Source organism: Rhizobium phaseoli (assembly GCF_001664385.1).
Lineage (GTDB): Bacteria > Pseudomonadota > Alphaproteobacteria > Rhizobiales > Rhizobiaceae > Rhizobium > Rhizobium phaseoli.
Genome location: NZ_CP013532.1, coordinates 3,645,001 through 3,702,671, shown reverse-complemented (window position 1 = coordinate 3,702,671; position 57,671 = coordinate 3,645,001). Strand labels below are relative to the sequence as shown.

Below are 57,671 nucleotides of genomic sequence, written 5' to 3'. Positions count from 1 at the left end.
AGGTTGCAGCGCTCTGCGCATCGCTCGGCATTCCCCACATCATCGCAGCCTGGCAGGGCGAAAAGCCGAAAACCGGCATCATGGCTGCGGCCCGCGAAGCGCGGTACGACCTCTTGGCGGAATCGGCGGAGAGGTTCGGCGCCAATCTCATCGTCACCGGCCATACGTATGACGACCAGCGCGAAACCCTTGCCATGCGCGGCGTCCGAACGGAGCAGCTTTCATCAGGCATCGCCGATGCGGTGCTCTTCGACCGGCGCTTCTGGATTTTGCGGCCGCTTCTCTTTTCCAGCCGGGCAGATATCCGCTCTTTTCTGAGAGAGCGGCGCGTGGCGTGGATCGACGACCCCAGCAACGAGGATGTGAAGTACGAGCGCGTGCGGGTGCGCCGGCAGCTATCGGCCGATCCTGCGACGGAGACGGATATTCTCGCGGCTTGGAAGGAGCGGCTGGCGCTGTCGTCCGCGGCAGCCGAATGGCTGGATCGCTATTTCAGGCTTCAGGGCGGCCTGCTTGGGCAGGTGCTGCCCGATGGGTTGCGGCAGGATCACGCCGTTCTCGCCTATGCGCTCGGCCGTCTGACGGCGGTCTTCGGCGGACAGGCCTTCGCGCCGGGCAGGGTACAGATGGAGCGGATCCTTGCATTTATCGCAAACACCGAACCAGGGCGAATGACTGCGGGCAGGGTGGTGTTCGATCTGCGGCGAGAGGGGCTTTATCTGGCGCGCGAGAGCCGGGGGATTGTTCCGATGATTTTGCAGCCGGGAGAGGCGGGGGTGTGGGACGGGAGGTTCGAAGCCGTAAACGGCTCCGGAGCGACCGTAAGGATAGAAGCGCAGGCCACCCAGCGCTCCCTCATTCCTGTGCTCGTCACAGGAATCCAGCCACCGCGCGTCGGCGCGGTGAATGACTCGACAAGAGGTAAGGAGTCTCCCGCGCCCAAGGACTTTGGCGCGCTGGATTCCTGTGACGAGCACAGGAATGAGGGTGTGTGGAGCAGCCATCTGCCCAAGTCCGCATGGAAACGCGCCGTTGCGTCGGCGCCGGTGCTATCATCAGATGAGACCCCCTTACCTCCGGAATCCGCCGGAGCAATCAATCTGACGCCGTATTTCGCACCCTTCGACCGCTTTTTGACACGATTTGATTTCATCTTTGCCGATAGGCTTTCGGCGGTTTTCGCGATGGCGCCCTATGCGGGACTGCCTTTTAGAAGTATTGACGGAAAAACCATCTGACCTGGGGGATTGCCTTGGCAACAGCACGGCGCAACCCTATGTTAGAATGAATAAGACCGTCGCCATGAGGCGGCTGTTCCAGTGCTGGGGAGTTCAATGAACCCTAACTTACGTAATTTTGCCTTGTGGGCGATCATAGCACTTCTGCTGATCGCCCTGTTCAGTATGTTTCAGACGGCTCCGGCGCAGACTGGCTCCCGCGAAATCCCCTATTCGCAGTTTCTGCGTGAGGTCGATGCGGGCCGCGTGAAGGACGTCGTGGTCACGGGTAACCGTGTTTCCGGAAGCTATGTTGAAAACGGCACCACCTTTCAGACCTATTCCCCTGTAATCGACGACAGCCTGCTCGATCGCCTGCAGCAGAAGAATGTCCTGGTTTCCGCCCGTCCGGAAACGGACGGTTCCTCGGGTTTTTTGAGCTATCTCGGCACGCTCTTGCCGATGCTTCTCATCCTCGGCGTCTGGCTGTTCTTCATGCGACAGATGCAGGGTGGCTCGCGCGGCGCGATGGGCTTCGGGAAGTCCAAAGCCAAGCTTCTAACCGAAGCGCATGGCCGCGTGACCTTCGATGACGTCGCCGGCGTCGATGAGGCAAAGCAGGATCTCGAAGAAATCGTCGAATTCCTGCGTGATCCGCAGAAGTTCCAGCGTCTCGGCGGCAAGATCCCGCGCGGCGTGTTGCTCGTCGGCCCTCCGGGTACCGGTAAGACGCTGCTCGCCCGCTCGGTCGCCGGCGAAGCCAATGTGCCGTTTTTCACGATTTCCGGTTCCGACTTCGTCGAAATGTTCGTCGGCGTCGGCGCAAGCCGCGTACGTGACATGTTCGAACAGGCGAAGAAGAATGCGCCCTGCATCATCTTCATCGACGAAATCGATGCGGTCGGCCGCCATCGCGGCGCCGGTCTCGGCGGCGGCAACGACGAACGCGAGCAGACGCTGAACCAGTTGCTGGTCGAGATGGACGGCTTCGAGGCGAATGAAGGCGTGATCTTGATCGCTGCCACGAACCGCCCTGACGTTCTCGATCCGGCGCTGCTGCGTCCGGGCCGCTTCGACCGTCAGGTCGTGGTGCCGAACCCTGACATCGTCGGGCGTGAGCGCATCCTCAAGGTGCATGCCCGCAACGTGCCGCTGGCGCCAAATGTCGATCTCAAGGTTCTCGCCCGTGGCACGCCCGGCTTTTCCGGCGCCGACCTGATGAACCTCGTCAACGAAGCCGCCCTCATGGCCGCCCGCCGCAACAAGCGGGTCGTCACCATGCAGGAATTCGAGGACGCCAAGGACAAGATCATGATGGGCGCCGAGCGCCGCTCCTCGGCGATGACCGAGGCAGAGAAAAAGCTCACCGCCTATCACGAAGCCGGCCACGCCATCACCGCGCTCAATGTTGCCGTCGCCGATCCGCTGCACAAGGCGACAATCATTCCGCGCGGCCGTGCGCTCGGCATGGTCATGCAGCTTCCCGAGGGCGACCGCTACTCGATGAGCTACAAGTGGATGGTGTCGCGTCTCTGCATCATGATGGGCGGCCGTGTCGCCGAAGAGCTCACCTTCGGCAAAGAGAACATCACATCGGGTGCCTCCTCCGACATCGAGCAGGCGACCAAGCTCGCCCGCGCCATGGTCACGCAATGGGGCTTCTCCGATCAGCTTGGTCAGGTCGCTTACGGCGAGAACCAGCAGGAAGTCTTCCTCGGTCACTCGGTATCGCAGTCCAAGAACGTTTCGGAAGCCACCGCGCAGAAGATCGACAATGAAGTGCGCCGCCTGATCGACGAAGCCTATACCCAGGCCCGCACGATCCTCACGGAAAAGCACGATGAATTCGTTGCTCTCGCCGAAGGCCTGCTCGAATACGAGACGCTGACCGGCGAGGAGATCAAGGCGCTGATCCGCGGCGAGAAGCCTTCGCGCGATCTCGGCGACGACTCGCCGCCGAGCCGCGGCTCGGCCGTTCCGAAGGCCGGCGCGCGGCCCGCGACCAAGGGCGACGAGCCCGAAGCCGGCCTCGAGCCGCAGCCGCATTGAGCGGCGTCACCAGGCTGAACAAGGCCGGATTTCCCCTTGGGAGATCCGGCCTTTTCTATTGGTAACGGGATATATTCATTTTTCTCGGTAATTTACGTGCCGATGCCCATGTTTTGTGGCATCCCGATAAATTGAGGCAGGTCTGATTCAGGCGCTCTGGGCTTGACGACGGACCTTTGAAGCCAAATTCGCTTGGAACGATGCGCTGCCTTGAATGGCGCGCGGAAAGCGCAGGAGTGCAGATGAAAAGACGCTATTTCGGTACGGATGGCATTCGAGGTCAATCCAATGTCTTCCCGATGACGCCGGATCTCGCCATGCGGGTCGGCATCGCCGCCGGCACGATCTTCCGCCGCGGCAACCATCGCCATCGCGTCGTTATCGGCAAGGACACGCGCCTTTCCGGCTATATGCTCGAAAATGCCATGGTCGCGGGTTTCACCGCCGCTGGCCTTGATGCCTTCATCCTCGGCCCGATCCCGACGCCTGCGGTCGCCATGCTGACCCGTTCGCTGCGCTGCGATATCGGCGTGATGATCTCCGCTTCGCACAATCCTTACGAGGATAACGGCATCAAGCTGTTCGGCCCCGACGGCTATAAGCTCTCCGACGACATCGAAGCCGAGATCGAGGATTTGCTCGAAAAGGACCTGAGCACGCAGCTCGCCAAGTCCGACGACATCGGCCGTGCCAAGCGCGTCGACGGCGTGCATGACCGTTATATCGAACACGCCAAGCGCACCCTGCCACGCGACGTGACCCTGCAGGGCCTGCGGATCGCCATCGACTGCGCCAACGGCGCCGCCTATAAGGTGGCGCCCGCCGTGCTCTGGGAGCTCGGCGCCGACGTCGTCACCATCGGCAACGAGCCGAACGGCACTAATATCAATCTCAATTGCGGCTCCACGAGCCCGGTCGCGCTGCAGAAGAAGGTCGATGAGGTGCGTGCCGATATCGGCATCGCGCTCGATGGCGATGCAGACCGCGTCATCATCGTCGATGAGAATGGTTCGATCGTCGACGGCGACCAGCTCATGGCCGTCATTGCCGAGAGCTGGGCCGAGAGCCAGCAGCTGCGCGGCAATGGCATCGTCGCCACTGTCATGTCCAACCTCGGCCTCGAGCGTTTCCTCGACGAGCGCGGCATGGCGCTCGCCCGCACGAAGGTCGGCGACCGTTATGTCGTCGAGCATATGCGCCAGCACAATTACAATGTCGGCGGCGAGCAGTCGGGTCATATCGTGCTGTCGGATTATGGCACGACGGGCGACGGCCTGGTTGCCGCACTGCAGATCCTTGCCGCCGTCAAACGCACCGGCAGGACCGTCAGCGAGGTCTGCCGCCGCTTCGAGCCGGTGCCGCAGCTGCTGCGCAATGTCCGCATCAGCGGCGGCAAGCCGCTGGAGGATATCCAGGTGCAGAAGGCGATCGCCGATGCCGAAGCCGAGCTTGCCAAGACCGGCAGGCTTGTCATCCGGCCCTCCGGCACCGAGCCGCTGATCCGCGTCATGGCCGAGGGCGACGATCGCGCCCAGATCGAGCGCATCGTCAACGAGTTGATCGGTACGATTTCAAACGTTCGTAGCGCTGCCTGATTTTTGAGGGCAGATCAGGCTTGGCGGCAAGCTTGGCGGGGCTTGGAGGATGGGCGAGGCCTCTCGCTGCCCCCGTCCTTGGAGACCCCTTCGGGGCATCTCCAGGATGAGTGCTAATTGGCGTGCTGTGTAGCTGATGGGCGTGCTGACGCTTCGGTCGACGCTACGCGCCACAGCAGAAAATCCAGTGCAAGTATCAACCTATCCTCCCTCGTTCCTGTGCTCGTCACAGGAATCAGGGTGGGTGAGGCGGACGTCCTCGCCAATTTATCACCCCGTGCGCAAGCAAAGCCAAATCGTCTCGTCAGATCGTCTCTTCAAAGACTTGCCGCGGCAATCCAAGTTTCCCCTCTCTCGGAAACTTCAAGATTCACAGTAAATAATCGTGGTTAAGCAGCTTTTAACGTTTCCGGTTCATTATCCATACGAAGCGTATCAGATTGGCAGCGACCTGAGCCTGCCGATGTAACGGATTTTGGAGTGGGATCCATGAAAAGAAGCTTGTCCGGCATCTTCGCGGCATTGTTGATCGCGACAAATGCCTATTCCGCGGACCTGGCTCCGGCCGAGCCCATCCCGGAGCAGCCGCCCGAGGTGGCGGTCAGTGAAGCGACGGGCTGGTACCTGCGCGGCGATGTCGGTTATGCCTTTACCGATCTTCGCGGCGCCCGCTATTTCCAGGGCAGCAATGCCAACGAAGTCGATTTCGACGACGCTGACCTCGACGACGCATGGACGATCGGCGGCGGTGTCGGTTACCAGATCAACAGCTACCTCCGCACCGATCTGACCTTCGACTATCTCACGCAGGCCGACTTCCGCGGCTCGACGGTCGGGCAGTGCGGCTTCCCGCTGGTGGATTGCACCTCGAGCGACCGCTCTTCGCTGACGGCCTACACGCTGCTGGCCAATGCCTATGTCGATCTCGGCACCTACGGCTACGTCACGCCTTATGTCGGCGCCGGTATCGGCGGCTCCTACGTCAAGTGGAAAAACCTGCGCAACGTCGCCTGCGCCGATGACGGCAGCTTCTGCGACGACGAAGTCACCCACGGCGGCAAGGGCAACTGGCGCTTCACCTACGCCCTCATGGCCGGCGCCTCGGTGGACGTCACCTGCAACTTCAAGGCCGATGTCGGCTACCGCTACCTGCATATCGATGGCGGCAACATGTTCGGCTATGCCGATAATGGCGGCCCGGGCCGCGACAAGGGCCTCAGCGCCCATGAAGTCCGCGTCGGTGGCCGCTATCTGTTCGGCGGCTGCGCCCAGGCGAGCTACGAACCGCCCCCGGAAATTCCACTGCAGCAGCCGGTCTACAAGTAAACTCAATGCTCTTCATCAGAAAGCCGCCCCCGCAGGGGCGGCTTTTTTCATTTCCGCCACCCCGCCTGCGTCAAAATACCTTCCCTCTGCGACACTTCGATCTTGACTATGACGCCGCCGATCCATACACACGGCGGCGGGACACCCTTCCCCAACGAAGGGCTTTCTATCTGAGAGGATAGCATCATGGCGAAGACCGCAAAGCCGGACATCCGTCCGCACAATACTCATTTTTCTTCTGGCCCCTGCTCGAAGCGCCCTGGTTGGTCGCTCGAAGCCCTTTCCGACGCGGCCCTCGGCCGTTCGCACCGCGCGAAGGTCGGCAAGACCAAGCTCAAGCAGGCCATCGACCTTACCCGTGAAATTCTCGAAGTGCCGGCGGATTACCGCATCGGCATCGTTCCGGCCTCCGACACCGGCGCCGTCGAAATGGCGTTGTGGTCGCTGCTCGGCGAACGCGGCGTCGACATGCTCGCCTGGGAAAGCTTCGGCGCCGGCTGGGTCACCGATGTCGTCAAGCAGCTGAAGCTCAAGGATGTGCGCAGGCTCGAAGCCGGATACGGCGAGCTTCCCGATCTCTCCGCCATCGATTTCGACCGTGACGTCGTCTTCACCTGGAACGGTACGACTTCGGGTGTGCGCGTGCCGAACGGCGATTTCATCCCCGCCGACCGCAAGGGATTGACGATCTGCGACGCCACTTCGGCCGCTTTCGCCCAGGAACTCGATTTCGCCAAGCTCGATGTCGTCACCTTCTCCTGGCAGAAGGTTCTGGGCGGCGAGGGCGCACATGGCGTCATCATCCTTTCGCCGCGCGCCGTCGAGCGCCTCACCACCTATACGCCGGCCTGGCCGCTGCCGAAGATCTTCCGCATGACCTCGGGCGGCAAGCTGACGGAAGGCATCTTCCAGGGCGAGACGATCAACACGCCGTCGATGCTCTGCGTCGAGGACTATATCGATGCGCTGCTCTGGGCCAAGGATCTCGGCGGCCTCAAGGCGCTGATCGCGCGCGCCGATGCCAATGCCAAGGTCATTCACGATTTCGTCGCGGCAAACGACTGGATCGCCAATCTCGCCGTCAAGGCTGAAACGGCCTCCAACACCTCCGTCTGCCTGAAGATCGTCGACAAGGACATCGCGGCTCTCGACGACGATGGCCAGGCGAATTTCGCCAAGGGTCTGGTCGGCCTCCTGGAAAAGGAAGGTGTCGCCTATGACATCGGCCACTACCGCGACGCGCCGTCGGGTCTGCGCATCTGGGCGGGTGCCACGATCGAGGCGTCCGATATGCAGAAGCTGATGCCCTGGCTTTCCTGGGCCTTCGAAACGCAGAAGGCGCAGCTCTCTCAGGCCGCCGCCTGACGTGACCGCATCCGGCTCCGCCACGAGGCGGAGCCCAGCATCCCTGATTTCATCCATCGCTGAACATTTTTTGAAGGAGTCCCTCATGGCACCTCGCGTTCTCGTATCCGACGAATTGTCGGAAACCGCCGTCCAGATCTTCCGCGACCGCGGCGTTGAAGTCGATTTCGAACCGCAGCTCGGCAAGGACAAGGACCGTCTGCTCGAAGTCATCGGCAAATATGATGGCCTTGCCATCCGCTCCGCCACCAAGGTGACGGAAAAGATCATCGAAGGGGCGAAGAACCTCAAGGTCGTCGGCCGCGCCGGCATCGGCGTCGACAATGTCGATATTCCCGCCGCCTCGCGCCGCGGCATCATCGTCATGAACACGCCCTTCGGCAATTCGATCACCACCGCCGAACACGCGATCGCGCTGATGTTCGCCGTCGCCCGCCAGCTTCCGGCAGCCGATACCTCGACGCAGGCCGGCAAGTGGGAGAAGTCGAAATTCATGGGTGTCGAGATCACCGGCAAGACGCTCGGCGTCATCGGCGCCGGCAATATCGGCTCGATTGTCTGCGCCCGCGCCATCGGCCTCAAGATGCATGTCGTCGCCTATGACCCGTTCCTCTCCAAGGAGCGCGCCGAGGAGATGGGCGTCACCAAGGTCGAGCTGGACGAGCTCTTCGCCCGCGCCGATTTCATCACGCTGCACGTGCCGATGACCGACAAGACGCGCGGCATCCTCAACAAGGAAGCGCTGGCGAAGACCAAGCCCGGTGTGCGCATCATCAACTGCGCCCGCGGCGGCCTGGTCGACGAAGCGGCTCTTGCCGAAGCGATCAAGTCGGGCCATGTCGCCGGTGCCGCCTTCGACGTGTTCGAGGTCGAGCCCGCCAAGGAAAGCCCGCTCTTCGGCCTGCCGAACGTCGTCTGCACCCCGCATCTCGGCGCCTCGACGACCGAAGCGCAGGAAAACGTCGCTCTGCAGGTGGCCGAACAGATGTCGGACTATCTCGTCAAAGGCGCAGTCTCCAACGCCATCAACATGCCGTCGATCACCGCGGAAGAAGCGCCGATCCTCAAGCCCTTCATCCGTCTTGCCGACGTTCTCGGCGCCTTCGTCGGCCAGGTCACCGAGGAGCCGATCAAGGAAATCGAGATCCTTTATGACGGCGTCACCGCCAACATGAACACGCGGGCGCTGACGAGCGCGGCGCTTGCCGGTCTCATCCGCTCGCAGGTCGCCGACGTCAACATGGTTTCGGCGCCGATCATGATCAAGGAAAAGGGCATCGTGCTCTCCGAGGTCAAGCGCGACAAGACGGGTGTCTTCGACGGCTATATCAAGCTGACGGTGACGACCGAGAGCATGACGCGTTCGATCGCCGGCACGGTGTTTTCGGACGGCAAGCCGCGCTTCATCCAGATCAAGGGCATCAATCTCGATGCCGACGTCGGCTCGCACATGATCTACATCACCAATACCGACGTCCCTGGCATGATCGGCTTCATCGGCACGACGCTCGGTGCTGCCGGCGTCAACATCGCCAACTTCCAGCTCGGCCGCGACAAGCAGGGTGGCGACGCCATCGCGCTGCTCTATGTCGATGGCGAGGTGGAGGACGGCGTGCTCGAACGGCTGACGGCGCACCAGGCAATCCGCCAGGCAAAGCTGCTGACATTCAACGTAGACTGAGTTTCCTTCCTCCCAAGGAAATAGGGAAAACCCGGCGCGGGAAACGGCGCCGGGTTTTCTGATCATCAATGGGTATATTTCAGTGAGGCAAGCGCTTGCGGCGGACGATCTTGCCGAAACGGGCTCTATCGTCCTCAGCCTTGGTGCGATGAAGGAAGGCACGCCTGCTGCCGTCGAGACCCTGGAAAAATTCGTCCCAGGAAATCTCCTCCTGCGTTTCCGAGGAAAAATCGACGCGGACGGTTTCGCTGTCGCTCGCGTCCTTGATGCGGGCGGGATGGCCGCCTCGCTCTTCGATCCAGTGTCTGATCCTGTTGTAATCCGCCGTCGTGCCGAACCTGGCCATGAAACCCTCCGCAGCATTCGATTGCGACATTGATCACCCGGAACGCATGATCGAAAGAATAGTTCCATAGGGCGATAATTATTTGCTCGACGATCTCCGGTTGAGCCGGCTGGTGCTCAAGCATTCGTTATTTTGAGGACGGCGGCCGCAGTCGCATAATTCGCATTGGCTGAAAGGAGGATGCATATGAAACGCTATTCATACTCGATAATCGGACTGGCGCTTATGACCGCCATCATCGCCAATCCAGGCATCGCATTCGCCTGCAACAAGCTGATCGGCACCTGAGCCGCACCCCCGCTTTCAAGGCGTGGCCTCGGCCGCGCCTTTCCTTTCTCGCTGGCGAAACGATCGACCGCCCGAAAGCCGCCCCTTGCGTCCCGATACAATCCTTTCTATATCGATCGCTTATCGAAAGGCGGCCGATCCCGCCTGATACAGCAATCCGCCGCAATTGCAGCGCAAGGGCGGATGATGAGCGCGCAGAATTTGGCACCACCGTTGAACACACTGGATTTTGACAAGAAGCCGGAAGAGACCCGCGTCGTCGTCGCCATGTCGGGCGGCGTCGATTCCTCCGTCGTGGCCGGTCTTCTCAAGCAGCAGGGTTACGACGTGCTCGGCATCACGCTGCAGCTTTACGATCATGGCGCCGCGGTTCACCGCGCCGGGTCCTGCTGCGCCGGCCAGGATATTGACGATGCGCGCCGCGTCTGCGAGACGCTCGGCATTCCGCATTATGTGCTCGATTACGAGAAGCGCTTTCGCGAGACGGTGATCAATCCGTTCGCCGAAAGCTATGTGGCCGGCGAAACGCCGATCCCCTGCGTCTCCTGCAACCAGACCGTCAAGTTTGCCGATCTGCTGGCGACCGCCAAGGAGCTCGGCGCCGATGCGCTGGCGACCGGCCACTATATTCGTTCGCGGCCGAACCCTTCGCCCGAACATCCCGGCCGCCGCGCGCTGTTCCGTCCGGCCGACGCCGACCGCGACCAGAGCTATTTCCTGTTCGCCACGACGCAGGAGCAGATCGACTATCTGCGCTTTCCGCTCGGCGGCCTGCCGAAGGCCGAGACCCGCCGGCTGGCCGAAGAGATGGGCCTCGTCGTCGCCAAGAAGGCTGACAGCCAGGACATCTGCTTTGTGCCGCAGGGCAAATATTCCGACATCATCACCAAGCTGAAGCCGAATGCGGCGCTCGCAGGCGAGATCGTCCATCTCGACGGCCGCGTATTGGGAACGCATGAAGGCATTCTGCACTTCACCATCGGCCAGCGCCGTGGCATCGGCATCGCCACCGGCGAGCCGCTCTACGTCGTCTACCTCGACGCCCGCTCGCGCCGCGTCATCGTCGGACCGAAGGAGGCGCTGGAGACGCACCGCGTTTATCTGCGCGACGTCAACTGGCTGGGTGACGAAACGCTTGGCGAAGCCGCATCCGGCGAAGGCTTCGCCTGCTACGCCAAGGTCCGCTCGACCAGGGCGCCGGCACCCGCCGTGCTGCATGTCGATGCCACCGGCACCTATGTCGACCTGACGGTCGGCGAGGCTGGGATCGCCCCCGGCCAGGCCTGCGCGCTTTATTCCGCGCCCGGCGACGACGCCCGCGTCTTCGGCGGCGGCTTCATCGAGCGCTCCGAGCGCGAGCCCGCCGCGGAGGCGTCGCTCAAGGCCCTGCTCGCAAGCCCCGTCGCCGCCTGAAACCAATAGGAGAGGGCGGGCGACAAACCCCACCGTTTTTCTCCATCATGCGCTTGACACAAAGGCAAAGCGCACCTTATAAGCCGCTCATCCCACGAGCCCGCAGCGCTTCGCGAGCAGGTATCGTTTGACCAGTGGCGGAGTAGCTCAGTAGGTCAGAGCAGAGGAATCATAATCCTTGTGTCGGGGGTTCAAATCCCTCCTCCGCTACCATCTCAAAACCAAATGACTTCAATTGGTTGAGTGGTATTCCGTCGATGCTTCGGCGCGCCCCATGTTGCGTCATATTACAGGTACTTCCCTCATTTCGGTTCTTCGCAACGATCGCACCGACGCCTCGAAATAATGTTATGGGGTTGCAGCTCCTGTAACCTCGCCAACGGGCGAGATCATGTAGCAAGGGCAGGAGTTCTGCGGCGAGGAGGATCAGCCACGTCGCGCCTGAGAGAAGCTCGGTACGCGGCTTCAGCGCAGCATGCGCTTTCTGGTGGCCAAATACGGAGCGAGTCAAAACTGCGAAGCAACGTAGACGCTGCGCACATTCCCCCGATTTTGATCACGCCGAGGCCAGCACTATCTGTAGAGCACAAAGTGCAAGATGGGCATTTTCATCGCCCAAAGATGGGATGCCGCAGCGATAATGATGGCCCACAAGGCCAGCGAGAACATGACCGCTGCTAACCTGAATCCCATTGAATGCATCATTTCCTCCATCCCAGCATAAACGTCCCTCCTCGGACGATCTATTGCTAACAGGGCGCAGGTCGATCAGCTATCGCAAGAAATCGCTACCAGAGAACCCCTGCAGCGGCGCCCGGAAAGCTGCAAGGGCTGGCGATGCGGCGCCCTTTCCCTATTCCTCAAACGACAAAGTGGAAATTGTCGTATTGCGCGCCATAATAGTCGGGCCCGCTGGTTTCGGTGATGACGGGCTCGGTGTCGAGCACGAGATAGTCGATCGCGCCATAGGCGCTGAGATCAATCACCTGCGGGTCATGAATGCTGTCGGCGGTCACGTTGACCGTGACCAAGAACACGGTATCGCCGTTCAGCCTCCCTTCGATCGTCAGAACGTTGTCATAGTCCGATGTGCCATTTGCCACGCTGAATTGCTCGATCTGGAAGGTGCCGCCATCGGCGGCCTGGATGGGTGTCCAGAATACGCCGCCTGACAGATAATGGTTGCCGTCGGCTTCCTTTTGTATCGCTGCATCGTCACCATCGTGCCATGCGCCCCAATCGAAGCCCTTGTAGCCTGTGGGGAAATCATGTTTGCCGACATCCTCGAAATTCACGAAGATGTCGCCACGCTCCGGCAGATCGACAGCGATATTCAGCAAGCCGAAGTCGGTGGCGCCTTTGCCGTCCGAGATCTTGAAATTGAACTGGTCGACGAGTTGATCTCCCGGGCCGAGCGCTGATACCACCGGATTGGAGTGATCGAGTTCATAGGTGTAGTAGCCGTCGGAATAGACGGTCAGCGTGCCGTATTTCCCTTCGATCGCCGTCGTCGTGGCCGCTCCGTCCGGATTGGATGGTTGCGGAATTCGCTGCCCGTTCACGAAGTTGAGGCGCACGGGATCTCCGTCGGCATCCGTGGAACCGTCCAGCATGTTGCCGTCAACCGGCGTGTCGACGTCGAAAATGGGCTGGTATACGTCCGCTGCGATCGGCTTGTGGTTTGCCATTTCTACCTCCCGTCTGAAGTTCCGTTCGAACATGCAAGCGTATCGGGTGCTTGGCAACGAAGTTTTGCCCAGCGTCTGATCAACTCAGCCTGCCAAATCCACGGGCCCAATTGTCTGCAGCTTAAAGATCTTAGTAGGGGGATTCGCTCGGTAATGAGAATTTATGCGTTGTCTTACGCTGATGCCGCTTCCGGAATATACGGCATTGTTGCCTCAATGGAGGCCGCCCACTCCGAGAAAAGTTTCGACGGCTTCGTGGTCCTTGGACAGATCTGTCGGTGTTCCCGCCCAGGCCAACCTGCCGCGTTCGAGTATGACGACCTGATCGGCGAAATCGAGCGCGCTCTGGATGCGTTGCTCGACGAGCAGGATGGTCATGTCGCCTGACTTGGCGAGTTCGGCGAAGGCAGCCATCAGTTCTTCGCAAATAACGGGGGCGAGCCCCTCCAGCGGTTCGTCGAGCAGCAATACGGACGGGCGGCCGAGAATTGTGCGGGCGGTGGAAAGCATCTGCTGCTCGCCGCCGGAGAGTTGGTTGCCGAGATTGCGGCGGCGCTCCTTCAGCCGCGGGAACATCACATAGGCCTCTTCCAGCACCGTTTTCGGCCGCGCCTTCAATCCGACGAAGAGATTTTCTTCGACCGTCAGTGTCGGAAAGATGCAGCGCGTCTGCGGCACATATCCAAGGCCCTTGTGGGCCCGTGCCGCGCTCGACGCTGCGGTGACATCCAGATCGCCGAGCCGGATGTGGCCGTGATAGCGCCTGGTTTGCCCGGCAAGTGTCGCGAGCAGCGTCGTCTTGCCCATGCCGTTGCGGCCGAGCACGGCAAGCCGTGCTCCAGCGGGCACCGAGAACGAAATGCTTTCCAGTACCCGTGTCGGGCCATAACCGGCCGAGAGATTGTCGACCTCAAGCGATATGGCTGGCATTGGCATAATTCCCGAGATAGGCCTCGCGCACACGCGCATTCCTGGTGACATCGGCCGGCAGGCCATCGAAGATGATCGCGCCCGCCGCAAGCACGATGACGCGTTTGGCGAAGCGGAAGACGAGATCCATGTCGTGTTCGATCATCAGCACGGCGAGATCGCCGGGCAGGTCGGCCAGCGCCTGCTCGATGCGGCCGGTATCGCTCTGCGGCACGCCGGCTGCCGGCTCGTCGAGCAGCAGCACCTTCGGCTTCAGCGCCAGCGCGACGGCAAGTTCCAGGAGCCGCTGTTGCCCATAGGCAATCTCGCTGACCTTGCGATTCATCAGCGGCGTCAGTCCGAGCTTTCCGAGAAGGTCGTCGATTTCGGCCATGACATCGGGCATCGAGAGGAAGTTTCCGAACATCTTCCGGGTCTTGCCATTCCGCTGCAGGATAGCCAGTCCTACATGTTCGGCGGGTGTCATGTCCTGGAAAAGCCGTGTCACCTGAAAGGAGCGCACGAGGCCGCGCTTGACCCTGCCGATCGCATTAACCGCCGTCACCGTCTCACCGCCGAGGCGGACCTCGCCGGAATCGGGCGAGAGATTACCGGTGACGAGATTGACGAAAGTGGTCTTGCCGGCGCCGTTCGGGCCGATCAGCGCGACGCGGTCGCCGGGCGCCATCGCCAGCGAGACATCGTTGGTGACGGCAAGACCACCGAAGGCTTTCCTGAGATTGGCAACTTCGAAGACCGGGCTCATCAGCGCTGCTCCCTGCGGCGGACAATCAACGCTGCGGCCGTTCCGTAAAGCCCTTTCGGCGCAAACAGCACAACGGCGATCAAGAGCGCACCGACCATGGTCAGCCAATGGAACGGATTGGCGGCCGAGACATAGTCCTCGAAGAGCATGAAGATGATCGTGCCTGACAGCGCGCCGAAGAGGGAGCCGGTGCCGCCGAGCACGAGCATGACGAGCGCTTCGGCTGACTGGGTGAAGGACAGGCTGTCCAGGCCGACGACCTGCGTCGAGATCGCATTCAGCGCGCCGCCGACACCGGCAACGGCGCCGGAAATGACGTACATGCGGATGAGCGCCGCCTTCGGCGAACCACCCATGGCGCGGATGCGCAGCGGATCTTGCCGGATGCCGCGGCAGAGCATGCCGAAGGGCGAGCGCACCAGCAATCGCAGTAGCGCGAAGACAACAAGCAGCAGCGCCGTTCCGAAGAAGAAGGCGGTTTGACCGTAGAGATCGAATTCAAAAAGGCCGAAGATCGGGTCCGGCGCGATGCCGGAAAGCCCGTCACTGCCTCCTGTCCACGACGAGGCCTTATTGGCGAATTCATGGAAGAGGTGGATGAGGGCAATCGACAGCACGAGCTGCGGCAGGCCATGCGCGCGCAGAATGATCGCGCCGCTGAGCAGCCCCGAAGCTGCGCCACCGGCAATGCCGGCAAGCAGCATCAGCAGCGGATCATTGACGCCGTAATGCGCGGACAGGATGCCGGCGGCATAGGCACCGGACCCGAAAAGGGCGGCATGGCCGAGCGTCGCAACGCCGCAATAACCGGTCACGAGATCGAGCGACAGCACGAGCAGCGCGATGGTGATCATCCGCGTCAGCAGCGCGAGATTATCAGGGAAGGCGAAATAGCCGACGGCGGCAACGGCGATGATTACCATGATGCCGGCGAGATCGCGGCTGACAAAACCGCGCCGATGCGGGAGACCTTCGTTTTCTTTGTTCATCACCAGCGCCATCTCACTTCGCCCTTCCGGCAAGGCCGCGCGGGAAGATGCAAATGATCGCGATCACGGCGAGATAGAAGAAGAATTCCCCGAATTCCGGCATCAGATAGCGGCCTGTCGTATCGATGGCGCCGAGCAGCAGGCAGGCGATCAGCGCCCCAGGTATTGAGCCGGCGCCGCCGACGGAGACGACGACCAGGAAGGTCACCATGTAGCGCAGCGCGTAATAGGGTTCGACCGGCAGGAGCTCGGCGCCGACCACGCCGCCGAAGGCGGCAAGCCCGACGGCAACGGCAAAGCTCACCGCATAAATGATCTCGGTGCGCACGCCGAGTGCCGCCGCCATCGCCGCATCGTCGACGGAGGCGCGCAGCTTGACGCCGAAGCTGGTCCGGTCGATGGCGAACCAGAGCGAGACCGCGACCACCAGGCCGCAGAGGATGACGAAAAGTCGGTGCACGGGGATGGTGCGGAAGCCGAGGTCGGCCGAACCCTGCAGGGCAGCGGCAAGCGGTATGGTCTTCAGCGTCGGTCCCATTGCATAATTCGCAATGCCGATGACGCAGAAGGTGATGCCGATCGTCATCAGCACCTGGGTCAGCTCCGGCGCGCCGTAGATCTGGCGATAGAGAAAGCGCTCGAGCGGGATTGCGATGATGATCGTGGCGACCACGGCAGCGACGACAGCCACCGCATAACCGAGACCGAGGTCATGTGCGGCATAGGAGGCGATGTAGCCCCCGATCATGGCGAAGGCGCCGTGCGCGAGGTTGACGACGCGCATCAGCCCCATGGTGACGGAAAGGCCGATCGAGATCACGAAGAGCACCATGCCATAGGCTAGCGCATCGACGGCTATGCTGAAGATTGTCTGCATGGACCTACCTGCTTGAACGCGACAGGCGTGGAACTCCATGCCCGTCGCATGTTCTGACGCCCGAAGTTACTTGGCCGCCGCCAGGCCCGGATCGCCCTGCTTCTCGAAGGTCTTGACCTCCTTGTTGATGTAGGTCCCGTCGTCCGTCTTGGCGACTTCGCGCAGATAGATGTTCTGCGTGATGTGGCGGCTTTCCGGATCGATCGAAACCGGGCCGCGCGGGCTCACCCAGGCAAGGCCTTTGACCGCATCGACAGCCTTTTCGGCATCTTGCTTGCCGCCCGTCGCCTCGATCATCTTGTAGATCACATACATGCCGTCATAGGCGCTGACCGCGGGGAAGGAGAGTTCGGCCTTGTTGCCGATCGCTTTAGTGGCAGCCGCGACGAAAGCCTTGTTTTCGGGCGAGTCGTGCGAAACGGCATAATGGAAGGTCGTCTGGATGCCGAGTGCGGCATCACCCAGCGCCGGCAGATCGGATTCCCGGGTCAGGTCGCCGGGCGCGAAAAACTTGATGCCGGCAGCCTTCAGGCCATTCTCGTTATAGGCCTTGACGAAGCCGAGCGTCGTCGGGCCTGAGGGCAGGAAGGCGAAGACGCCCTCAGCGCCGGAATCCTTGATGCGCTGCATGATCGGGCTGAAGTCGTTGGTCGCAAGCGGCATGCGGATCGCCTCGACCACCTGGCCGCCGGCCTTTTCGAAACCGGTCTTGAAGGCGTTTTCGGCGTCGATGCCGGGACCATAGTCGCTGACGACCGAAATGACTTTCTTGACGCCTGCGTCGAAGGCGACCTTGGCGATCGGCGTCGAGGTCTGCCAGGTCGTAAACGAGGTGCGGACGACGAGCGGGCTTTTGGTGACGATGGCCGAGGTGGCGGCGTTCATGACGACCATCGGCACATTGCCCTGCTTGAGGATCGGCGTCACCGCCATGGCATCGGGGGTGAAATAGAAGCCGGCGAGATACTGGACCTTTTCCTTGACGATTAGTTCCTGGGCAAGCGCCTTGGATTGGGCAGGATCGGCCTGCGGCACGTCGCGATAGACAATCTCGACGGTATCGTTGCCGACCTTGCTGCCGTTGACAGCCATATAGGCATCAATCCCGGCCTTGAAGTTCTTGCCCTGGAGCGCGAAGGGACCGGAGAACGGGCCGATGACGCCGACCTTGATGGTGTCGGCATAGGCGCTCGTGCCGATCGCGATTGCCGCAGCGGCGGCCAGAAACAACTTCCTCATCTTCTCTCTCCCTTTTCGGCGTACTCCGGCGCCGTATTGAATTTCAGATTAGCTTGTCATGCGAAATGGTGATGTAAAATGAAATAAATCCCCAAACACATGACCTGATGGTTATGGTTCTGCGTCTCGAACACCCGGTTCACTGCGTGTGCGCGCAGCTTTCATCCGCAATGCTTCAGAATGGCAACCCCACATAATTTTCGGCAAGGACCGTCGAGGCGGCGCGGGAATGCGTGAGATAGTCGAGCTCGGCCTCTTGAATCCTTTGGTCGAAATCACTCGTATCAGGGAAACGATGCATCATCGTCGTCATCCACCAGGAAAACCGCACGGACTTCCACACACGGGCAAGTGCAACCTGCGAATAGGCGTGGATGCCATGATCCGAGCCTTCGCGGTAATGCTCGATCAGGCCGGAGAAAAGGTAGTGGACGTCGCTGGCTGCAAGGTTCAGCCCCTTGGCGCCGGTCGGCGGCACGATATGGGCGGCGTCGCCGACAAGGAAAAGCCGGCCGAAACGCATCGGCTCGGCGACGAAGGAGCGTAACGGAGCAATCGATTTCTCGAAGGACGGCGCGGTTTTCAACGCCTCGGCGTGATGCGCCGGCAGGCGCCGTCTGAGCTCGTCCCAGAAGCGGTCGTCGCTCCAGTCCTCGACCCTCTCGTCGAGCGGGCATTGGAGATAATAGCGGCTGCGTGTCGCCGAACGCATTGAGCAGAGCGCAAAGCCCCTGGGATGGTTGGCGTAGATCAGTTCGTGGCTGACCGGCGCCACGTCGGCAAGCAGGCCCAGCCAGCCGAAGGGATAGACCTTCTCGAAATGTTTGATCGCCCGTTCGGGGACGGCCTTGCGGCTTGCGCCGTGAAAGCCGTCGCAGCCGGCGATGAAATCGCAATCGATGCGCCTGGCAGCGCCGTCCTTTGTATAGGTAACGAAAGGAGAGCGGCCGTCGAAGCCATGCGGCGTGACATCGGCGGCACTATAGATCGACAGCGCTCCGCTTGCTTCGCGCCGCTCCATCAGGTCGCGCGTCACCTCGGTCTGGCCGTAGACGGTGACGCGCCTGCCGCCGGTGAGTTCATAGAGATCGATGCGATGGTCGCGTCCGTCGAAGGCGAGCGAGAAGCCTTCATGCGGCAGGCCTTCGGCATGTAGCCTCGCTCCGGCTTTGGCCTGATCCAGCAGCCCGACAGTGCCTTCCTCCAGAACGCCGGCGCGCACCCGGCCGAGGATATAATCCTTGTTGACGCGATCGAGAATGACATTGTCGATGCCGGCTTCGGTCAGAAGCTGACCGAGAAGCAAGCCGGATGGTCCCGAACCGATGATGGCGACCTGGGTTCGCAAATGCTTCCTCCCTCACACTTCTTGCGTTTTGTCAGATTCTGCCGTGCCGACTGGGTCGCCTCAATGGACATTCCCGCCTAAAAATTGCACTAATCGAACATCAGCGCGGGAGGAGCCGATGAGCAGGCATATACCGACCTACGAGCTCTACGGCGAAAACGTCGGACGATCGCCGGAATTTTGGTTGCATTGCGAAACAATTCGCTCCCGCAGCAGCCTGCATCAATGGGAGATCCGGTTGCACCGCCACGAGAGTTTCTTTCAGATATTATACATCGAAGCCGGTTCGGGCGATGCGATTTTCGGTGAGAGCAGCCATGCCATCCGGCCGCCGGCGGTCGTTACGGTTCCTCCGGGGTTCAATCACGGCTTTCGTTTTTCACGCAATATCGACGGTCTTGTCATCACCATATTGCGGTCCCATCTCAGCCATCCGCCCGGCGAGCGGAGCCATCTCGGCGAATGGCTGGCGACGCCGCATCTGACGCCGCTCGATCCTGATCATGCGGAGGCTGCCCATGTGATGCAGACGTTGCGACGGCTGGGCGACGAATTCGAAAACCGCCGCAGTGGCCGCAACGAGGTCTTGGCTGCCTACGTCGCCTTGGCGCTGCGGCTGACGGCGCGGATTTCCCATGAGGGAAATGCGCGGGAGCTTTCGTCAAACGAAAACGAGCGGCGGATGGACCTGCTGGGCGAGCTCATTCAGCAGCATTTTCGATCCCACAAGCCGGCATCCTTCTATGCCAGGGAGCTCGGGGTTTCGCCGACACATCTCACCCGGATCGTCCGGTCGATGACCGGCAGCACGCCGCACGAGTTGATCGCCGCCAAACTCGTTGAGGAGGCGAAGCGTCAGCTTGTCTTTACGCTCAGCAGCGTTCAGGAAATCGGATTCCGCCTCGGCTTTGCCGACCCCGCCTATTTCTCGCGCTTCTTCCTCAAATATACGGGAGAAACACCGCGGGTCTGGCGGATAAGGGAGAAGGTCCGGCTGGAGGGTGTATAGAAGGCGGGCATCCTTCTAAACATCATCTGGTTATCTCTAAGCCTTCCCCAGATGCTTCGGCCAGAATTCCTGATGGACTTCGGCGGCTTCGTCTTCGAGGCTCGTTGGGCCGACCACGGTGACGAGGCGCGCACCGGTTTGCAATACCGCCCGACTCGGCACGTTCAACCCGATTCCAGCGATCTCGCCAAGCCGCGTTTCGGAGCACGCAAACACCATATGCCCGATGCCTGACCAGTAGATCGCCCCGGAGCACATCGCGCAAGGCTCCGTGCTGGTGTACAGCGTGCAGTCTGCGAGAAAAGCAGTGTCGTAATGCTGCGCCGCCAGTTTAACCAGATTCATCTCGGCGTGGTTCGTCATATCATGGCCGCTGAAGACGCTGTTTTCGGCGCGCAGGATTACTTCGCCGTTCTTCACCAGCACCGAGCCAAACGGTTCGCCGCCGCCCTGTTCGATCGCGGATCTCGAGAGCGCAATCGCCTCGCGTAAAAACGGCTCGTGATTTTCCATCCCGTCTCCCCCAAAAGCTAGAGCGGGACGATTTTGTCTTGAAACTGACGGATTTCCAAGGGCTGCAAATCAGATTCGAGTCGGCGATCTGAATAGCCGCAACCGTCATTTTCTGGCTCTATCGATGAGTTCTGAGCCTAGGCTTGACCGACACAGTTGAGATATTCAATCGAGCCAATGCGCGATTGGCCTTCCTGTGCATTGTGCCGGCCTTCGCCTCACGCCGTCGGCCACGTCCAGTTCCGTACCTCCGGCATGTCCTCGCCGTATTCCCTGACATAGGCGTGATGCTCGGCAAGCTTGTCGTGGAAGGCGGCAAGTGCATCCGCAGCCTTTTCCTTCAGGCCCGGTACGCGCTCAATCGCTTCGATCGCGAGATGGTAGCGGTCGAGTTCGTTGAGGACGGTCATGTCGAAGGGTGTCGTCGTCGTGCCCTCTTCGATGAAGCCGCGGACGTGGATGTTCTCGTGGTTGGTGCGCTTATAGGTCAGGCGGTGAATGAGATAGGGATAGCCGTGATAGGCGAAGATGACAGGCTTGTCTGACGTGAAGATCGCATCGAAGGCCTCGTCGGTCAGGCCGTGCGGATGCTGGTCTCTGGATTGCAGCGCCAGCAGATCGACGACGTTGACGGTGCGAATCTTCAGCGCCGGTATGGCTTTGCGCAAGAGATCGACGGCGGCAAGCGTCTCCATGGTCGGCACGTCGCCGGCGCAGGCCATGACGAGGTCGGGCGCGACGGCCTCTTCCTCGTTGCTTGCCCAGTGCCAGATGCCGATGCCGGCTTCGCAATGTTTCACCGCTTCGTCCATCGACAGCCATTGCGGCTCCGGCTGCTTGCCGGCGACGATGACATTGATGCGGTCATAGGTGCGCAGGCAATGATCGCCGACCCAGAGCAGGGTATTGGCATCCGGCGGCAGATAGATGCGGACGATATCCGCCTTCTTGTTGGCGACGAGATCGATGAAACCGGGATCCTGGTGGCTGAAGCCGTTATGGTCCTGGCGCCAAACATGCGAGGTCAGCAGGTAGTTCAGCGAGGAGATCGGCTTTCGCCACTCCAGCTCGCCCGTCACCTTCAGCCATTTGGCGTGCTGGTTGAACATGGAATCGATGATGTGGATGAAAGCCTCATAGCAGGAGAACAGGCCGTGGCGGCCGGTCAAGAGGTAGCCTTCCAGCCAACCCTGGCAGAGATGTTCGGAGAGCACCTCCACGACGCGCCCATCGCGCGAGAGATGGATATCATAGGGTTCGATATCCTCCATCCAGACACGGTCGGTGACTTCAAAAACGCTGCCGAGACGGTTCGATTCCGTCTCGTCGGGGCCGAAGATCCGGAAATTCGCTGCCTCGGCGTTGAGCTTCATCGTGTCGCGCAGATAGTGGCCGAGGACCTGCGTCGACTGCGCCACAACACTGCCGCGCCTGCCGATGTCGACGGCATAGTCCCTGAGATCAGGAACAGCCAACTCCCTGCGCAATAGGCCGCCATTGGCATGCGGATTGGCGCCCATACGGCGTTTGCCGGCAGGGGCGAGTGCCCGCAGCTCAGGCTTCAACCGGCCTCCCGTATCGAACAGGTCTTCCGGATCATAACCGCGCATCCAGTCCTCGAGGATCTTGCGGTGGCCGTCGTCCTCCCGGCAGTTGGAAACCGGCACCTGATGGGCGCGCCAGAAGCCTTCCACCTTCTTGCCGTCGACCTCCTTCGGGCCCGTCCAGCCCTTGGGGCTGCGCAGCACGATCATCGGCCAGCGCGGGCAGCCGTCTGCAGCCTTGCCGTTGCGGGCCTGGTGCTGAATGTCGCGGATGCGGTCGAAGATCCGGTCCATCGTCGCGGCCATCTGCTGATGCATATCGCGTGGCTCATGGCCGTCGACGAAGAACGGTTCATAGCCGTACCCTTCGAAAAGACGGCGGAGATCATCGTCAGCGGCACGGCCGAGAATGGTCGGGTTGGCGATCTTGTAGCCGTTCAGATGCAGGATCGGCAGCACGGCGCCGTCGCGGGCGGGATTGAGGAACTTGTTGGAGTGCCAGCTCGCCGCCAACGGCCCGGTTTCGGCCTCGCCGTCGCCGATGACGCAGGCGACGATCAGGTCGGGATTGTCGAAGGCGGCGCCATAGGCGTGGACGAGGGCGTAGCCGAGTTCGCCGCCCTCATGGATCGATCCTGGCGTTTCCGGTGCCGCGTGGCTCGGGATGCCGCCAGGGAAGGAGAATTGCCGGAAGAGCTTGCGCATGCCTTCGGCGTCCTCGGAAATATCAGGATAGATCTCACTATAGCTGCCTTCGAGATAGGTGTTGGCAACCATGCCCGGCCCACCATGACCGGGGCCGCATATATAGATGACGTCGAGATCGCGGCCGCGGATCAGGCGGTTGAGATGCGCATAGATGAAGTTGAGGCCGGGCGTCGTGCCCCAGTGGCCGAGCAGGCGCGGCTTGATGTGCTCCGGTTTCAGCGGCTCGCGCAGCAGCGGATTGGCAAGCAGGTAGATCTGGCCGACCGAGAGATAGTTGGCGGCCCGCCAGTAGCGGTCGATCAGGCCGAGTTCGGCCTCGGTCAGGGCGGCGGCGGTCGAGATATGCTTTTCCATGGGCTTCTCCCGTTCGAAAACGCGTTCAACGTCATTTCTAGCCGCCGGCGCCGGCGCGCCATTGATCTGGATCAGCGTTCGCCAAGAAGCGACAGCGCCTCGTCGGCGATGACCTGTTCCTCGTCCGTGGCAATGACATGGGCGGCGATGCGGCTTTCCCCCGAGCTGATCGTAAAACCATTGGCGGCATTGGCCTTTGCGTCGATCGAAAGGCCGAGCCAGGTGAGGTGTTTCGCCACGCCGGCGCGAATCTCCGGCTGGTGCTCGCCGATGCCGGCGGTGAAGACGACGGCATCGAGGCCGCCGAGGGTTACCGCCATGCGGCCGATCTCCCCGGCAATGCGCAGCGTGAAGAGGTCGATTGCCTGGCGTGCCTCCAGCCGTCCGTCCGTCAACAGGTCGCGCGTGTCGGCGCTGATGCCGGAAACGCCGAGCAGGCCCGAGCGGTGATAGAGCAGATCCTCGATTTCGCCCAGGGAGCGTTTTCTCTCTCCTGCCAGATGCAGGATGACGCCAGGATCGAGCCAGCCCGGGCGCGTCGCCATGGGGATGCCGTCGAGTGTCGAAAAGCCCATGCTGCAATCGCGGCTGATGCCCCCGTCCAGCGCACAGAGGCTGGCGCCGCTGCCGAGATGTGCGACCACCGCCTTGGCGGCCTGCGGCGCCTGGCGGGCAAGTTCGCCGGCAATGAACTTATAGGAAAGCCCATGGAAGCCGTAACGTTTGATGCCCTCGTCGTGCAGGGAGCGGGGTATGGCGAGGCGGCGTACGAGGTCGTCCTGGGTGGCGTGGAAGGCGGTGTCGAAGGAAGCCGTCTGGGCAAGATGCGGCTTCAGATGCCTGAGCGCGCGGATGAAACGCAGCGCCTGCGGCTGGTGCAAGGGGGCGAGAGGGATCAGCGATTCGACGGCATCGATAGCGGCGGTGTCGAGGGCGATCGCACCCGTGAAGCGGTCGCCGCCATGGACGACGCGGTGACCGGCGGCGCGGCTGGCGGCTATGTCGAAATGATCGGCGAGACGCGCGAAAGTCTCGTCGATGACATCGTGCAGGTCTTCCGTCACCTCCGCCTTCAACGGCACGTCGAATGTCTGCGGCCCCCGCCTCAGTCCGAGTGAAAGCGGTTCGGCGCGGAGATCGATCACGCCCTTGCCAATGGGCCGCGCCTTGGCGCCTTCCATGGCAAAGATGCCGATCTTGACCGTCGAGGAGCCGGCATTGAAGGTCAGAAGCAAGTCGTTCGAGGGCATGTCTTGGCAGACTCCATGCGGCGTGATGATGGGGCGAACTTAGCGCCGGGGCAGCCGGCGGAAAGGCATGCATTGGTCCATCGGTTATTTTGCCGCGGTGCAGCCCATCATCTGAAGCTCCGTCAGGCCGTCGACGCCAGATTGGCGTTGCGGTCGCGGATAAAGATGCCCGCCTCGGCGGCGGGCATCGCCTTGCCGAAGAGATAGCCCTGGCCGATGTCGCAGCCGAGTTGCAGCAGGAAGGCGAGCTGGCCATGCTCCTCGATACCTTCCGCAGTCGTCTTGATATTGAGGCTTCTGCCGAGGCCAAGCATGGCGCGGACGATCTTTTCCTGGCGTTCGTCGTCGCGATAGGTGGCGATGAAGCTCTTGTCGATCTTGATCTTGTCGAAGCGGTAGCGGGCGAGCTGGGCGAGGCTCGAATAGCCGGTGCCGAAATCGTCGAGGGCGATCTGGATGCCGGCCGCGTGCAACTCATCGAGGATGACGGCGGCGATGGCGGGATCCTGAATCAGCGCGTTTTCCGTGATTTCCACTTCCAGGCGCTGCGGCGGCAGGCGGCTTGCGGAAAGGACTTTAAGGATGCGGGAGGTCAGCAGCTTGTCTTCCATCTGCACCGGCGAGACGTTGAAGGACAACATGACATGCGCCGGCCAGGTGAGCGCGTCGCTACAGGCCTGGGTGAGCAGATCCTCGAACAGGGCGGTGATCATGCCGGTTTCCTCGGCAATGTCGATAAAAACCGGAGGTGGAATGTGGATGCCATCCTCGCCCGTCCAGCGCGCCAGCGCTTCGAAACCGCAGAGCTGACCAGTCTTCAGGTCGATCAGCGGCTGATAGAAGGGCTTGATGTCCTTATTGGCGATTGCGGCACGCAGCCTGGTTTCCAGGGAGGCGCGCTCCGCTACCTTGTCCTGCATCGAGGTTTCAAAGACGAGATAATGATTGGGACCGCGTGATTTGGCCTCATACATAGCGAGATCGGCGCGGTGGGCGGCATTCTCCAGCGGTTCGGTCCCCTCAGCCCAGCGATCGTAGCCGACGCTGGCACCGACTTCGACGGCAAAGCCGTCGATATGGATCGGCCGAGTCACGGCCTGGATCAGCAGCTTGGCGAAACGCTCCTCCCGCTGCGCCGTCAGGGCGAAGGCGACAATGATGAATTCGTCGCCGCCGAAGCGATAGACGCAATCGGCATTGCCGAGCGCGCAGATGCGCCTGGCGACTTCGATCAACAGCACGTCGCCGCCCTTGTGGCCGACGAGATCGTTGACCTTCTTGAAGCCGTCGAGATCGACCGAGAAGATGGTGACGTTGTGGTCCCATTCCTCGATTTCGGCCTCGTCGCTTTTGACCGGCCGTGCGAGGATCTTGCGCTCGAAGGCGTAACGGTTCGGCAGCTTGGTCAGATGATCGTGGGTTGCTGTCCAATCGGCCTTCGCCTGGGCGGCGACGCCCAGTTCCATTTCCTTGCGCAGGTCGGCAATCCGCAGCACCGAATAAATGAAGCTCATGGCGCCGGAGATGCCGAGCCCAAGAACGAGCTTGTCGGCGCCGTAGTCGCCGAAACCGGTCATGAAGGAAGCCAGGCTGTCGTCGAAGTGCAGCAGTGTACCGAGGAGCCAGAGGGTTATTCCAAACCCGACAACCGACATGCATTGCCTTCCGGCCCTGCTTTGGAAAAACACCGGCATTATGCCTTCTCCATCTCCACCCGCGTCGAGATATCACGAAAATCTGAAATGTTCGTTGAAACCAGAAGGCGAATTATCAGAGGGGGCGGTTTGCCGCTGTGCCGTCAGGAGACTGGATAACGTTGCGATGCAACCAGGATTAGCATTGCAGCTATTGCACCGATTTCGACCATAAGGAGAATAATTGCCGCAGCCAGTTGGCACTGCAAAGATCAGAAAGAAGAACAACGAAGGCGAGCGTGCTGTCGCATGCTCGCCCTTTTTCGTGCTTCAGGCGGTGACAATCAACAGCGGAACGCTGACGATGAGACCGGCCAGTACCGTGTACGTGGCGAAGCGCATCAAACGCAGGCGCCGCGTACGTTCTCCACTCCAATCATATGTCATTCTTCCATCTCCTTGGGACAAGGAAGTAGTCCCGGCAAACCGGGTTCAACAGCAATGATGCGATTTGCTTGTGTAAGGCTGGATAAGATGAGGAATTTCTAATGCTGGAAGCGCAGAGACCAGCGGCTGCCGTTGCTGGTCATACGAAGGATGGCAAGTGGCTCGACGTCGCTCAGCCAGAAGGAAGAGGGCGGCGCTTGAAGCACATGCGCGACCGCCGCCCGGATGACGGCCGCGTGGCTGACGGCGATGACGTGACCGCCGAGGCCCGATTGGCTGTCCATCCAGCCGGCGACGCGCTTTCGCAACTCAGCAAGACTCTCGCCGCCGTGCGCTGTTGCTTCCGGCTCGGTCATCCAGACAATGAGGTTTTCCGGCTCTTCCGCCTCGATCGCCGCGATCGACTTGCCAGCCCAGCGGCCATGGTCGCAGTCGCGAAGCGACGGCTCTATCGCGGCCCGAAGCCGCAACGCCTCGGCTGTCTGGCGGGCGCGCAAGGCGGGGCTCGTGACAATACGGTCGGCGCGGGGCAGGGCGGCCATCCTGCCCGCTTCTTCTGCGGCCTTGCCTTCCAGCGGTTCGTCGAGCGGGAACAGGGCCTTGCGGCTCGCAGCCGTCGCGCCGTGGCAGATCCAGGTGAGGCGCGTGTTCACGGTCGTGCTGATCTCCGGATAGCGGTGGGGATGGCCCTTAGGCGCTCGTGAAGTTTCGTTGACAGTGTCTTCGGCGTGCAGATATAACCGTGCTGTTGCGGGTTTGGAAGCCGGTGGAAATCCGGCGCGGTCGCGCCACTGTGACCAGCGTGTCGAAAACTCTTCGCGCTGGAAGTCAGACCCTGCCGCACAAGCACTCTTTCGACTGAACGCGTCATTCCGGAGGAATACATGTCTGACACCACTTTCACGCCCGTCGCGGTACCGGCGCCGATCCCCGTCGGCGAAATCCTCCCCTGGGCGATCTTCGGCGGCCTGCTGATGCTCATCGCCATCTATTTCGTCGGCACCGAGGAAGGCGCAATGGCGCTGTTCAATGGCATGTATGTGCATGAGTTCGTGCATGACGGCCGTCATCTCCTCGGCTTTCCCTGCCACTAAGGGAATACTGACATGGTTGGAAACCTTTTGCTTCGCGGCATGTTCGCGGGCCTGATTGCTGGCATCCTCGTTTTCGCCTTCGCCCACACCTTCGGCGAGCCGCTGGTCGATGCGGCGATCGCCTTCGAGGAGGCGAGCGCGCAGGCGGCTGGGCAAGCGGCCGAACCTGAAATCGTCAGCCGCGCCACGCAGGCCGGCCTTGGCCTCTTCACCGGCGTCATGGCCTACAGCGTTGCCGTCGGTGGGCTTTTTGCCCTCGCCTTTGCTTTCGTGCACGGCCGCTTCAGCGCTCTTTCGGCGCGTGGCACCTCTGCCGCCATCGCCATCGCCGCCTTCGTGGCGATCGTGCTCGTTCCCGGTATCAAATATCCGGCCAATCCGCCGGCGGTCGGCAGCCCCGACACGATCAACGTCAGGACGGAGCTGTTCTTCCTGATGATCGTCGTTTCGGTCGCGGCGCTGATTGCCGCCGTGGCGCTGGCGCGCCGCCTTTGCGAGCGCTTCGGTCTCTGGAACGGCGCGATCATCGCCGGTCTCGCCTATCTCGTCTTCATCGGCGTCGTACTTTATCTGCTGCCGCCGATCAACGAGGTGCCGGAGAATTTTTCGGCAATGGTGCTCTGGCGATTCCGCACGACCTCGCTCGGCATGCACGCGATTCTATGGGCAACGCTCGGCCTTGCCTTCGGAGTGCTGGCGGAAAGACGGCTTGCCCTCAAGGGCGGGCTGCGGCCCGCTTTCCGGTGAGCCGGCGCATCGGCAGGCTTGCGGCTCTCGTGCTGACCGCAAGTCTGTTCCCATTGCTTGCGAGTAACACGTCTGCCCATGAGCGCGGTACCGGCGGCACCCATGCCGGTCTCGATGTCCCCGCTGTTTCCCACGGCGAGATGGCGGTGCTTTCCGATTACCGCAGCGGGATTATCGAGCTCGCGTCGCGGGCGGTCGACACGAACGAACCGTTCCGCCGCGTCCTGAACTATGCCGAGATCCAGTATTCCTATTGTGTGTGGGGCCGGATGCCGGGCAGCGTGAAGGATGAGGAAAGCCCTTTCAACGAATGCGCCCATGCCTATCTTGCGGCGACGAAAGCCGTGCTGCTGTCGATGCGGGAGATGCCGCGGGAGGCGACTGCGGCGGGTGAAATCATCTCGGCTATCGACGCAGATATGGTGCGTCGCGGGCTCGCGCTCATCACCTGCCAGTTCAGCGGCGAGGCCTTCAACACCGCCGACATCGTCAAGCCGAATTGGAGCAAAGTGCCGCTTCATCCTGCCAGCATGGCATCGTTGACAGGAGTTGCTGCCCTGTTCGGTCTTGCCGTCCTTGCGCTTGGACGCGTCTTGCGGCCGACGGCTCAGTCGTCGGAATAGCGCTGTTCGCGCCACGGATCGCCATACATGTGGTAGCCGTTCTTTTCCCAGAACCCGGCCGTGTCGGCGGGCATCAGCTCGATCTGGCGCAGCCATTTGGCGCTTTTCCAGAAATAGAGATGCGGAACGACGAGGCGCATGGGGCCGCCATGATCCGGCGTCAGCGGCCGGCCTTCCCATGAGGTCGCCAGAATCGCGTCCTCGGCGGCGAAATCGACAAGCGGCAGGTTGGTGGTGTAGCCGTCATAACTCGTCAGCATGACGTAGGCCGCCTCCCTCTTCGGAATGGCGAGATCGAGCAGGTCCCGCGTCGAAACGCCTTTCCAGTTGTTGTCGTAGCGCGACCAGGTTGTGACGCAGTGGATATCGCTGACGTTGGTGCTCTGCTCGATCGCCTGGAAGGCGGCCCAGTTGAGGGTGAGCGGTGTTTCGACCAGGCCGCGGACAGCGAGCCGCCAACTGTCGGTGGAAATGACCGGCTGCTGGCCGAGGTCGAGCACCGGCCAGTTCTTGACGAGGTGCTGACCGGGCGGCAGACGCTCGGCTTGAGGACGGCTGACGCGGCCGGTCAGGAATTTGCCCTCCGCCGCCCAGCGGCGCTTGGAATTGGTCAGCTTGCTGTCGGCGGGCGTCTGGTCGTCGCTCATGAGCGGGTCTCCTTGCGTTGCCGCAATAGGACATTCGGCCCCGCCTGGTGTCAAGTTTCGGCAGACCCTTGGAAATCCCCGTCCGTATCATTAGACTTGGAGCCCGTCGGGCGTGCCTTGCTGGGGAGTGGAGGCAGAAAGGGAGGAGCCGGACCTGTCTTCGAGATATCGTGCGATAGCGGGGCTTTTGGTGGTGCCGCTCGTCATCTTAGCCTTCTTCACCTATGGAAGCGCGATTGCGACGCGCGCCTATATGGAGGAGGCTTCGGCGCAGGCGGGAACGGCATTGCGCCTTGCCGTTTCGGCGCTCAGCGGCCATCTCAACCGCTACGAGGCGCTGCCGGCGCTGATTGCCGATCACGACGATATCAAGGAGTTGGTCAGCACCCCCGACGACATGGCGTTGCGCGAGACTGCCAATCTCTACCTCAAGGAGATCAACGGGCTGTTGAAGTCGTCCGACATCTATGTCGTGAAGCCGGACGGGGAGACGATCGCGGCCAGCAATTATGATGGACCGGGAAGCTTCGTCGGGCAGAATTTCAATTACCGGCCCTATTTTCAGGAGGCGATTGAAGGCCGGCAGGCGCGATTTTATGCGCTCGGCACCACCTCGCTGAAGCGCGGCTATTACTTCTCGGCGCCGATCCGGGTCGAGGCGGATATTCGAGGCGTCATCGTCTTCAAGGTCGATATCGACATGATCGAATCCTCGTGGAGCGGTGGGGAATACAAGATCTTCGTCTCCGATCCGGAGGGCATCATCTTCATGTCGGGCAGCCCGGAATGGCTCTACGGGGCGATCCTGCCGCTGACAGCCGACCGCATCGCCCGTACGGAAGCCTCGCGGCGTTATGCCAATGCCAGGCTGACGGCGCTGCCGGTGACGCGTCATCGCTTCGAACAGCACGAGTTGATGACGCTGGCGAGCGATCGGGGTGCAAGCGAATATTTGGTGCTGTCGCATTACATGCCGGCCGAGGACTGGACGGTGAACGTGCTGATGGAAACCAGCTCCATCCGCGCGCAAGCACGCACCGCACTGGTAGCCGTCTTCCTCATCCTTTGCATCGCAGCGCTTGCCGTCGCTGTGCTTCGCCAGCGGCGGGCGCGGCTTGCCGAGCGCATGCAGATGCAGGCCGAGGCGCAGGGCGAGCTGGAGCGGCGGGTAGAGGAGCGCACCGCCGATCTTGCCCGCGTCAACAGCCGCATCGAAGAGGAGATCTCAGAGCGGCGGTTGACCGAACAGCAGCTTCGCCAGACCCAGGCCGATCTGATCCAGGCCGGCAAGCTTGCCGGACTCGGGCAAATGTCAGCGGCTCTTTCGCATGAGTTCAACCAGCCGCTCGCCGCCGCCAAGACCTATACGGACAGTGCCGCCGTGCTGATCGACCGCGGGCGAATGGAGGAGGCCAGGGACAATATCAGGCGGATCGGCGGGCTGATCGACCGGATGGCCTCGATCAGCCGGCACCTGCGCAACTTCGCCCGCAAACCGAACGAGAAACTCGGGCCGGTTCCTCTCGACGAGGCGATACGCGATACGCTGGAAATCGTCGCATGGCGGCTGAAGGCGGCGGACGCCGAGCTCCGGCTCGATCTCGGAATACGGCCGCCGGTCGTGCGGGCGGGTTCGGTGCGTCTGCAGCAGGTGCTGGTCAACGTCATCTCCAATGCCGCCGATGCCGTCGAAGGGCTGGACGACAGGCGCATCGAGATTTCGGCTTTCAAGGAGGCCGGTAAGGTCGTGCTGACGGTGCGCGATCATGGACCGGGTGTGCCGGCGGCGATTGCCGAGCGCATCTTCGATCCGTTCTTCACGACGAAAGGCGTCGGCAAGGGGCTCGGTCTCGGGCTTTCGATCTCCTATAACATCGTCAAGGATTTCGGCGGCAGCCTTGCCGCCGCCAATCATCCCGAAGGGGGCGCAGTTTTCCGCATTGAGCTGCAATCGGCGGCAGGGCTGATGCCGGAGGCGGCGGAATGAACGAAGCGAAGATCCTGCTGGTCGACGACGAAGAAGAGTTGCGCCGGTCGACGGCGCAGGCGCTGGAGCTTTCCGGCTTCAGCGTCGAGACCTTTTCGAATGGCGATCATGTGCTGGAGCTGATCGGCTACAGCTTTCCCGGGGTCGTGGTCAGCGATATCCGCATGCCCGGCATCGACGGCATGACGCTGATGCAGAAGATCCGCGAGGTCGATCCGGAGGTGCCGGTCATTCTCGTCACCGGCCATGGGGACGTGCAGCTCGCGGTGAAAGCGATGCGGGAGGGCGCCTATGATTTCATCGAGAAGCCGTTCACGGCGGAGATGCTTGCCGGCGTCATTCGCCGGGCGATGGAGCGGCGCGGCCTCGTGCTCGAAAACCGGCTGCTGAAGGCGGTCGCCGGCAAACGCGACGATATCGAGGCGCGGCTGCCGGGACGAACGCAGGTGATGGTGGATCTGCGCTATCGCATCCGGGCGATCGGGGCGAGCGATGCCGATACGCTTATTGTCGGCGAGACCGGCGCTGGCAAGGAAGTGGTGGCCCGTGCGCTTCACGACATCAGTGCCCGGGCAAGCCGGCCGTTCATTGCGATCAATTGCGCCGCGCTGCCGGCGAACCTCATCGAGAGCGAACTCTTCGGCCATGAGCCCGGCGCCTTTCCGGGCGCGGTCAGGTCGCGTTACGGAAAGTTCGAACACGGGCGCGGCGGCACCATCCTGCTCGACGAGATCGGCTCCATGCCCTTCGATCTGCAGGCGAAATTCCTGCGGGTGCTGCAGGAGCGGGTGATCTCCAGGCTCGGATCGAACGAGATCGTGGCGCTCGACGTCCGCTTCATCGCGACGAGCAAGGTCGATCTTGAGGCGGAGGTGGCAGCCGGCCGTTTCCGCGCCGACCTGCTCTACAGGCTGAATGTCGCAACGCTGCACGTGCCGTCGCTGTCGCAACGGCGGCCGGACGTTCCGCTGCTTTTCCTGCAGCTGGTGCGGGAGGCCGCCGCCCGCTACGGCCGTGACGAGCTCACCGTGCCGCCGGAGGTGATCTCCGACATTGCCCAGCGTGACTGGCCCGGCAATGTCCGCGAATTGAGGAATGCCGCCGACCGTCTGGTCCTCGGTCTCGACAATGGCGGGCGGCAGGCCGAGGAGGCGATCGGGCTTGCGGAACGCGTCGCCGAATTCGAGCGGGGCGTCATCGCCAGCGCCCTGATCGCGCATGGCGGCAGTCTCCGGCCGGTCTATGAATCGCTCGGCATTTCCCGCAAGACCCTTTATGAAAAGATGCAGAAATACGGCCTCGACAAGCGCATGCTGATCACCGATGGCTGATCCTGGCCGCATTGCGATGGGTGGATTTCCACCCATCGCAACAGCCATTTGTTTCCAAATCGACCCATGCTGCACCGCACCGCGGCAGAATCTCCTCGTGAAGGCGGTGGCGGTGATTGCGACGCGTTTTTTCAGAGCGGCAAATAGGACATCCCGGCGCGGAGGATGTGCCGGCGGCTTTGATTGTTTCATCAGGGAGGAAACGATGAAAATTCTGAAGGCCATGCTCGGCCTGACCGCGGCTGCCGCGGTCTCTCTTCTCGCCAGCGTCGCTTTGGCGCAGACTTATCCCGAGCGCACCATCACCATGGTCGTCCCTTTCGCGGCCGGTGGCCCGACCGATACCGTCGCACGCCTCGTCGCCGAATCCATGTCGAAGGATCTCGGCCAGCAGATCGTCGTGGAGAACGTCGGCGGCGCCGGCGGCACGCTCGGCGCCGGCCGGGTGGCGAACGCCGATCCCGACGGCTACACTATCCTCCTGCACCATATCGGCATGGCGACCAGCGCCACGCTCTACCGCAAGCTCGCCTATGACACGCTCGGCGCCTTCGATTACGTCGGCCTCGTCACCGAGGTGCCGATGACGATCGTCGCGCGCAAGGACTTCGAGCCGACGGACCTCAAGGGCCTGATCGACTATGTCAAGGCCAACAAGGACAAGGTGACCGTCGCCAATGCCGGCATCGGCGCCGCTTCGCATCTCTGCGGCATGATGTTCATGAGCGCTATCCAGACGCAGCTCACGACCGTTCCCTACAAGGGCACGGGTCCTGCCATGACCGATCTTCTCGGCGGCCAGGTCGATATCATGTGCGACCAGACGACCAACACGACGAAGCAGATCCAGGGCGGCACGATCAAGGCCTATGCGGTGACCTCGCCGAAGCGCCTCGACGTGATGAAGGACATCCCGACGGCGGTCGAAGCCGGCCTGCCGGGTTTCGAAGTCGGTATCTGGCACGGCATCTACACGCCGAAGGGTACGCCCGCCGCGATCAACGAACGGCTGTCGAAGTCGCTGCAGGTGGCGCTGAAGGATCCCAATGTGGGCGCCCGCTTCGCTGAACTGGGCACGGCGCCGTCGTCCGACGCCGATGCGACGCCGGCCGCGCTGAAGGCCAAGCTCGAAAGCGAGATCGCCCGCTGGAAGCCGGTGATCGAGGCTGCCGGGGAATATGCGGATTAGTGAGGGGTGCCAGGAATAGCCCCTCACCATAACCCTCTCCCCGTGCACGGGGAGAGGGGACTGCACGCTCAACGGCAGCGGCCGAGGCGGCGGATGAGGGGCAATCGCTGCAGCAACGACGCTCCATCTCCAACACCAGGAGACACCATGAAATCCATCAGTTTCGATAGCACCAATGCGATCTGCGGCGCGCTTTTCGTCGCCACCGGCGCCTTCTTCGCCGTCCAGTCGCTCTCGCTCGACCTCGGCACGGCACTGCGCATGGGACCGGGTTATTTTCCGCTGGTGCTTGCCTGCGTGCTCGTACTGCTCGGCGCGATCATCTTCATTCAGGCGCTGCGCGTCGAGGGTGAACCGGTCGACGTCTTCGCCTGGCGCGGCATGCTCTTCATTCTGCCGGCGCCGGTCTTTTTCGGGTTGACTGTGCGCGGGCTCGGATTTGCGCCGGCGCTGTTCGTCACCGCCTTCATCGCCTGCTTCGCGTCGCGCAAGATGAACGTGGTGTTTGCCATCATCCTGTCGCTGCTGCTGACGATCTTTTCGGTGGCCGTCTTCAGCTATGGGCTCGGGTTGCCGTTCGAGCGCTTCGGCCCCTGGGTCCGGTTCTAGGAGGCGACGGTGGATCTCTTCAGCAATCTCGCACTCGGCTTTGCCACCGCGGCAACCTTCGACAATCTTCTCTTCTGCCTGATCGGTGTGCTGCTCGGCACGCTGATCGGCGTGCTTCCCGGCATCGGCGCGACGGCAACGATCGCCATGCTTCTGCCGATCACCTTCCAGCTCGAGCCGGTCTCCTCGCTCATCATGCTCGCCGGCATCTATTACGGCGCGCAATATGGCGGCTCGACGACGGCGATCCTCATCAATATGCCGGGCGAATCCTCTTCCGCAGTTACCGCAATCGACGGCTACCAGATGGCGCGCAAGGGCAGGGCGGGGGCGGCGCTGGCGATCGCCGCACTCGGCTCGTTCTTCGCCGGCACCGTCTCGACCTTCCTCGTCGCGATCTTCGCGCCGCCGCTGACCGACATCGCGCTGCGATTCGGCTCTGCCGAATATTTCTCGCTGATGATCGTCGGTCTCGTCTCCTCGATCGCGCTCGCGCACGGCTCGGTCGTCAAGGCGTTGGCGATGGTGGCGCTCGGGCTGCTGCTCGGCCTCGTCGGGACCGATATTTACACCGGCACGCCGCGCTTCACGCTTGGAATCCGCGAATATGCCGACGGACTGAACTTCGTGGCGCTCGCCGTCGGCGTCTTCGGCGTGGCGGAAATCCTGCGCAACCTCGAAGGCGAGTCGACACGCACGGTGCTGATGGCCAAGGTTTCGGGCCTTTTGCCTTCGCGCCAGGAATTCAAGGAGATGATTGCGCCGATGGTCCGCGGCACGGCGATCGGTTCGGCACTCGGCATCCTGCCGGGTGGCGGCGCCATCCTTGCCTCCTTCGCCTCCTATACGGTGGAAAAACGCCTGTCGAAGACGCCGCAGGAATTCGGCAAGGGCGCGGTCGCCGGCGTGGCGGGTCCGGAATCGGCCAACAATGCCGGGGCGCAGACTTCGTTCATTCCGCTGCTGACCCTCGGCATTCCGGCCAATCCCGTCATGGCGCTGATGATCGGCGCCATGATCATCCAGGGCATTGTGCCGGGACCGAATGTCGCCACCGAGCAGCCGGCGCTGTTCTGGGGTATCATCGCCTCGATGTGGATCGGCAATCTGATGCTCGTGATCCTGAACCTGCCGCTGATCGGGCTCTGGGTGAAGCTTCTGACCGTGCCCTATTACGTGCTCTTCCCGATCATCATGGCTTTCTGCTCGATCGGGGTCTACAGCGTCAACGCCAATGTCTACGACCTCTATGCCGTCGCCTTCTTCGGTTTCATCGGCTACGTGCTGGCAAAGCTTCGCTGCGAGCCGGCGCCGCTTCTGCTCGGTTTCGTGCTCGGGCCGCTTCTGGAAGAGAACCTCAGGCGCGCCATGATCCTGTCGCGCGGTGATCCGACCACCTTCGTCACCCGTCCGATCAGCGCCACGCTGCTGGCGATCGCGGTTGCCGTGCTGATCGTCGTCTTCCTGCCCAGCGTCAAGCGGAAGCGCGAGGAGGTGTTCGTCGAGGAGGCGTGAGGGGTTGAACTCGCCGCTTGTTTGATGAACAAGGGATGATCTGACGCGGGCGCCGGTTGGGCGCCCGCATGAAGGGATATTCGGGCTCATGAGCATCCCCGCCGGGATCACCGACGATCTGCCGTTCCTCACCGCTTTGCGCCGTGATTTTCACGCCCATCCCGAACTCGGTTTCGAAGAGGAGCGAACCGCCGGCATCGTCGCAAGGCTTCTCGAAGAGGCCGGCGTCGCGGTGCATCGCGGCCTTGGCGGCACCGGCGTGGTCGGCACGCTCAAGGTCGGCGATGGCACGCGCAGGATCGGGCTGAGAGCCGATATGGATGCGCTCGCCATGCCTGAGACGGCGGAGCGGCCTTATAAATCGACCGCGCCCGGCAAGATGCATGCCTGCGGCCATGATGGCCATATGGCGATGCTGCTTGGCGCCGCACGGCACCTTGCGGCGACGCGGGGTTTTTCCGGCACGGTGCATTTCATCTTCCAGCCGGCCGAGGAGGGACGCGGCGGCGCGAAGCGCATGGTGGAGGAGGGGCTGTTTACGCTTTTCCCCTGCGACGCCGTCTATGGCCTGCACAATATGCCGGGGCTTGCGGTCGATGAGATCGCCGTGGTCGCGGGCCCGCAGCTCGCCTCTTCCGACAGCTGGCGCGTCACCTTTCGCGGGATCGGTACGCACGGCGCCAAGCCGCATCTCGGCCGCGATCCGGTCACTGCCGCCGGCACGTTCCTGTCATCGCTGCAGGCGATTGTCGGACGCGTCGTCGATCCGCTGCAGCCGGCTGTCGTCAGCGCCTGCTTCCTGCAGGCGGGGGACCGTAAGGCGCTGAATGTCATTCCCGATATCGTGGAGATCGGCGGGACAGCACGGGCCTATTCGTCTGACGTGCGCGATCAGCTGGAGGTCGAGATTGGCCGGCTGGCGAATGGAACGGCTGCCATGTACGGCATATCAGCCGACTATCATTTTGAGCGACGCATTCCGCCCGTCGTCAATGATGGGGATGCGACTGCCCGCGCGCTTACTGCTGCCGGCACCGTCTTCGGTGAAAAAGTGCGGACAAACTTTCCGCCGTCGACGGCGGGCGACGACTTCGCCTTTTTCGCGCAGAAGGCGCCGGGCTGTTATGTATGGCTCGGAAACGGGCCGGCGGTGGACGGAGCGCTGCATCACAATACGGCTTATGATTTCAATGATGAGGCGCTTGGTTATGGGGCGGCCTATTGGGTCGCGTTGGTGGAGCGGGAGTTGAAGGGTTAGAATTGCGTTTGCAGCCCCCTCATCCGCCCTACGGGCACCTTCTCCCCGCGGGGAGAACGGGATTCGAGACCTCGCGGCAAGTCTCTTCTCCCCAGCGGGGAGAAGGTGGCGGCAGCCGGATGAGGGGGCCGCCCGGCATGAACCTCGCTATTTCAACAAGCCTTACAAAACCTCCAGCACCGGGCTTTCCATCACTCTCCCCATCACCACATCCGCAATGCCCCTGTCCGTCTGGTGCGGGCCTGCGTTGCAAGCGAGTGTCGCGCCGAAGCAGGCCTTGAAGACCCGGTAGGGCGGCCTCCAGTCGACAATTTTTTCCATGGCCTTGCGGATGGCGGCGAAGGCCGAAGCGGTGTCCGTCAGCGATACGCCGGTCACCAGGCCGGAGAGGGGCAGCGGCAGGATCGCCTCGATCTTTCCGTCTTTGGCGACCGCCATGCCGCCGCCGGCTGAGATGACGGCGTTGGCGGCGAGCGCCATGTCGCGAGCATTGCCGCCGAAGACGGTGAGGTTGTGGCTGTCATGCGAGACGGTGGTGCAGAAGGCGCCGCGCCATTCGCCCCAGCCGGTGAGGAAGCCGATGTGCGGGGCACCCTCTGCCTTGCCGTGCCGATGGGCAACGGCGATCATGGCGCTGCCGGCCGGCGGCACCACGAAACCGTCTCTGACCTCCGTCTCCGCCTCGCCCCATTGCGTGAAGCGCGGTCGTTCGATGGTGGCGACGCGGACGCGCGCGCCTTCCGATGGAATGAGGAAGTCATTTTCGCAGAGTGGCGGGAGCTTCACCGAATTTTCAAGCGGCGCCGTATCGAGCCGCTGGACGTCCAACTGCATGCTGCCATCGCGGGCGACGATGCGGCCGCCTGAGATGACCAGCCGCGCCCGGAATTCGATGAGATCCTCGAAGAATACGATATCGGCGCGGCGTCCGGCGGCGATGAGCCCGAGATCGGAGCGCTTCAGCCGCTCCGCAGCGTTGAAGGTCGCGGCCCGGAGCGCCCATTCCGGCTTCATGCCGTAGCGCACCAGACGGCGGATGACGTCGTCGAGGCCACCGCCTTCGCAGAGTTCATCGGGAAACACGTCGTCGGTGCAGAGCGTGACGGTCGGCGGCAGGTGGCCGAGACCATTCAGCACCTCGACGAATTCCTTGAGCAAATGGTGGTGCGAGCCGCGCAGTTCGATCGTCAGGCCGGCGGCAAGCTTGGCGGCGAGGTCGGCGCCGGAGGTGAGCTCATGGTCTGAGGTGACGCCCGCCGCCATGAAGGCGTTGAGATCAGGCCCTTGGAGGCTGCGGGCATGGCCGCAGACGAGTTTGCCGGAGGCAAGGCCGGCATTGACGATGGCGGTCATGCGGGGATCACCGCCGATGACGCCCCGCATGTTCATGACTTCGGCGACGCCGCCGACGGCGGAGGAGCGCAGCATCTCAGCGATGACGGCGGCATCGAAATCGGCGCCGGCAAGTTCTAGGCCCGGTGCAGATGGCACGCAGGAAGGGGCAAGTAGGATCACGCGCAGCGGCAAAGCACGTGTCGCCTCTATTGCCCAGCGCACGCCGTCGAGGCCGTGCACATTGCCGAACTCGTGCGGATCCCAGACGATGGTGGTGACGCCGCGCGGTAGCACGGCACTCGCATATTCGGCGGGCGTCACCATCGAGCTTTCGATATGCATGTGCGTGTCGATCAGGCCGGGCGTCAAAATGCTGCCCGCCGCATCGATGATCTCGGCCGCATCCGTCCGGCTTGCCGGAGCATGGACGCTGGCGATCAGCGCGCCGACGAGACCAATATCGGCGTCCCTGATCAGGCCCGTCACCGCATCGAGCAGCCGGCCGCCGGTAATCAGCACGTCGAAGGGGGCATCGCCGCGCGCAGCCGCAACGGCGCGGGCGCGCAAGGCAGGATCGTTGAGATCGGCGGGTTCCTGGCGAGAGGTGACGTTCATTTGCGGGCCTCGTTGACCAGGGCGGCGAGAATGATGGCACGCGTCCTGTCGCCATCGATGTCGTCGGCGAATTGCGCATTGAAACTCGCATGGGTGGCGCGGGTCTCGACGACGGTGCGGCCACGCGTCAGGCTGCCCTGCAGCTCGACGTCGATGCGTGCCTGCCGGAAGTTGACGATATCGGGAGCGACGAAGGCGACGGCGGCGCAGGGGTCGTAGATCGCCATTGCAGGGCGGCCGCGGCGGGTGGCGATGCTGATGTAACCGGCGAACATGTCGGCGATCAGTTCGGCATTGGCGCCACCGGCATTGCGCACCGGCTCGGTATCTTCAGGCCGCGCCAGCACCTTGCGGCAAAGATCGAGATCGACCATGCGCAGCGGCAGGCCATGGGCGATGACGATCGCCAGCGATTCGGGATCGGCCAGCGCGTTGAACTCGGCAGACGCCGTGTGATTGCCCGAGGTTACGCCGCCGCCCATCCAGACCAGGTCGTCGATGCGGGCGGCAAGCTCGGGACGGGCGAGCACCACGGCGGCGATATTGGTGAGAGGCCCGAGCGCCAGGATACGGTGTGGCCCGTCGCCTTCGAGCCAGCGGCAGAGCGCGATGAAGGCATCGCTTTCAACAAGGGTGGCCGCCGTCGGCAGGCTCTTGCCGATGGTCGGAATGCCGGTCTCGCCGAGGATCGCCTGAGCGGTTTCGATCTTGCCGAGAACCGGCATGGCCCGGCCGGTATGGATCGGGAATGTCCAGCCGAAGGCAGTGGCGGCGCCGGCGGCATTTTTTCTCACCTGCGGCAGCGGCGCATTGCCGAAGACGAGCGAGACGCCGTCGATTTCGAATTCCGACTGTGCCACTACCAGAATGGCGGCGATATCGTCGAAGCCCATGTCGGTATCGATCCACACACCCATGATTTCACCCGAAGCGTTTGAGATTGGCGGCGTCGGCAACCGGCAGATCGAAGGTGAGCGTGCTGCCGATTCCGTATGGCGCCAGGCTTGCATCGATCTCGGCCTTGATGGCGCCAAGCGGCGTATCGAGGAGATATTCGCGGCTGTTGCCGGCAAAAGACGTGCCGCGCACGGTGCCCTGGAACGGACCGGAGCCGAGGGTTACGGCACGCGGGCGCCAAGCGAGTCCCGCTGTTTGCGGCGGTGGAGCGGGCAGCGCGACCGGCCCGTTCGGCGTCGCAAGCTTTCCCTCCTTCAGCGCAAAGACATTCTCAAAGCCGACGAAATCGGCGACGAAGGCGGAGATGGGGTTGTTGTAGATTTCTTCCGGCGTGCCGATCTGTTCGATGGCGCCGTTCAGCATGACGACGATGCGGTCGGCGAGTGCCAGCGCCTCCGTCTGGTCGTGCGTGACGAAGATCATGGTGACGCCGGTCTCCTTCTGCACGCGCTGCAATTCGGCGCGCATTTCCAGGCGAAGCCGGGCGTCGAGATTGGAGAGCGGCTCGTCGAGCAGCAGCACTTTCGGCTCCATCACCATCGAGCGGGCGAGCGCCACGCGCTGCTGCTGACCGCCGGAGAGTTCCGCGGGTTTGCGGCCGGTGAATGCGGCGAGGCCGACGGATTTCAGGCCGGCGCCGACGCGGGCATCGAGATCGGCGCCCGAGATACCCTTGAGCCGCAGGCCGAAGGCAACGTTCTCGTAGACCGTCAGATGCGGAAAGAGCGCGTAGGATTGGAAGACGAGGCCGACAGCGCGCTTGTTGGCGGAGACACGGGTGATATCGGCGCCGTCGAGGCGGATGCGGCCGGAGGCTGGCGTCAGCAGACCGGCAATGGCGCGCATCGTCGTCGTCTTGCCGCAGCCCGAGGGGCCGAGAAGGGCGACGAGTTCGCCTTTGCCGATCGAAAGGTCGAGGTCCTTCACCGCGACCGTATCGCCATAGGCGAGCGTCAGCTTGTCGAGTTGAAGATAGGCATCAGACATAACGCGAGAATCCCAGGAAACGCTCAGCGAGGAAGACAATGCCGATCGAGAGGAAGGCGAGAAGGGCGGAGAGCGCCGCGATCGAGGGGTCGTAGGTGGTTTCCATGTAACCCAGCATGTCGATCGGCAGCGTGCGTACACCGGGGCCGGAGAGGAAGAGCGACACAGGCACCTGATTGAAGCTGGTGACGAAGCCGAGAATGAAGGCGGCCAGGATGCCGCCACGGATATTCGGCATGACGACGCGAAAGAAAGCGCCGAGCCTGGAGGAGCCGAGCAGGACGGCGGCCTCTTCGATGTCCGACCGCAGATTATCGAGGCTCGCCGAAACGACGCGCACGGCATAAGGCAAGACCAGGGCCGTATGGGCGAAAAACAGCGCCAGCGTGATGTCGAAGCCGAAGGGCACGACGAGATAACGCAGCAGCGCCAGGCCGACGATGATGCCGGGAACGATGATCGGCAGCGAGACGATGGTGCGAACGGTCTCGGCCGCCGGCAGCCGGTAGCGCGACAGGGCGTAGGCGGCGGGGATGCCGAGGACCAGGGCCGCCAGCGTTCCGAAGACGGCGAGGAACATCGACATGGCGAAGCTGTCGCGGAAACTTTCGATGGTGAAGACTTTCGCCACCCAGCGCAGCGACAGGCCCTGCGGCGGGAAGGCCAGCGTATCGCCGGATGACAGCGAAGCGGCAATGATGATCAGGAACGGGCCGATCAGGAAGACCAGCAGAAGAAAAAGCACGATGGGCGAAAACAGCCGCAGGGTCATCGGCGGTTCCTCGCTGTCGCAAGGCGTTTCAGCAGGATGTTGGCGGCAAAGCTCATGACGATCAGGATGAAGGCAATGACGCTTGCCGAGACGAAATTGTTGGCGACGGAAACCTGCTGGTACATCAGCGTTTCGAGCATCAGCACCTTGGAACCACCGAGCACGGCAGGGGTGATATAGGCGGTCAATGAGCCGGTGAAGACGAGCGTGCCACCGATGACAAGCCCTTCACGCGTCAGCGGCAGGACGACCTTCCGAAAGACCTGGAACCAGTTGGCGCCAAGCACGCGGGCGGCGGGAATCGCATCCCTCGGCATGTTTTCAAGCGCGCTGATCAGCGACAGGATCATCAGCGGCAGGAAGAGCTGCAGCAGGCCGATGAAGACGGCGGTTTCGGTGAACAGCAGCCGCAGCGGCTCGGCACTGAGGCCGAGGCCTGTTATCGCCTGGTTGACGATGCCGGTGCGGCCGAGAATGACGATCCAGGCATAAGTGCGCGCTACCGGCGAGATCATCAGCGGCAGGGTGACGAGGCCGATCATGCGGCCCTTGCCGTTCGCCGGCAGATTGACGATGGCGAAGGCGGCTGCATAACCGATGATTGCCGAGACCGCCGTGACTTCGAGACCGAGCCGGAAGCTGCGCAGGAAAACGGTGCGGTTCAGCGTCTGCGAGAAGAAATCGGCATAGGCCGACAGCGTCCAGCCGCCACCGGCGCGGAAGCCCTCCGACAGCAGGATCGCGACGGGCAACAGAAAGACCAGGGTCGCAAACACGGCTGCCGGCAAGGCAAGCGCCAGGGCTTCTGCGCGGTTCTGGAACATGAGGCGCCTTTCGAGCGGACATAGGATGGTCCCGGCAGAGGCGCCGGGACCGGTTCTCACGCGGGGCTTACTGGCCGACCTTGTCGTTCCATGTCTTCAGCCAGCCGGCGCGGTTGTCGAGGGCGACGGCGGAGGGGATCAGCTTGAGGCTCTTAGCCGTATCTTCGCCATAGGTGAGATTGTTGGCGGCGGCTTCGGAAAGCTTGACCTCGCGGTTGGCAGGGCTGTCGATCAGCTTTTCGGCGAGCTTGGTCTGGGTCTCGGTAGAGAGCCAGAAGTCCATGAACTGCAAAGCGAGATCCTGATTCTTCGAACCCTTGGTCACCACCAGCACGTTCATGCCGCCGGTCTGGCCCTCCTTCGGTGTCGCCCAGGCGACTGGCACATCGAGCTTGGTGAAGCCTGCCCAAGAGAACCGGCCGATCGGTGCTGCCCAGATCTCCTCCTGCTGCATCAGTTGCACGAGCTGTGAGGATTTTTCGTAGAAGGTGACGATGTCGTCCTTCTTCTCGGCCAGTGCCTCGATCGGTCCCTTCAGGTCGGGCGTGTCCTTGCCGAGCGCCTGGCCCAGCATATAGAGGGCCGGCGGGCCCTGATTGGTGGTCACGTTCGGAAAGGCGACGTGGGCGACATATTCGGGCCTCAGGAGATCGGCCCAGGAATCGATCTTCATCTTGTCGGAGCGGTAGGCGATCGAGGTGGCGTAGAAGGTATAACCGACGCTCATGCCGTCGCCGTTCGGGTCCTTGGCGATGTCGTACAGCTTGGCGAAATTGGAAAGTTTTGCAGTGTCGACCTTGTCAATCAGGCCAGCGCGGGCGGCGGCCAGCGCATCGGCCATCGAAACCGCGGCGAGATCGATGACGGGACTGGCCTTGTTGGCCTCCATCTTGGCCAGACGCTCGACGCTGTTGCCGGTCTCGACCACCAGCTTGCAGCCGCATTTGGCTTCGAACGGTCCGTAGACCAGCTGCTTGAAATCGTCCTGGGCGAACGCATAGACGGAAATCGTCAGCGTCCGCTCTGCTGCGGATGCGCCAAACGGCGAGAGTGCGGAGAGCGCCACCGCGGCAATGAGAGCTTTTTTCATCCTACTTGTTCTCCATCTCTGAGGTTTTTGGTGCCGGGTTCGCAGGCCCGGATGATTGACGCACGATCAGCTGCATGGCGACGCGATTGGTCTCGGCGGTAACCAGCATGCCTTCCCGCGTGCCGTTGGTTCTTATGCTGTCCACCAGCGCGGACACGGCAATCCCGGCGATTTTGTCCATGTCCATCCGGACCGTCGTCAACGACGGCGTGACGACCGAGGACCAGATGAGGTCGTCGAAGCCGGTGACGCTGACATCGGTGGGAATGTGGATGCCTGCCTGCTGCAGCTCGGTCAGTGCGCGCAGCGCTTGCAGGTCGGAGAGCGCTGCGAAGGCGGTGAAACCCTGTCCGGCTTTTTCGGCGAGGCCGAGCGAACAGCCGCTGCCGCCGTTCAGCTCCAGCCTGTCGATCCAAAGCGTTTCTGCTTGCATTCCCGGCTTGAGAGCGGAGCGGATGCCGCCGGCGCGGTCGTTCTGGACATTGGATTCCTGGTTGTTGCCGATGATCAGAATCCTGTGATGGCCGAGGTCCGCGAGATGGCCGGCGATCTCGCGGCCGCCCTGCCAATGATCGGCGGCAACGGTATTGCCGGGTGTCGAGGCAGTGTCGATGACGGCGACCGGACAGGCGGCGTCCGAAATGCGGGTGGCGCGGCGGGGGATGATGATCAGGCCTTCGACGCCGCGCTCGACGAGCCGGTTGATCGCCTCGGTCTGGGCAGCGACATCACCGCGGGAATCGGCGATTAGCACGCCGTAACCTGCGGCAGACGCGGCGAATTCGATCGCTTGCGCAATCTTCGGGAAGAGCGGATTGGCAATATCGGGCAACACCAGGCCAAGAACACCGCTGCGGCCGGTCCTGAGCGCCCGGCCGGCCTGGCTCGGGACGTAACCGAGTTCGGCCGCATGCTCGCGAATCTTTTCGATCAGTTGGCCGGAGACCCGGCCCTTGCCGGACAGCGCATTCGAGACGGTGGCGACGGAAACGCCGAGCGAGCTCGCGATCCTGCTGAGGTTTGGTCCCGGGCGCGATGAAGCCATGACTCGACGTCGCTCTGATTAATCGTTTAACCAGGCATATATCAGCTCTTTTTGCTTGTCGAATCCAAATTCAACTTCAGGGGAATTATTCCGGGGACAAATTCGTCGCGCATGAAAAACCCCGCGAGTTCATGAGCTCGCGGGGTTTTCGCATTTCAGAAAAGGCACCGAGCCGATCAGCTCTTGGCCTTCGCCGGTTCTGGCTTCACGGGCGCGGTAGTCTTGCCACCGGGCGCGTAGCCGCCGCCGACTGCGATGTTCAACGAGACATAGTCCTTGGCCATCTGCTGGACGGACTGGGCAAGGCTTGCCTGGGCGAGCGAAACCTGGCGCTGCGCGTCGAGAACGTCGAGCAGCGAGGAGGCGCCGTCCTTATAGGATGCGGTCGAAAGTTCGAGCGTTTCCTGCGTGGTCTTTACCTGGGCCTGGAGGGCGGCGACCGTCTGGGCGTCACGCCGGACGGCGGCGAGCGCATTCTCGACCTGCTCGACGGCCGTCAGCACCGTCGATTTCCAGTTGAGGTAGGCGGTGGCGGCGTCGGACTGCGCCGACTTGACGTTGGCGCGCAGGCGGCCGCCATCGAAGATCGGCAGGTTGAGTGTCGGACCGAACGACCACGGCGTCAGGCCGCCATGAACGCCGCGCTGGTTGATGTAGGACGGCGAGATCGAGCCGCTGAGCGAAATGCTCGGATAAAGCTGCGCCTCGGCAACACCGATGTTCGCCGTTGCGGCGGCGAGGTCACGCTCGGCGACACGAATGTCGGGACGGTTGCGGATCAGGTCTGCCGGAATGCCGGAGTTGATGCCGCCGTGGAATACCGGCTGACCACCGCCCCTCAGCAATTCGTTGACGAGCGCCGAGGCCGGCAGGCCGAGCAGCGTGGCGATGTGATGGGCCGATATGCGGATATTGGTTTCGAGGCCTGGAATTTCGGCGAGCGTCGACTGGACAAGACCTTCGGCCTGAACGACGTCGAGCCGCGAGGCGGCACCAGCTTCGAGCTGGAACTTGGTCAGTTCGTAGGTTTCCTGACGAGACTTCAGGTTGGCCTTCGAAAGCGCCAGGCGCTGCTGATAGAAGCGAACGTCGATGTAGCTCGAGACGAGATCCTGTACGAGGGTCAGCTTGGCGACATCGGCGGATGCGTAGGCGGAGTCGAGCGAAGCGGCCGCGCTTTCGGTGCTGCGCTTGTAGAGGCCGAAGAGATCGAGCAGCCAGCTTAGCTGGACATCGCCGGCGCTGGTGTTGCGCGTGTCGAACTGCGTACGCAGTTCGCCCTTCTGGCCGCTGACCGTGTGCGAGGCGCCGACGTTCAGGCTAGGCAGGGCGCCCGCACCAGCAATGGTAACATTTGCGGAAGCTGCGTTGATGCGCTCGATCGCCTGCTGGACGGTCAGGTTCTGCTCGAGGCCGGCCTGGACATAGCCGTTCAATCTGGGGTCCTTGAACGCGGTCCACCATGCTGCGGTGGCAACGTCGCCGACGCTCTTCGTCCCGCCTTCTCCGAATTTGGCGGGCAGCGGCATTTCAGGAGGAGCATGATCCGGGCCTACGACACAGCCCGACAATAACAACAATAATGCCGGTGTGGCAAAACGAAGAGATACCATTCAGTTCTTCCTGTACTCGAGCAAGTCAATTCTTGTCCGAAGCTTCATGCTTCACTATCGGCCGCCGCGCCTCGTTCTACCAAAAACACACACCGAAGCAGTCGGGCGCAATGTAGCAATCGGAACAGCAATATCACAGTGCATTTATATCACACCGCTGCCGCATTTTTGCCGCGTGTGGCAAAGATGCGTCGGATGACGACGAAAAACGACGGCACGAAGAAAATTCCGAGCATCGTTGCGGCCAGCATGCCGCCGAGAACGCCGATGCCAATGGCGTTCTGCGCCGCCGAACCCGCGCCTGTCGCGATCGCCAGCGGCACGACGCCGAGAATGAAGGCGAGCGAGGTCATGATGATCGGCCGCAGCCGCAGCCTCGCCGCCTCGAGCGTCGCCTCGTAGAGTCCCATGCCGCTTTCCATCCGATCCTTGGCGAATTCGACGATCAGGATTGCATTCTTCGCCGCAAGCCCGATCGTGGTAAGCAAGCCGACCTTGAAATAGACGTCGTTCGCCTGGCCGAAGAGCGTTGCCGCCGCCAGCGCGCCGAGAATGCCGACAGGCACGGCCATGATCACCGAGAAGGGGATCGACCAGCTTTCGTAGAGCGCTGCCAGGCAGAGGAAGACGACAAGAACGGAAATCGCGTAAAGCATCGGCGCTTGCGAGCCGGAAAGACGCTCCTGATAGGAAATGCCCTGCCAGGCCACCGTGTAGCCGCCGCCGAGCTGTTCGGTCAGCGCTTCCATTTCGTTCATCGCATCGCCGGAGGACACGCCGGGAGCGGAGGCGCCGTCGAGCGGGATGGCGCTGACGGCGTTGAAACGGGCAAGCGAGGGCGCCCCCTTCACCCATTCGGTTTTGGTAAAGGCGGAGAAGGGCACCATCTCGCCGGCACTGTTGCGGGCATACCAGTGGTTCAGATCGTCCGGCTGCATGCGGAAGGGCGCGTCGCCCTGGACATAGACCGGCTTGATCTCGCCGTTCAGCGTGAAGTCGTTGACGTCGCGGCCGGTGAAGATGATCGACAGCATCGAATTGACCGAGGCGATGTCGACGCCCATGGCGCCGATCTTCTCCTGATCGAGCACGATGCGCATCTGCGGCTCGACTTCCTTGCTGCTGCTGCGCAGCGCCACGACCTTGCCTGACGAGTTGCCCATCTGGATCAGCCGCTTGGAGGCCGCCGTCAGGGCGTCATTGCCATGGCCGCCGGTATCGACGAGATACATGGAAAAGCCGCTCGACACGCCGAGGCCCTGGATCGCCGGCGGCAGAAGCGCGAAGACTTGCGCCTCGCGCATCGCAAAGAAGCTGCGCAGGGCTCGGCTGACGACCGACTGGGCGCTGAGGTTCGGATCGGTGCGCTGCGAGAAATCCTTGAGCTTGGTGAAGACAATGGCGCTGTTCTGGCCGGAGCCGTTGAAGCCGAAACCGAGCGCGCCGAAGACCGATTCGACGGCATCCTTCTCGTTCTCGCGATAGTAGTTTTCGACCTTCTCGACGACGGCCTGGGTCTGCTGGGTGGTCGAGCCCGGCGGTGTGGTGACGATGGTCAGCAGCACGCCCTGGTCTTCCTGCGGCAGGAATGAGCTCGGCAGGCGGGTGAAGAGATAGGCACAGCCGGCGCCGACGAGCAGGAAGACCAGCATGACGCGGATCGGCCGCTTGAGGAGATAACCGATGGTCCTGACATAGCCGTTGGTCGAGCGGGTGAAATTGCGGTTGAACCAGTCGCCGACACGGTGCTTTCTGTGTTCGCTGACCGGCTTCAGCATGGTGGCACAAAGTGCCGGGGTCAGCACGATGGCGACGAGCGCCGACAGCAGCATGGCCGAGACGATGGTGATCGAAAACTGGCGATAGATGATACCGGTCGAACCGCCGAAGAAGGCCATCGGAATGAAGACGGCGGTCAGCACGAGCGCGATGCCGACGATGGCGCCGGTAATCTCGCTCATCGATTTTTCCGTCGCCTCGATCGGCGAAAGTTTTTCTTCGGACATGATGCGCTCGACGTTTTCGACGACGACGATTGCGTCGTCGACGAGAAGGCCGATCGCCAGAACCATGGCGAACATCGTCAGCGTATTGATGGAATAACCGGTGGCGGCCAGCACCCCGAAGGTGCCGAGCAACACCACGGGGACGGCGATGGTCGGAATGAGCGTCGCTCGCAGGTTCTGCAGGAAGACGAGCAGCACCACGAAGACGAGCACGATTGCCTCGATCAGCGTATGCACGACCTTTTCGATCGACAGTTCTACGAAGGGGGTCGTGTCGTAGGGATAGGTGATCTTCACCCCTTCCGGCAGAGTGCGGCCGATGACATCGAGGGCGGAGCGCACGCGGGCGGCGGTATCGATGGCATTGGCGCCGATCGCCAGATTGACCGCGAAACCGCTCGAGGGCAGGCCGTTGTAGCGCGAACTGCCGCCGTAGCTTTCCTGACCGATCTCAATGCGCGAGACGTCGCTCAGGCGCACCGTCGCGCCGTCCTTTTCGACCTTCAGAATGATGTGTTCGAAATCGGCAACGGTGGTCAGCTGGCTTTGCGCCGTAATGGTGACATTGAGCTGCTGGCCGGGGATCGTCGGCTGGGCGCCGAGCGAACCGACCGAGACCTGGGTGTTCTGCGCCTGGATCGCCGCTGTGACGTCGCTCGGCGTCAGCTGATATTTCAACAGCTTATAGGGGTCGAGCCAAACGCGCATGGCGTATCCCGAACCGAAGACGTTGATGCTGCCGACGCCCTCCAGACGCTGAATCTGATCTTCAATCGAGGTCGACATGAGGTTGCCGAGATCGACTGAACTGCGCTTACCGTCCGTCGAGACGAGCGAGCCGACGAGAAGGATGCTCGAGGTCGAACGCGTCACGCTGATGCCGGCGTCGATGACATCACCAGGAAGCTGCGATTGGACAAGCTGCAGCTTGTTCTGCACCTGCACCTGGGCGATATCGGGATCGATGCTGGTTCCGAAGGTGAGCTGGATGCTGGCCGATCCGGTCGACGAGGTCGAGGTCATATAGGTGAGGTCGTCGAGGCCGGTCATGCCGTCCTCGATGATCGTCGTCACCGATTTTTCAACAGTCTCGGCGCTGGCGCCGCGATAGGTAGCGTTGATGCGGACCGTCGTCGGGGCGATGTCCGGATACTGCGAAATCGACAGGGTGAAGATCGCCAGCAGACCGGCAAGCATGATGGTGATCGCAATGACCCATGCGAAAATCGGACGTCGGATGAAAAACTTGGCCATCAGTTGTTCCTGTGCTGCTGAGACGGTGACGCGGGCTCGAAGCGATTATTTCGCTGCGGGCTTTTGCGCGTCACCGGCCGCGGGCTGCTCGGCAGGCACGACAACGCCGTTGTCGCTGATCTTCATCGGCACCGGCTTCACCGGCATGCCTGACGTGATCGACTGCAGGCCACTGACGATCAGCTGATCGCCGTCCTTGATGCCTTCGGTCACCAGCCAGGAATTGTTGGAGGGCGAGCTGTTCTCGAAGGCGCGGGTTTCGACCTTGCCGTCGGCGGAAACGAATTGCGCCGTCAGCCGCCCGTTGGCGTCGCGACTCGTCGCCAGCTGCGGCAGCGCGTAACCGGTCTCGGCGCCGAGCTCGACGGTTGCGCGGACATACATGCCGGGCAGGACGACACGATCGGGATTGGGGAAGAGCACGCGGATGATGAAGGTGCCGGTCGTCTCGCTGACAACCTGCTTCGACATGTCGAGCTTGCCCTGCTGGTTGTATTCCTTGCCGTCTTCGAGGATCAGATGGAAGGCGACGTTCTCCGCGCCCTTGATATCGCCGGCTTCCATGGCATCGCGCAGCCGCAAGAGGTTCGTGCTCGATTCCGTCAGGGAGATATAGATCGGATCGAGCTGGCGGATCGTCGTCAGCGCCGTCGACTGATTGGCCGAGACGACGTTGCCGACATTATAGGCGGTCTGGTCGATGACGCCGTCGAAGGGCGCCACGATCTTCGTATGATCAAGGTCGATCTGCGCGGCGGAAAGAGCAGCCTTTGCCGACTCGACCTCGGCCTTCGCCTGGAGAAGCGTCGTCCTAGCGGTCTCGTATTCGATCTGCGTAGCGCCGCTGCCGACAAGGCGCTGGTAGCGTTCGAGATTGCTTTCAGCGCTCGGCACGCTCGCCTCGGCCTTGGAGATTGCCGCCTTGGCCTGCTCGACGGCGGCAATATAGGGCGCATCCTCAATCTGATAGAGAAGGTCACCTTTCTTGATCTCGCCGCCTTCCCTGAAGGCGATCTCGCGGATGATGCCGCTCACCTGCGGCCGGATATCGGCCGTCTGGAAAGATTCGGCGCGGCCGGGAAGGATCGTGGTAACAGGGAAGCTAGCCTTCTTCAGCGCGACCACGCCGACGGGCGCTGCCTGCTGTGCCGCGCCTGCGCCGGCATTGCTGGCGGGCTTGCTGGCGTTGTCGCTGCAGGCGCCGAGCAAAGCGCCGGCCACCAGGGCCGAAGAGATGAACAGGGCACGCCGTATCATTCTGAATTCCCTCATGCGGTGGCAATCGCCGTTCGATCCACGGGCTCGGCCGGGCCGAGCGCAGGCTTATATAAGCGTCAGGATTGATCTGGCTTGAAATGCCAATATCCGAGTCTAAGAAAAGCTTTACGAAGTGACGTAAGTCAGCAATCGTCACTTAGCAAGCGCTATTTTGCAGTGCGGCATCGACGAAGCCGACGATTTCCCCGGCTCGGCGCACCAGTGTCTCCTTGTCGTCGCGGACGATAAGGATAGGATGCAGCACGCAGGCCAGCACATCGGCGACGGTATGGGCCGCACGCTCGGGATCGCGGCAGCTGTATCGTCCTTCCGCCATGCCTTTGCGGATGATCTCGCCGAGTTTTTCCTCGATGCGGGCGCGATAGCGATTGCCGGCTTCGAGTTTGGCCTCAATGGTCGAGAGCACCATTTCGAAGATGTAGGGGCTCTTCTGGATGTCCTGCAGATGGCCCTCCAGCAGCCGCAGAACGAAGCGCAGCAGCTGTTCTTTCGCGGGCATGTCCTGGTCGAGAGGGAGGAAACGCTCGGCGGCATTGTCGAGATGGCGTCCGGCGATGGCGTCGACCAGTGCGACCTTGGAACGGAAGTGCTTGAAGACATTGGCGGGCGACATGTTGAGCGCGCCGGCGATATCGGCGATCGATACGGCGACGTAGCCACGCTCGCGAAACAGCATCTCCGCCATGGACAGGATGTCCTGTCGCGTCTCTTCGGCCTTGCGTCTCGGCCTTCTCGCCATCTGTCCCCCGCCGGGTCGAGCCCGGTATCCCTTTTTGCCGATGCTAGTTTGATTGCACGAAAGCTGCCAAGCCGGTGCTCGGCCCGGCGGCTTTATGTGTCGTCTTTTTCAAGGGAAATAGCGGGAGAGGTTGTTTCGGACGCGCGCAAGCGGCGTCTCGCCGCTGTCGTCTGGAATAAAGCGTTCGCCGGTGATCGCCTCATAAGCCCTGATGTAGACGGCTGAGGTCTGCTCGATCAGTTCGGGGGGGATTTCGGGAATCTCATCCTTGTAGGGATCGCAACGCTCCGCCACCCAGGCGCGGACGAAATCCTTGTCGAAACTTTCCGGCCGCTTTCCGGCGGCAAAACTTGCCGGATAGCTTGCGGAAAGCCAGTAGCGGCTGCTGTCGGGTGTGTGGATCTCATCGGCGAGAATGATGTTGCCGTCGCCATCGGTGCCGAATTCATATTTGGTGTCGACGAGGATCAGGCCGCGTTCGGCGGCCATCGCCTGGCCGCGGGCAAAGAGCGCAAGCGCATATCGTGATAACGTCTCCCACTGCTCCTTGGTCAGAAGGCCGCGGCCGACGATTTCGGCAGGTGTCAGAGGCTCGTCATGACCGCCGTCGAATTCCTTGCTGGTCGGCGTGATGACGGGTTCGGGCAGGATCTGGTTGTCGCGCATGCCGTCCGGCAGGCGCATGCCGTACATCTCGCGCTCGCCCTTCTTGTAAAGCGTCAGGATCGAGGTGCCGGTGGTGCCGGCAAGATAACCGCGCACGACGATCTCGACCGGCAGGATGTCGAGCCGCTTGCCGATGACGACATTCGGATCGGGATAGTCGATGACGTGGTTCGGGCAGATGTCCTTCGTCGCCTCGAACCAATAGCGCGCCGTCTGCGTCAATACCTGGCCCTTATAGGGAATGCAGGTGAGAATGCGGTCGAAGGCACTCAGCCGGTCGGTGCTGATGATGATGCGGTGCCCGTCCAAAAGGTCGTAATTCTCGCGCACCTTGCCGCGATAATAATTCGGCAGTTCGGGGAAATGGGCTTCGGAGAGGATTCGCACGGCGCTCGACTGTCCTTGTATTTGGGTGAACGTTTTTTCTGCTCTAGTTTCATCGCGCGGGAAGTCAAGTCAGGCGCCAAGTATCGCATCACAGCCAGAACAGAGCCAGGAGAAACAGAGCCAAGCCATAACTCAAGACGGCGAGCGGCCAGCCGGCGCGCAGGAAGTCGCTGAAACGATAGCCGCCGATGCCCATCGCAAGCGTATTGTTGTGATGGCCGAAGGGCGTCAGGAAATCGAGAGAGGCGCCGACCGCGACCGCGATCAGATAGGCGTCGGGCGCATGCCGGCCGGTCCTTGCGAATTCCAGTGCGATCGGCGCCAGAACGATCGCGACCGTCGCATTGTTGACGAAGGGCGTCAGCGCCATCGCGAGGAAGAGAATGAGGGCGATGCCGGAAAGCGGATGGCCAATCGGCACGACGAGGCTCAGCCAGCCGGCGATCGCTTCGGCTGCGCCGGTGCCTGCCACCGCCTGGCCGATTGGAATCATCGCCGCGAGCATGATGATGATCGGCCAGTTGAGATCGCCCATCGCCTGGCGGATGTTGAGGTGATTGAGCATGGCGAGCACGAGAACGACGCCGGCAAAAGCGATGTCGGGGTGCAGGCCGGCCGCAGATGCGGCGACGCCGCAGGCAAAGAGCGCAAAGGGCCGCCACGAGAGAAGGGCGGGCTCGGCGGGGGCTGTCTGGGCGAGTGGCAGGCATTCGCTTTCTTCAAGCGCTTCGGCGATCGCGGTTCGTGGCCCCTCTAGCGTCAATATATCGCCGATCGACAGCTGCAGGTCGAGGAAACGACCTTCGATGCGCGGTGCGCGCATGGAAAGAGCGGTGATTGCGACGCTGCGGCTTTGGAACACTTCCAGCGAGCGGACACGCGAACCGACCAGCGTGCTCTCCGGCATGACGACGGCTTCAACCCGGGTAAAGTCCGGCTGCAGGCCATGCGGATGCGCATCGGCCATCAGCGCCTGCGCGGCGGCAAGCCCGGCAAAGACTGCATCTGCCCCTTCGGCAAGCAGCATGTCGCCGGATGCGATTATCGACTGTTCGAGCGGACCGAAGACGAATTTGTCGCCGCGGATCAGCGCGTGCGGCTTGATGCCGAAGCGCGTCGGACAATCGGAGAGCCGGACGCCGATCAGCGGTGAAACGTCGGGGATGCGGCGCTCGACGACGATCCGGCGCGCGCCCGTAGAGATCGTTGCCGGCGCTTCATCGGATTCGGGAAACAGGCGCCGGACGCGAAAGGCGATGAGCAGAATGCCGGCGATTGCGACCGGCAGGCCGACATAGGCGAAATCGAAAAAGCGAAAACCTGCTCCGCTCGCCTTGGCAAGCGCATCGCTGACGAGGAGGTTCGCCGGCGTGCCGATCAGTGAGACAAGGCCGCCGAGCAGCGCCGCAAAGGAAAGAGGCATGACGAGCTGCCGGCGAGGGATGGTCAGCGCCGTGCCGAGCTGCAGCGCCACCGGCAGGGTGATTGCAAAGGCGCCGATATTGTTCATGAAGATGGAAATGAAGCCGGCAAGCGAAGAAGCGCCTGATATGACTGTGAAATCCGAAGGTCTTGCGGCCGCGAAACGGGCGGCAAGTCTGTCGAAGACCCTGGCGCGCGCCAGCACCTGGACGATCAGCAGAATCTCGACGACGGTAATGACGACGGGACTGGCGAAACCGGAGAAGATCTGGTCGGCGGGATAGAGGCCGAGCGCATAGCCGGCCAGCAGGCCGGCGATCGAGACCAGCTCGATGCGAATGCGATCGAACGAGAAGAGAACGAGCATCGCCAGCAGAAGGATCAGCAGGGATGCTTGCTCGAACGTCATGCGTGGGTCCGTGTTTATCGATCCGGCGACTGTAATCGTTCCTTCTGCGCTGTACAGAGGTGGCGGCCGGCAAAGATGCGACGATCTCATGCATTACGTCAGGCGGGTGTCTGCCACCGGCCTGCTGCGTTTCGTCCCAGAATGGGGGTTGCAAAGACACCGACGGTGCGCGCAATCCATTGCGGGCCGGCGGCCGCAAAGCTTTCGCGCCAGCGCTCCGACTGCAGCATCCCCGCGCCGATCACCGCGGGTTCGACACCGCAGCCCGTCAACAGATCAAGAGCAGCGACGATCGAAGTGCCGCTGGAAATGACGTCGTCGATCAGCGCCACGCGCCGTCCCGCAAGCAGCGGCAGCATGCGCGGATCGATATAAAGGCGTTTCTGCTGCGTCGGGGTCGTGATCGAGGACAGGGCGACGGAGAGCTCGTCGCGATACCAGAATTTGCGTGAGGTGCCGAGCGGGACATAGCGGTCGTGGCCGAGCTTCTGGGCGACGGCGGCGGCAAGCGTCAGGCCGAGCGTCGGCAGGCCGGCGACGACATCGATGCGCATCGGCCTGATTTTTTCGGCGAGGTTTTCGGCCAGCGCATCGAGCACGGCGAAGCTTGCCTGGTTGACGATCAGTGAGGCGAGGGCGTGCTCACCATCTCCCAGCACGCGGATCGGCAGGCGAAGCTGGCGACCGTCTTCCAGCGCGGCGACATAGAAGGAGGTGAATTCGCCGTCGCCGGCAAAGGTGCCACGGGGATGGATCTCCTGCCAGAAATCGTGCGGCGCCAACTCTGTCATATCCGTCAACGTCTCGCCCGTTCCATCCCGGCGCTTCGGCGGAGCGCCTGCAATTCCGCCGCAGTCAACGCACGTGCGGCGCCTTTTGGGAGTTCGCCGAGTTCGAGCCCGCCGATCGCGACGCGCACGAGCCGCAGACATTCAGTGCCGAGCGCCTCCAGCATGCGGCGAATCTGGCGGTTGCGGCCCTCGTCGAGCTCGACCTCGATCCATGAATTCCTGTCGCCCTGGCGCAGGCGCCGCACGGCGGTTGCCGTCAGCAGCTCGCCGTCATGACGGATGCCGGATGTCATGGCGGCGATTTCCTCGTCGTCCAAGACCCGGTCGATCTGAACATGATAGGTCTTGGTCACATGCGTGACCGGGTCGAGCAGGATCTGCGCGAATTCGGTGTCGTTGGTGAAAAGCAGCAGCCCTTCGCTGGCCTTGTCGAGCCTGCCGACCGGCGAGAGATGCGGGATGTCGAAATCCCTGAGGCAATCGTAGACGGTCGGCCTGCCTTCGGGATCGTGACGGGTGGTGACGAGCCCGCGCGGTTTGTTGAGGATCAGATAGATTTTCGCTTCGGCGGCAATCACGAGGCCGTCGACGCGGATCTTCGCCGTCACGAGGTCGACCCAGGCTGAGGGATCGTTGACCGTGCGGCCGTCGATGGACACGCGGCTTTCGGCAATCAATCGTTCCGCCTGGGTCCGGGAGCAATAACCGAGCTTGGAAAGGGCGCGGGGAAGGGTGACCCGCTTGCCTGCAGCATCGGCCGTGAGCTTTGGCCGCTCGCGCGTCTTTTGCGGTGGGCGCCGGTCCCTCATCTGCTATCCCTGTGCTGCTTCGATGCCGCTTCTTGGCATGAACGGCACAAGGATTCCAGCTTGGCGAACAATATCGATGGAGCGATGGGGCTGCAGGTTACCCTCAGCGCTTCTGACAAAGCACTGTCAAGGCATGAAGAGGTTGCGCTGTCTCAGCGGCAGGCCATGAGTCCGGCCAACTCCTTGCGGCTGACGACGATGCCGGCAGCGGCTTTCACGGGGTCGGGATGCGTATAAGATAGGCTTGGCATTTCCGGCAGCTCGAGTGCCTGACGCATATTCATGATGCCGACCGCGTAACGGCCGTTGGCGCCGTCGACGCTGACTTCAATGATGCAATTGGCCCTCTTGTTTTCCATGTTGTCCTCCCTTTCGTTTTTTATGGTCCCTTGCTTGCATTAAAAATTGGTTTTTCTAAGACGTAAGCATTTACGCACCCTGCCGAAAAACAGATCGGCAGGGTGCGTAAAAATATGATTTTTCAGCGGATGCAGCGGAATTACCGCCACCAATGGCGATGCTGGGGCTGCGGGCTGCCGGCAAGCAGATATCCGGCGAGAAAACCAATTGCGCCTGCAAGCACCAGCGCCGTTGTCGTGGCGGCTGGATGCTCGCGTGCAGCACCGGCTGCCGCGGCTCCTTCGGTCCTGATCTGCGCGACGGCGTTCTTGGCGCGGGGCAGGGCCTCATCATAGACCTTGCCGGCGCGGCCGCGCACTTCGTAGTAGGCTTCGGCGCCCTGAGCAGAGATCATCTTCTGCAGGCGGGATACTTCCTGCTGGAGCGCAGCAATGTCCTTGCTGACGGATGCTCTGATATCGTCGGTGTTGGCAGGCATGTCGGTCTCCTTTCCTCTCCTCGATGGGAAAGACAACACTCCACACGGCGATAGGTTCCGAAAATGCCGGTCGTTGATTTGTGACGGTAATTTGAACTCGGCGGCCGGAAGCGATTTAATCATTCGTTAACCGTAAACTCGCTCAAGCCGCTGTTTTCCTGTCATCTTTTTGGGTTTGGAAGCGGGTTTTGGTCGGTTTTTTGATCGGGCGGTAAAAGAATTTCTGGAAATGGACCGCGAAAACGTCGGCTGTGGATAAGGGTGGCCGGAAAAATCCGT

General features: G+C 62.2%; 48 protein-coding genes, 1 tRNA gene and 1 riboswitch (1 of these 50 running past the window's edge). Of the genes, 18 read left to right on the top strand and 31 right to left on the bottom strand.

Going from position 1 to position 57,671, the window contains the following annotated elements; translation table 11 throughout:
• The 6 genes from tilS to serA form a co-directional block, all read left to right on the top strand.
• On the top strand, positions 1-1,238 hold the 3' portion of the coding sequence (gene tilS / locus AMC88_RS17825) for a tRNA lysidine(34) synthetase TilS (RefSeq protein WP_064825594.1). Its footprint begins 223 nt before the window's first position; the window shows 1,238 of its 1,461 coding nt (coding positions 224-1,461); its start codon lies off the left edge, out of view; it ends in the stop codon at positions 1,236-1,238.
• Between the two features lie 96 nt (positions 1,239-1,334).
• A complete protein-coding gene (gene ftsH, locus AMC88_RS17820) occupies positions 1,335-3,266 on the top strand; it encodes an ATP-dependent zinc metalloprotease FtsH (protein ID WP_038691074.1) in 1,932 nt (643 codons plus the stop codon).
• A gap of 242 nt (positions 3,267-3,508) precedes the next feature.
• On the top strand, positions 3,509-4,861 hold the full coding sequence (glmM, locus tag AMC88_RS17815) for a phosphoglucosamine mutase (protein WP_012485090.1): 1,353 nt from the start codon (positions 3,509-3,511) through the stop codon (positions 4,859-4,861).
• Positions 4,862-5,350: 489 nt separating this feature from the next.
• The gene (locus tag AMC88_RS17810; protein ID WP_064825593.1) at positions 5,351-6,187 is read left to right on the top strand and encodes an outer membrane protein; all 837 of its coding nucleotides are present in this window, start codon (positions 5,351-5,353) and stop codon (positions 6,185-6,187) included.
• 186 nt (positions 6,188-6,373) lie between these two features.
• Complete coding sequence (locus AMC88_RS17805; protein WP_064825592.1) at positions 6,374-7,552, top strand: phosphoserine transaminase; 1,179 nt, start codon at positions 6,374-6,376, stop codon at positions 7,550-7,552.
• Between the two features lie 85 nt (positions 7,553-7,637).
• Positions 7,638-9,233 carry a phosphoglycerate dehydrogenase gene (serA, locus tag AMC88_RS17800; RefSeq protein ID WP_012485087.1) on the top strand — a complete coding sequence of 532 codons (1,596 nt, stop codon included), beginning with the start codon at positions 7,638-7,640 and terminating at the stop codon, positions 9,231-9,233.
• Positions 9,234-9,312: 79 nt separating this feature from the next.
• Here serA and AMC88_RS17795 read toward each other — a convergent pair whose 3' ends face one another.
• Positions 9,313-9,579, bottom strand: a complete 267-nt coding sequence (locus AMC88_RS17795) for a hypothetical protein (RefSeq protein ID WP_010035567.1) — start codon at positions 9,577-9,579, stop codon at positions 9,313-9,315.
• Positions 9,580-10,080: 501 nt separating this feature from the next.
• On the opposite strand from AMC88_RS17795, the gene mnmA reads away from it, so the two are divergent.
• Positions 10,081-11,280, top strand: a complete 1,200-nt coding sequence (gene mnmA / locus AMC88_RS17790; protein WP_029532158.1) for a tRNA 2-thiouridine(34) synthase MnmA — start codon at positions 10,081-10,083, stop codon at positions 11,278-11,280.
• Between the two features lie 136 nt (positions 11,281-11,416).
• Positions 11,417-11,493: transfer RNA gene (locus AMC88_RS17785), tRNA-Met, on the top strand.
• Between the two features lie 647 nt (positions 11,494-12,140).
• Here AMC88_RS17785 and AMC88_RS17780 read toward each other — a convergent pair.
• The 7 genes from AMC88_RS17780 to pobA form a co-directional block, all read right to left on the bottom strand.
• Positions 12,141-12,968: a VCBS domain-containing protein gene (locus AMC88_RS17780; RefSeq protein WP_064825591.1), complete on the bottom strand. Its 828-nt coding sequence runs from the start codon at positions 12,966-12,968 to the stop codon at positions 12,141-12,143.
• A gap of 213 nt (positions 12,969-13,181) precedes the next feature.
• Complete coding sequence (locus AMC88_RS17775; RefSeq protein ID WP_064825590.1) at positions 13,182-13,898, bottom strand: ABC transporter ATP-binding protein; 717 nt, start codon at positions 13,896-13,898, stop codon at positions 13,182-13,184.
• On the bottom strand, positions 13,879-14,643 hold the full coding sequence (locus tag AMC88_RS17770) for an ABC transporter ATP-binding protein (RefSeq protein WP_016737150.1): 765 nt from the start codon (positions 14,641-14,643) through the stop codon (positions 13,879-13,881). The genes AMC88_RS17775 and AMC88_RS17770 overlap by 20 nt, the downstream gene beginning before the upstream one ends.
• The gene (locus AMC88_RS17765; RefSeq protein ID WP_064825589.1) at positions 14,643-15,644 is read right to left on the bottom strand and encodes a branched-chain amino acid ABC transporter permease; all 1,002 of its coding nucleotides are present in this window, start codon (positions 15,642-15,644) and stop codon (positions 14,643-14,645) included. Before AMC88_RS17765 ends, AMC88_RS17770 begins: the two co-directional genes overlap by 1 nt.
• A gap of 1 nt (position 15,645) precedes the next feature.
• Entirely contained in the window at positions 15,646-16,509 is an 864-nt protein-coding gene (locus AMC88_RS17760; RefSeq protein ID WP_064825588.1) for a branched-chain amino acid ABC transporter permease, read from the bottom strand.
• Positions 16,510-16,575: 66 nt separating this feature from the next.
• Positions 16,576-17,748 carry an ABC transporter substrate-binding protein gene (locus AMC88_RS17755; RefSeq protein WP_064825587.1) on the bottom strand — a complete coding sequence of 391 codons (1,173 nt, stop codon included), beginning with the start codon at positions 17,746-17,748 and terminating at the stop codon, positions 16,576-16,578.
• Between the two features lie 175 nt (positions 17,749-17,923).
• A complete protein-coding gene (gene pobA / locus AMC88_RS17750; protein WP_016737146.1) occupies positions 17,924-19,096 on the bottom strand; it encodes a 4-hydroxybenzoate 3-monooxygenase in 1,173 nt (390 codons plus the stop codon).
• Positions 19,097-19,214: 118 nt separating this feature from the next.
• Between pobA and AMC88_RS17745 the strand changes: the two genes are divergently transcribed.
• Positions 19,215-20,105, top strand: coding sequence for a helix-turn-helix domain-containing protein (locus AMC88_RS17745; RefSeq protein ID WP_016737145.1), 891 nt, complete (start codon positions 19,215-19,217; stop codon positions 20,103-20,105).
• Positions 20,106-20,141: 36 nt separating this feature from the next.
• On the opposite strand, the gene AMC88_RS17740 is transcribed toward AMC88_RS17745, so the two are convergent.
• The 5 genes from AMC88_RS17740 to AMC88_RS17720 all read right to left on the bottom strand — a co-directional run bounded on the left by AMC88_RS17740 (position 20,142) and on the right by AMC88_RS17720 (position 27,208).
• Positions 20,142-20,618: a nucleoside deaminase gene (locus AMC88_RS17740; protein ID WP_064822668.1), complete on the bottom strand. Its 477-nt coding sequence runs from the start codon at positions 20,616-20,618 to the stop codon at positions 20,142-20,144.
• A 218-nt stretch (positions 20,619-20,836) separates the two neighbouring features.
• On the bottom strand, positions 20,837-23,224 hold the full coding sequence (locus tag AMC88_RS17735; protein ID WP_064825586.1) for a phosphoketolase family protein: 2,388 nt from the start codon (positions 23,222-23,224) through the stop codon (positions 20,837-20,839).
• A gap of 71 nt (positions 23,225-23,295) precedes the next feature.
• Positions 23,296-24,474 carry an acetate/propionate family kinase gene (locus AMC88_RS17730; protein ID WP_064822666.1) on the bottom strand — a complete coding sequence of 393 codons (1,179 nt, stop codon included), beginning with the start codon at positions 24,472-24,474 and terminating at the stop codon, positions 23,296-23,298.
• Between the two features lie 122 nt (positions 24,475-24,596).
• On the bottom strand, positions 24,597-26,168 hold the full coding sequence (locus AMC88_RS17725; protein ID WP_064822665.1) for a putative bifunctional diguanylate cyclase/phosphodiesterase: 1,572 nt from the start codon (positions 26,166-26,168) through the stop codon (positions 24,597-24,599).
• A gap of 485 nt (positions 26,169-26,653) precedes the next feature.
• The gene (locus AMC88_RS17720) at positions 26,654-27,208 is read right to left on the bottom strand and encodes a histidine phosphatase family protein (protein WP_037141148.1); all 555 of its coding nucleotides are present in this window, start codon (positions 27,206-27,208) and stop codon (positions 26,654-26,656) included.
• A gap of 76 nt (positions 27,209-27,284) precedes the next feature.
• Positions 27,285-27,427, top strand: a riboswitch (adenosylcobalamin (AdoCbl) riboswitch).
• A 12-nt stretch (positions 27,428-27,439) separates the two neighbouring features.
• Between AMC88_RS17720 and AMC88_RS17715 the strand changes: the two genes are divergently transcribed.
• Genes AMC88_RS17715 through AMC88_RS17705 form a run of 3 tightly spaced genes read left to right on the top strand, consistent with a single transcriptional unit; the run spans position 27,440 to position 29,019 of the window.
• Entirely contained in the window at positions 27,440-27,649 is a 210-nt protein-coding gene (locus tag AMC88_RS17715; RefSeq protein WP_064822664.1) for a CbtB domain-containing protein, read from the top strand.
• 12 nt (positions 27,650-27,661) lie between these two features.
• Positions 27,662-28,396 (top strand): CbtA family protein, encoded by a 735-nt coding sequence (locus AMC88_RS17710; RefSeq protein WP_064822663.1) that lies wholly within the window; start codon positions 27,662-27,664, stop codon positions 28,394-28,396.
• A complete protein-coding gene (locus tag AMC88_RS17705) occupies positions 28,393-29,019 on the top strand; it encodes a hypothetical protein (RefSeq protein ID WP_064825585.1) in 627 nt (208 codons plus the stop codon). The genes AMC88_RS17710 and AMC88_RS17705 overlap by 4 nt, the downstream gene beginning before the upstream one ends.
• On the opposite strand, the gene AMC88_RS17700 is transcribed toward AMC88_RS17705, so the two are convergent.
• A complete protein-coding gene (locus AMC88_RS17700; protein WP_012485067.1) occupies positions 29,004-29,666 on the bottom strand; it encodes a sulfite oxidase-like oxidoreductase in 663 nt (220 codons plus the stop codon). The two genes, AMC88_RS17705 and AMC88_RS17700, sit on opposite strands and share 16 nt — an antisense overlap.
• A gap of 112 nt (positions 29,667-29,778) precedes the next feature.
• Between AMC88_RS17700 and AMC88_RS17695 the strand changes: the two genes are divergently transcribed.
• The 6 genes from AMC88_RS17695 to AMC88_RS17670 all read left to right on the top strand — a co-directional run bounded on the left by AMC88_RS17695 (position 29,779) and on the right by AMC88_RS17670 (position 37,555).
• Entirely contained in the window at positions 29,779-31,653 is a 1,875-nt protein-coding gene (locus AMC88_RS17695; protein WP_237353151.1) for a sensor histidine kinase, read from the top strand.
• Positions 31,650-32,984 carry a sigma-54-dependent transcriptional regulator gene (locus AMC88_RS17690; RefSeq protein WP_012485065.1) on the top strand — a complete coding sequence of 445 codons (1,335 nt, stop codon included), beginning with the start codon at positions 31,650-31,652 and terminating at the stop codon, positions 32,982-32,984. Before AMC88_RS17695 ends, AMC88_RS17690 begins: the two co-directional genes overlap by 4 nt.
• A 205-nt stretch (positions 32,985-33,189) precedes the next feature.
• Complete coding sequence (locus AMC88_RS17685) at positions 33,190-34,173, top strand: tripartite tricarboxylate transporter substrate binding protein BugD (RefSeq protein WP_064825584.1); 984 nt, start codon at positions 33,190-33,192, stop codon at positions 34,171-34,173.
• 147 nt (positions 34,174-34,320) lie between these two features.
• Positions 34,321-34,782, top strand: coding sequence for a tripartite tricarboxylate transporter TctB family protein (locus tag AMC88_RS17680; RefSeq protein WP_064825583.1), 462 nt, complete (start codon positions 34,321-34,323; stop codon positions 34,780-34,782).
• A 9-nt stretch (positions 34,783-34,791) separates the two neighbouring features.
• Positions 34,792-36,297 (top strand): tripartite tricarboxylate transporter permease, encoded by a 1,506-nt coding sequence (locus AMC88_RS17675; protein WP_064825582.1) that lies wholly within the window; start codon positions 34,792-34,794, stop codon positions 36,295-36,297.
• Between the two features lie 88 nt (positions 36,298-36,385).
• Positions 36,386-37,555, top strand: coding sequence for a M20 aminoacylase family protein (locus AMC88_RS17670; protein WP_064825581.1), 1,170 nt, complete (start codon positions 36,386-36,388; stop codon positions 37,553-37,555).
• A 162-nt stretch (positions 37,556-37,717) separates the two neighbouring features.
• On the opposite strand, the gene AMC88_RS17665 is transcribed toward AMC88_RS17670, so the two are convergent.
• The 17 genes from AMC88_RS17665 to AMC88_RS17585 form a co-directional block, all read right to left on the bottom strand.
• A complete protein-coding gene (locus AMC88_RS17665) occupies positions 37,718-39,505 on the bottom strand; it encodes an adenine deaminase (protein ID WP_064825580.1) in 1,788 nt (595 codons plus the stop codon).
• Positions 39,502-40,422 (bottom strand): nucleoside hydrolase, encoded by a 921-nt coding sequence (locus AMC88_RS17660; RefSeq protein WP_064825579.1) that lies wholly within the window; start codon positions 40,420-40,422, stop codon positions 39,502-39,504. The genes AMC88_RS17665 and AMC88_RS17660 overlap by 4 nt, the downstream gene beginning before the upstream one ends.
• A gap of 4 nt (positions 40,423-40,426) precedes the next feature.
• Positions 40,427-41,449 (bottom strand): ABC transporter ATP-binding protein, encoded by a 1,023-nt coding sequence (locus tag AMC88_RS17655; RefSeq protein WP_064825578.1) that lies wholly within the window; start codon positions 41,447-41,449, stop codon positions 40,427-40,429.
• Positions 41,442-42,221, bottom strand: coding sequence for an ABC transporter permease (locus AMC88_RS17650; protein ID WP_010023577.1), 780 nt, complete (start codon positions 42,219-42,221; stop codon positions 41,442-41,444). Before AMC88_RS17650 ends, AMC88_RS17655 begins: the two co-directional genes overlap by 8 nt.
• Complete coding sequence (locus tag AMC88_RS17645) at positions 42,218-43,045, bottom strand: ABC transporter permease (protein ID WP_064825577.1); 828 nt, start codon at positions 43,043-43,045, stop codon at positions 42,218-42,220. Before AMC88_RS17645 ends, AMC88_RS17650 begins: the two co-directional genes overlap by 4 nt.
• A gap of 67 nt (positions 43,046-43,112) precedes the next feature.
• Positions 43,113-44,135, bottom strand: coding sequence for an ABC transporter substrate-binding protein (locus AMC88_RS17640; RefSeq protein WP_064825576.1), 1,023 nt, complete (start codon positions 44,133-44,135; stop codon positions 43,113-43,115).
• 1 nt (position 44,136) lies between these two features.
• Positions 44,137-45,180 (bottom strand): LacI family DNA-binding transcriptional regulator, encoded by a 1,044-nt coding sequence (locus tag AMC88_RS17635; RefSeq protein WP_064825575.1) that lies wholly within the window; start codon positions 45,178-45,180, stop codon positions 44,137-44,139.
• Between the two features lie 176 nt (positions 45,181-45,356).
• On the bottom strand, positions 45,357-46,793 hold the full coding sequence (locus AMC88_RS17630; protein WP_012485054.1) for an efflux transporter outer membrane subunit: 1,437 nt from the start codon (positions 46,791-46,793) through the stop codon (positions 45,357-45,359).
• A 149-nt stretch (positions 46,794-46,942) separates the two neighbouring features.
• Positions 46,943-50,053 carry an efflux RND transporter permease subunit gene (locus AMC88_RS17625; protein WP_012485053.1) on the bottom strand — a complete coding sequence of 1,037 codons (3,111 nt, stop codon included), beginning with the start codon at positions 50,051-50,053 and terminating at the stop codon, positions 46,943-46,945.
• Between the two features lie 45 nt (positions 50,054-50,098).
• Positions 50,099-51,310, bottom strand: a complete 1,212-nt coding sequence (locus AMC88_RS17620) for an efflux RND transporter periplasmic adaptor subunit (RefSeq protein WP_012485052.1) — start codon at positions 51,308-51,310, stop codon at positions 50,099-50,101.
• Between the two features lie 157 nt (positions 51,311-51,467).
• A complete protein-coding gene (locus tag AMC88_RS17615) occupies positions 51,468-52,070 on the bottom strand; it encodes a TetR family transcriptional regulator (protein ID WP_012485051.1) in 603 nt (200 codons plus the stop codon).
• A gap of 108 nt (positions 52,071-52,178) precedes the next feature.
• Positions 52,179-53,123, bottom strand: a complete 945-nt coding sequence (locus AMC88_RS17610; protein WP_012485050.1) for a phosphoribosylaminoimidazolesuccinocarboxamide synthase — start codon at positions 53,121-53,123, stop codon at positions 52,179-52,181.
• Between the two features lie 88 nt (positions 53,124-53,211).
• Complete coding sequence (locus tag AMC88_RS17605) at positions 53,212-54,954, bottom strand: SLC13 family permease (RefSeq protein WP_064825574.1); 1,743 nt, start codon at positions 54,952-54,954, stop codon at positions 53,212-53,214.
• A 98-nt stretch (positions 54,955-55,052) separates the two neighbouring features.
• Positions 55,053-55,736, bottom strand: a complete 684-nt coding sequence (locus AMC88_RS17600) for a phosphoribosyltransferase (protein WP_064825573.1) — start codon at positions 55,734-55,736, stop codon at positions 55,053-55,055.
• A gap of 14 nt (positions 55,737-55,750) precedes the next feature.
• Positions 55,751-56,554: a pseudouridine synthase gene (locus tag AMC88_RS17595; protein ID WP_012485047.1), complete on the bottom strand. Its 804-nt coding sequence runs from the start codon at positions 56,552-56,554 to the stop codon at positions 55,751-55,753.
• A 152-nt stretch (positions 56,555-56,706) separates the two neighbouring features.
• Positions 56,707-56,913: a hypothetical protein gene (locus tag AMC88_RS17590; RefSeq protein ID WP_064825572.1), complete on the bottom strand. Its 207-nt coding sequence runs from the start codon at positions 56,911-56,913 to the stop codon at positions 56,707-56,709.
• A 140-nt stretch (positions 56,914-57,053) separates the two neighbouring features.
• The gene (locus AMC88_RS17585) at positions 57,054-57,392 is read right to left on the bottom strand and encodes a hypothetical protein (RefSeq protein ID WP_064822647.1); all 339 of its coding nucleotides are present in this window, start codon (positions 57,390-57,392) and stop codon (positions 57,054-57,056) included.
• Between the last annotated feature and the right edge of the window lie 279 nt (positions 57,393-57,671).

What these genes read in the sequence shown, in the direction of transcription:
- ftsH (WP_038691074.1), top strand. Translation starts at nt 1,335, where the DNA reads ATGAACCCTAACTTACGTAATTTTGCCTTGTGGGCGATCATAGCACTT.
- glmM (WP_012485090.1), top strand. Translation starts at nt 3,509, where the DNA reads ATGAAAAGACGCTATTTCGGTACGGATGGCATTCGAGGTCAATCCAAT.
- AMC88_RS17810 (WP_064825593.1), top strand. Translation starts at nt 5,351, where the DNA reads ATGAAAAGAAGCTTGTCCGGCATCTTCGCGGCATTGTTGATCGCGACA.
- AMC88_RS17805 (WP_064825592.1), top strand. Translation starts at nt 6,374, where the DNA reads ATGGCGAAGACCGCAAAGCCGGACATCCGTCCGCACAATACTCATTTT.
- serA (WP_012485087.1), top strand. Translation starts at nt 7,638, where the DNA reads ATGGCACCTCGCGTTCTCGTATCCGACGAATTGTCGGAAACCGCCGTC.
- AMC88_RS17795 (WP_010035567.1), bottom strand. Translation starts at nt 9,579, where the DNA reads ATGGCCAGGTTCGGCACGACGGCGGATTACAACAGGATCAGACACTGG.
- AMC88_RS17780 (WP_064825591.1), bottom strand. Translation starts at nt 12,968, where the DNA reads ATGGCAAACCACAAGCCGATCGCAGCGGACGTATACCAGCCCATTTTC.
- AMC88_RS17775 (WP_064825590.1), bottom strand. Translation starts at nt 13,898, where the DNA reads ATGCCAGCCATATCGCTTGAGGTCGACAATCTCTCGGCCGGTTATGGC.
- AMC88_RS17770 (WP_016737150.1), bottom strand. Translation starts at nt 14,643, where the DNA reads ATGAGCCCGGTCTTCGAAGTTGCCAATCTCAGGAAAGCCTTCGGTGGT.
- AMC88_RS17765 (WP_064825589.1), bottom strand. Translation starts at nt 15,644, where the DNA reads ATGGCGCTGGTGATGAACAAAGAAAACGAAGGTCTCCCGCATCGGCGC.
- AMC88_RS17760 (WP_064825588.1), bottom strand. Translation starts at nt 16,509, where the DNA reads ATGCAGACAATCTTCAGCATAGCCGTCGATGCGCTAGCCTATGGCATG.
- AMC88_RS17755 (WP_064825587.1), bottom strand. Translation starts at nt 17,748, where the DNA reads ATGAGGAAGTTGTTTCTGGCCGCCGCTGCGGCAATCGCGATCGGCACG.
- AMC88_RS17745 (WP_016737145.1), top strand. Translation starts at nt 19,215, where the DNA reads ATGAGCAGGCATATACCGACCTACGAGCTCTACGGCGAAAACGTCGGA.
- AMC88_RS17740 (WP_064822668.1), bottom strand. Translation starts at nt 20,618, where the DNA reads ATGGAAAATCACGAGCCGTTTTTACGCGAGGCGATTGCGCTCTCGAGA.
- AMC88_RS17735 (WP_064825586.1), bottom strand. Translation starts at nt 23,224, where the DNA reads ATGGAAAAGCATATCTCGACCGCCGCCGCCCTGACCGAGGCCGAACTC.
- AMC88_RS17730 (WP_064822666.1), bottom strand. Translation starts at nt 24,474, where the DNA reads ATGCCCTCGAACGACTTGCTTCTGACCTTCAATGCCGGCTCCTCGACG.
- AMC88_RS17725 (WP_064822665.1), bottom strand. Translation starts at nt 26,168, where the DNA reads ATGCCGGTGTTTTTCCAAAGCAGGGCCGGAAGGCAATGCATGTCGGTT.
- AMC88_RS17715 (WP_064822664.1), top strand. Translation starts at nt 27,440, where the DNA reads ATGTCTGACACCACTTTCACGCCCGTCGCGGTACCGGCGCCGATCCCC.
- AMC88_RS17710 (WP_064822663.1), top strand. Translation starts at nt 27,662, where the DNA reads ATGGTTGGAAACCTTTTGCTTCGCGGCATGTTCGCGGGCCTGATTGCT.
- AMC88_RS17700 (WP_012485067.1), bottom strand. Translation starts at nt 29,666, where the DNA reads ATGAGCGACGACCAGACGCCCGCCGACAGCAAGCTGACCAATTCCAAG.
- AMC88_RS17690 (WP_012485065.1), top strand. Translation starts at nt 31,650, where the DNA reads ATGAACGAAGCGAAGATCCTGCTGGTCGACGACGAAGAAGAGTTGCGC.
- AMC88_RS17685 (WP_064825584.1), top strand. Translation starts at nt 33,190, where the DNA reads ATGAAAATTCTGAAGGCCATGCTCGGCCTGACCGCGGCTGCCGCGGTC.
- AMC88_RS17680 (WP_064825583.1), top strand. Translation starts at nt 34,321, where the DNA reads ATGAAATCCATCAGTTTCGATAGCACCAATGCGATCTGCGGCGCGCTT.
- AMC88_RS17670 (WP_064825581.1), top strand. Translation starts at nt 36,386, where the DNA reads ATGAGCATCCCCGCCGGGATCACCGACGATCTGCCGTTCCTCACCGCT.
- AMC88_RS17665 (WP_064825580.1), bottom strand. Translation starts at nt 39,505, where the DNA reads ATGAACGTCACCTCTCGCCAGGAACCCGCCGATCTCAACGATCCTGCC.
- AMC88_RS17660 (WP_064825579.1), bottom strand. Translation starts at nt 40,422, where the DNA reads ATGGGTGTGTGGATCGATACCGACATGGGCTTCGACGATATCGCCGCC.
- AMC88_RS17655 (WP_064825578.1), bottom strand. Translation starts at nt 41,449, where the DNA reads ATGTCTGATGCCTATCTTCAACTCGACAAGCTGACGCTCGCCTATGGC.
- AMC88_RS17650 (WP_010023577.1), bottom strand. Translation starts at nt 42,221, where the DNA reads ATGACCCTGCGGCTGTTTTCGCCCATCGTGCTTTTTCTTCTGCTGGTC.
- AMC88_RS17645 (WP_064825577.1), bottom strand. Translation starts at nt 43,045, where the DNA reads ATGTTCCAGAACCGCGCAGAAGCCCTGGCGCTTGCCTTGCCGGCAGCC.
- AMC88_RS17640 (WP_064825576.1), bottom strand. Translation starts at nt 44,135, where the DNA reads ATGAAAAAAGCTCTCATTGCCGCGGTGGCGCTCTCCGCACTCTCGCCG.
- AMC88_RS17635 (WP_064825575.1), bottom strand. Translation starts at nt 45,180, where the DNA reads ATGGCTTCATCGCGCCCGGGACCAAACCTCAGCAGGATCGCGAGCTCG.
- AMC88_RS17630 (WP_012485054.1), bottom strand. Translation starts at nt 46,793, where the DNA reads ATGGTATCTCTTCGTTTTGCCACACCGGCATTATTGTTGTTATTGTCG.
- AMC88_RS17625 (WP_012485053.1), bottom strand. Translation starts at nt 50,053, where the DNA reads ATGGCCAAGTTTTTCATCCGACGTCCGATTTTCGCATGGGTCATTGCG.
- AMC88_RS17620 (WP_012485052.1), bottom strand. Translation starts at nt 51,310, where the DNA reads ATGATACGGCGTGCCCTGTTCATCTCTTCGGCCCTGGTGGCCGGCGCT.
- AMC88_RS17615 (WP_012485051.1), bottom strand. Translation starts at nt 52,070, where the DNA reads ATGGCGAGAAGGCCGAGACGCAAGGCCGAAGAGACGCGACAGGACATC.
- AMC88_RS17605 (WP_064825574.1), bottom strand. Translation starts at nt 54,954, where the DNA reads ATGACGTTCGAGCAAGCATCCCTGCTGATCCTTCTGCTGGCGATGCTC.
- AMC88_RS17595 (WP_012485047.1), bottom strand. Translation starts at nt 56,554, where the DNA reads ATGAGGGACCGGCGCCCACCGCAAAAGACGCGCGAGCGGCCAAAGCTC.
- AMC88_RS17590 (WP_064825572.1), bottom strand. Translation starts at nt 56,913, where the DNA reads ATGGAAAACAAGAGGGCCAATTGCATCATTGAAGTCAGCGTCGACGGC.
- AMC88_RS17585 (WP_064822647.1), bottom strand. Translation starts at nt 57,392, where the DNA reads ATGCCTGCCAACACCGACGATATCAGAGCATCCGTCAGCAAGGACATT.